The sequence below is a fragment of the Microbacterium sp. 1154 genome (assembly GCF_031455375.1).
In the GTDB taxonomy this organism is placed as follows: domain Bacteria; phylum Actinomycetota; class Actinomycetes; order Actinomycetales; family Microbacteriaceae; genus Microbacterium.
On record NZ_JAVDSN010000001.1, the window covers coordinates 1 to 57,671 of the forward strand.

Annotated in this window: 45 protein-coding genes and 2 tRNA genes (1 of these 47 running past the window's edge); 19 read left to right on the forward strand and 28 right to left on the reverse strand. The window is 70.2% G+C overall.

The genetic code is table 11. The annotated features are described in order from the left end of the window. Positions 1-387: 387 nt before the first annotated feature. Genes J2X55_RS00005 through J2X55_RS00015 form a run of 3 tightly spaced genes read right to left on the reverse strand, consistent with a single transcriptional unit; the run spans position 388 to position 3,646 of the window. On the reverse strand, positions 388-1,710 hold the full coding sequence (locus J2X55_RS00005) for a glycosyltransferase (RefSeq protein WP_309821291.1): 1,323 nt from the start codon (positions 1,708-1,710) through the stop codon (positions 388-390). Then, complete coding sequence (locus J2X55_RS00010) at positions 1,707-2,708, reverse strand: glycosyltransferase (protein WP_309821293.1); 1,002 nt, start codon at positions 2,706-2,708, stop codon at positions 1,707-1,709. Before J2X55_RS00010 ends, J2X55_RS00005 begins: the two co-directional genes overlap by 4 nt. Continuing rightward, positions 2,705-3,646 carry a WcbI family polysaccharide biosynthesis putative acetyltransferase gene (locus tag J2X55_RS00015; RefSeq protein ID WP_309821296.1) on the reverse strand — a complete coding sequence of 314 codons (942 nt, stop codon included), beginning with the start codon at positions 3,644-3,646 and terminating at the stop codon, positions 2,705-2,707. Before J2X55_RS00015 ends, J2X55_RS00010 begins: the two co-directional genes overlap by 4 nt. A gap of 90 nt (positions 3,647-3,736) precedes the next feature. Between J2X55_RS00015 and J2X55_RS00020 the strand changes: the two genes are divergently transcribed. From J2X55_RS00020 to J2X55_RS00040, 5 genes are all read left to right on the forward strand, one after another. After that, positions 3,737-4,852, forward strand: coding sequence for a glycosyltransferase (locus J2X55_RS00020; RefSeq protein ID WP_309821298.1), 1,116 nt, complete (start codon positions 3,737-3,739; stop codon positions 4,850-4,852). Further along, positions 4,849-5,985, forward strand: coding sequence for a glycosyltransferase (locus J2X55_RS00025; protein WP_181906416.1), 1,137 nt, complete (start codon positions 4,849-4,851; stop codon positions 5,983-5,985). The genes J2X55_RS00020 and J2X55_RS00025 overlap by 4 nt, the downstream gene beginning before the upstream one ends. Then, positions 5,982-6,986 carry a hypothetical protein gene (locus tag J2X55_RS00030; protein WP_309821301.1) on the forward strand — a complete coding sequence of 335 codons (1,005 nt, stop codon included), beginning with the start codon at positions 5,982-5,984 and terminating at the stop codon, positions 6,984-6,986. The genes J2X55_RS00025 and J2X55_RS00030 overlap by 4 nt, the downstream gene beginning before the upstream one ends. Beyond that, positions 6,983-7,795, forward strand: a complete 813-nt coding sequence (locus J2X55_RS00035; protein WP_115917240.1) for a galactosyltransferase-related protein — start codon at positions 6,983-6,985, stop codon at positions 7,793-7,795. Before J2X55_RS00030 ends, J2X55_RS00035 begins: the two co-directional genes overlap by 4 nt. Positions 7,796-7,903: 108 nt before the next feature. Then, positions 7,904-9,187 (forward strand): alpha-amylase family glycosyl hydrolase, encoded by a 1,284-nt coding sequence (locus J2X55_RS00040; protein ID WP_309821303.1) that lies wholly within the window; start codon positions 7,904-7,906, stop codon positions 9,185-9,187. Positions 9,188-9,310: 123 nt separating this feature from the next. Here the strand turns inward: J2X55_RS00040 and J2X55_RS00045 are convergent, their stop codons facing one another. Next, positions 9,311-9,961 carry a response regulator gene (locus J2X55_RS00045; RefSeq protein ID WP_115917236.1) on the reverse strand — a complete coding sequence of 217 codons (651 nt, stop codon included), beginning with the start codon at positions 9,959-9,961 and terminating at the stop codon, positions 9,311-9,313. Further along, complete coding sequence (locus J2X55_RS00050; RefSeq protein WP_309821306.1) at positions 9,958-11,571, reverse strand: ATP-binding protein; 1,614 nt, start codon at positions 11,569-11,571, stop codon at positions 9,958-9,960. Before J2X55_RS00050 ends, J2X55_RS00045 begins: the two co-directional genes overlap by 4 nt. Positions 11,572-11,736: 165 nt before the next feature. Here J2X55_RS00050 and J2X55_RS00055 point away from each other — a divergent pair, with 165 nt between their 5' ends. Further along, the gene (locus J2X55_RS00055; RefSeq protein ID WP_115917234.1) at positions 11,737-13,263 is read left to right on the forward strand and encodes a CitMHS family transporter; all 1,527 of its coding nucleotides are present in this window, start codon (positions 11,737-11,739) and stop codon (positions 13,261-13,263) included. A gap of 90 nt (positions 13,264-13,353) precedes the next feature. On the opposite strand, the gene J2X55_RS00060 is transcribed toward J2X55_RS00055, so the two are convergent. After that, positions 13,354-15,117 (reverse strand): MGH1-like glycoside hydrolase domain-containing protein, encoded by a 1,764-nt coding sequence (locus J2X55_RS00060; RefSeq protein WP_309821310.1) that lies wholly within the window; start codon positions 15,115-15,117, stop codon positions 13,354-13,356. Positions 15,118-15,275: 158 nt separating this feature from the next. On the opposite strand from J2X55_RS00060, the gene J2X55_RS00065 reads away from it, so the two are divergent. From J2X55_RS00065 to J2X55_RS00085, 5 genes are all read left to right on the forward strand, one after another. Continuing rightward, entirely contained in the window at positions 15,276-16,298 is a 1,023-nt protein-coding gene (locus J2X55_RS00065; RefSeq protein WP_309821312.1) for a LacI family DNA-binding transcriptional regulator, read from the forward strand. Between the two features lie 44 nt (positions 16,299-16,342). Then, positions 16,343-17,593, forward strand: a complete 1,251-nt coding sequence (locus J2X55_RS00070) for an extracellular solute-binding protein (RefSeq protein ID WP_309821314.1) — start codon at positions 16,343-16,345, stop codon at positions 17,591-17,593. A 64-nt stretch (positions 17,594-17,657) separates the two neighbouring features. After that, the gene (locus J2X55_RS00075) at positions 17,658-18,629 is read left to right on the forward strand and encodes a carbohydrate ABC transporter permease (protein WP_115917226.1); all 972 of its coding nucleotides are present in this window, start codon (positions 17,658-17,660) and stop codon (positions 18,627-18,629) included. Next, a complete protein-coding gene (locus J2X55_RS00080; protein ID WP_115917224.1) occupies positions 18,626-19,444 on the forward strand; it encodes a carbohydrate ABC transporter permease in 819 nt (272 codons plus the stop codon). The genes J2X55_RS00075 and J2X55_RS00080 overlap by 4 nt, the downstream gene beginning before the upstream one ends. A 3-nt stretch (positions 19,445-19,447) precedes the next feature. After that, on the forward strand, positions 19,448-21,409 hold the full coding sequence (locus J2X55_RS00085; RefSeq protein WP_309821318.1) for a beta-L-arabinofuranosidase domain-containing protein: 1,962 nt from the start codon (positions 19,448-19,450) through the stop codon (positions 21,407-21,409). A gap of 162 nt (positions 21,410-21,571) precedes the next feature. On the opposite strand, the gene J2X55_RS00090 is transcribed toward J2X55_RS00085, so the two are convergent. The 9 genes from J2X55_RS00090 to J2X55_RS00130 form a co-directional block, all read right to left on the reverse strand. Beyond that, positions 21,572-22,573, reverse strand: a complete 1,002-nt coding sequence (locus J2X55_RS00090) for a LacI family DNA-binding transcriptional regulator (protein WP_309821319.1) — start codon at positions 22,571-22,573, stop codon at positions 21,572-21,574. A 262-nt stretch (positions 22,574-22,835) separates the two neighbouring features. Beyond that, positions 22,836-27,008, reverse strand: a complete 4,173-nt coding sequence (locus J2X55_RS00095; protein ID WP_309821321.1) for a LamG-like jellyroll fold domain-containing protein — start codon at positions 27,006-27,008, stop codon at positions 22,836-22,838. A gap of 205 nt (positions 27,009-27,213) precedes the next feature. Continuing rightward, positions 27,214-31,560 carry a family 43 glycosylhydrolase gene (locus J2X55_RS00100; RefSeq protein ID WP_309821323.1) on the reverse strand — a complete coding sequence of 1,449 codons (4,347 nt, stop codon included), beginning with the start codon at positions 31,558-31,560 and terminating at the stop codon, positions 27,214-27,216. Between the two features lie 207 nt (positions 31,561-31,767). Further along, the gene (locus tag J2X55_RS00105) at positions 31,768-32,805 is read right to left on the reverse strand and encodes a LacI family DNA-binding transcriptional regulator (RefSeq protein ID WP_210111272.1); all 1,038 of its coding nucleotides are present in this window, start codon (positions 32,803-32,805) and stop codon (positions 31,768-31,770) included. After that, complete coding sequence (locus tag J2X55_RS00110; protein ID WP_396653251.1) at positions 32,798-34,342, reverse strand: sugar ABC transporter ATP-binding protein; 1,545 nt, start codon at positions 34,340-34,342, stop codon at positions 32,798-32,800. Before J2X55_RS00110 ends, J2X55_RS00105 begins: the two co-directional genes overlap by 8 nt. A gap of 68 nt (positions 34,343-34,410) precedes the next feature. Then, a complete protein-coding gene (locus tag J2X55_RS00115) occupies positions 34,411-35,430 on the reverse strand; it encodes an ABC transporter permease subunit (protein WP_115917212.1) in 1,020 nt (339 codons plus the stop codon). Beyond that, a complete protein-coding gene (locus J2X55_RS00120) occupies positions 35,430-36,473 on the reverse strand; it encodes an ABC transporter permease (RefSeq protein ID WP_115917210.1) in 1,044 nt (347 codons plus the stop codon). Before J2X55_RS00120 ends, J2X55_RS00115 begins: the two co-directional genes overlap by 1 nt. Next, positions 36,470-38,080 carry a sugar ABC transporter ATP-binding protein gene (locus J2X55_RS00125; RefSeq protein ID WP_309821330.1) on the reverse strand — a complete coding sequence of 537 codons (1,611 nt, stop codon included), beginning with the start codon at positions 38,078-38,080 and terminating at the stop codon, positions 36,470-36,472. Before J2X55_RS00125 ends, J2X55_RS00120 begins: the two co-directional genes overlap by 4 nt. 136 nt (positions 38,081-38,216) lie before the next feature. After that, entirely contained in the window at positions 38,217-39,200 is a 984-nt protein-coding gene (locus J2X55_RS00130) for an ABC transporter substrate-binding protein (RefSeq protein WP_115917206.1), read from the reverse strand. A 247-nt stretch (positions 39,201-39,447) separates the two neighbouring features. Between J2X55_RS00130 and J2X55_RS00135 the strand changes: the two genes are divergently transcribed. Beyond that, positions 39,448-40,011, forward strand: coding sequence for a flavin reductase family protein (locus tag J2X55_RS00135; protein WP_309821331.1), 564 nt, complete (start codon positions 39,448-39,450; stop codon positions 40,009-40,011). A 72-nt stretch (positions 40,012-40,083) separates the two neighbouring features. Here the strand turns inward: J2X55_RS00135 and J2X55_RS00140 are convergent, their stop codons facing one another. Next, complete coding sequence (locus J2X55_RS00140) at positions 40,084-40,971, reverse strand: DUF808 domain-containing protein (RefSeq protein WP_309821333.1); 888 nt, start codon at positions 40,969-40,971, stop codon at positions 40,084-40,086. Positions 40,972-41,195: 224 nt separating this feature from the next. Here J2X55_RS00140 and J2X55_RS00145 point away from each other — a divergent pair, with 224 nt between their 5' ends. Beyond that, a complete protein-coding gene (locus J2X55_RS00145) occupies positions 41,196-41,786 on the forward strand; it encodes a molybdopterin-dependent oxidoreductase (protein WP_210111284.1) in 591 nt (196 codons plus the stop codon). Beyond that, a complete protein-coding gene (locus tag J2X55_RS00150; protein ID WP_309821335.1) occupies positions 41,783-42,514 on the forward strand; it encodes an FAD-binding oxidoreductase in 732 nt (243 codons plus the stop codon). Before J2X55_RS00145 ends, J2X55_RS00150 begins: the two co-directional genes overlap by 4 nt. A 53-nt stretch (positions 42,515-42,567) precedes the next feature. Here the strand turns inward: J2X55_RS00150 and J2X55_RS00155 are convergent. The 6 genes from J2X55_RS00155 to J2X55_RS00180 all read right to left on the reverse strand — a co-directional run bounded on the left by J2X55_RS00155 (position 42,568) and on the right by J2X55_RS00180 (position 47,567). Continuing rightward, a tRNA-Ser gene (locus tag J2X55_RS00155) sits at positions 42,568-42,656 on the reverse strand. A 95-nt stretch (positions 42,657-42,751) separates the two neighbouring features. Next, complete coding sequence (locus J2X55_RS00160) at positions 42,752-44,041, reverse strand: LCP family protein (protein ID WP_309821337.1); 1,290 nt, start codon at positions 44,039-44,041, stop codon at positions 42,752-42,754. A gap of 187 nt (positions 44,042-44,228) precedes the next feature. Then, on the reverse strand, positions 44,229-44,579 hold the full coding sequence (locus tag J2X55_RS00165) for a hypothetical protein (protein ID WP_309821339.1): 351 nt from the start codon (positions 44,577-44,579) through the stop codon (positions 44,229-44,231). A gap of 186 nt (positions 44,580-44,765) precedes the next feature. Continuing rightward, a tRNA-Ser gene (locus tag J2X55_RS00170) sits at positions 44,766-44,853 on the reverse strand. Positions 44,854-44,955: 102 nt separating this feature from the next. Then, on the reverse strand, positions 44,956-46,779 hold the full coding sequence (locus tag J2X55_RS00175; protein WP_309821341.1) for an amidase family protein: 1,824 nt from the start codon (positions 46,777-46,779) through the stop codon (positions 44,956-44,958). 41 nt (positions 46,780-46,820) lie between these two features. Continuing rightward, positions 46,821-47,567 (reverse strand): cohesin domain-containing protein, encoded by a 747-nt coding sequence (locus tag J2X55_RS00180; protein ID WP_115917170.1) that lies wholly within the window; start codon positions 47,565-47,567, stop codon positions 46,821-46,823. Positions 47,568-47,796: 229 nt separating this feature from the next. Between J2X55_RS00180 and J2X55_RS00185 the strand changes: the two genes are divergently transcribed. Together J2X55_RS00185 and J2X55_RS00190 are read left to right on the forward strand one after the other, a co-directional pair. Then, entirely contained in the window at positions 47,797-49,056 is a 1,260-nt protein-coding gene (locus tag J2X55_RS00185) for a DUF2254 domain-containing protein (RefSeq protein ID WP_309821343.1), read from the forward strand. A gap of 129 nt (positions 49,057-49,185) precedes the next feature. Then, positions 49,186-49,476: a PLDc N-terminal domain-containing protein gene (locus tag J2X55_RS00190; protein ID WP_115917166.1), complete on the forward strand. Its 291-nt coding sequence runs from the start codon at positions 49,186-49,188 to the stop codon at positions 49,474-49,476. Positions 49,477-49,536: 60 nt separating this feature from the next. Here the strand turns inward: J2X55_RS00190 and J2X55_RS00195 are convergent, their stop codons facing one another. Beyond that, entirely contained in the window at positions 49,537-50,436 is a 900-nt protein-coding gene (locus J2X55_RS00195; protein WP_309821346.1) for an HAD family hydrolase, read from the reverse strand. After that, positions 50,433-51,698 (reverse strand): serine--tRNA ligase, encoded by a 1,266-nt coding sequence (serS, locus tag J2X55_RS00200; protein ID WP_115917164.1) that lies wholly within the window; start codon positions 51,696-51,698, stop codon positions 50,433-50,435. The genes J2X55_RS00195 and serS overlap by 4 nt, the downstream gene beginning before the upstream one ends. Positions 51,699-51,875: 177 nt before the next feature. On the opposite strand from serS, the gene J2X55_RS00205 reads away from it, so the two are divergent. Together J2X55_RS00205 and J2X55_RS00210 are read left to right on the forward strand one after the other, a co-directional pair. Continuing rightward, positions 51,876-53,165: a diacylglycerol kinase family protein gene (locus J2X55_RS00205; protein WP_309821349.1), complete on the forward strand. Its 1,290-nt coding sequence runs from the start codon at positions 51,876-51,878 to the stop codon at positions 53,163-53,165. A 171-nt stretch (positions 53,166-53,336) separates the two neighbouring features. After that, on the forward strand, positions 53,337-54,707 hold the full coding sequence (locus J2X55_RS00210; protein ID WP_309821351.1) for a deoxyribodipyrimidine photo-lyase: 1,371 nt from the start codon (positions 53,337-53,339) through the stop codon (positions 54,705-54,707). Between the two features lies 1 nt (position 54,708). Here J2X55_RS00210 and J2X55_RS00215 read toward each other — a convergent pair whose 3' ends face one another. From J2X55_RS00215 to J2X55_RS00225, 3 genes are all read right to left on the reverse strand, one after another. Beyond that, complete coding sequence (locus J2X55_RS00215; protein WP_115917158.1) at positions 54,709-55,119, reverse strand: hypothetical protein; 411 nt, start codon at positions 55,117-55,119, stop codon at positions 54,709-54,711. A 124-nt stretch (positions 55,120-55,243) separates the two neighbouring features. Beyond that, complete coding sequence (locus J2X55_RS00220) at positions 55,244-55,666, reverse strand: Asp23/Gls24 family envelope stress response protein (protein WP_115917156.1); 423 nt, start codon at positions 55,664-55,666, stop codon at positions 55,244-55,246. A 121-nt stretch (positions 55,667-55,787) separates the two neighbouring features. Next, a complete protein-coding gene (locus tag J2X55_RS00225; protein ID WP_181906414.1) occupies positions 55,788-56,066 on the reverse strand; it encodes a hypothetical protein in 279 nt (92 codons plus the stop codon). Positions 56,067-56,174: 108 nt separating this feature from the next. Between J2X55_RS00225 and J2X55_RS00230 the strand changes: the two genes are divergently transcribed. Next, entirely contained in the window at positions 56,175-57,212 is a 1,038-nt protein-coding gene (locus J2X55_RS00230; protein WP_210111296.1) for an LLM class flavin-dependent oxidoreductase, read from the forward strand. Between the two features lie 238 nt (positions 57,213-57,450). On the opposite strand, the gene pheA is transcribed toward J2X55_RS00230, so the two are convergent. Beyond that, positions 57,451-57,671, reverse strand: the 3' portion of a protein-coding gene (pheA, locus tag J2X55_RS00235) for a prephenate dehydratase (RefSeq protein ID WP_309821354.1). The gene runs 742 nt beyond the window's last position; only the last 221 of its 963 coding nucleotides appear in the window; its start codon lies off the right edge, out of view — the gene reads right to left on this strand; the stop codon is at positions 57,451-57,453.

A 57,671-nucleotide genomic window follows, 5' to 3' on the forward strand; every position in this document is an offset into this window, starting at 1 on the left:
GCATTTGACAAGTGCACGCTGTTGAGTTCTCAAGGAACGGACGCACCCACAGAAACGATCTCTCGACCTACCCGTGAGGCAGTTCACTTCATTTGTTCCGCAGACCCGGCGACCGCAGCACGGTTGAGCTCCGAAAAGAAGCTGTCGAACTGAGGATGTGTGCCGAGTGGCGGGATCCCAACTGTAGACCAGAGAGGTAAAACTCTCAAGTGCTGGTGTTGGGGGTGGTTCACCGCTTGAGAGGACGCGGGGCCCTTCGGCCGCTCCGCTCTCCCCTGTGGGGCGAACATGTAAGAGCTTACGTGCACCCCCGGGTGGGAGCGAACTCATCCACATCCCGGGCGTGTCGCGCGGCTGATTCCGCGTCTTTCCGCGGAAGTGAGGCACTCAGGTGAACCGAGGTGGTCCGCCCCACGCGCCGAGCCACGCCTCGACCGACGGCTCGTCTCGCAGGGCGTGCATCCCCTCGAGGGTGCGGGTCTTCTCGCTGTGCCCGGACGTGGTGCCCCAGCGCCTGCTTCTCTCGCGTGCTCGGCGGCTCGTCGCCGAGCCGAGGAGCACTCCCGCGGACGAATGGAGATGGACGCTCCCCACGCCGCTCTCTCCCAGGACGGCGAGGGCATCCCTCAGCTCGTCGGGACGCAGAACGACCACCGGCTGCTCCAGCGTGAGGATCACGCGCGCATCTGCCGTACGTGCGGAGCGGATGCGCGGGTCGGCGCGCAGCGCGGGCTCGTCCGGAACCGGGTCCATCACGACGGTGGCTCGCGGCAGCGCCGCGAGGATCGAGTCGGCGCAGACGAAAGCGGCCGATGCCGTCGTCACGGGGACGCGGACCTCGATGTCGGGCGTCGTGGGGAGGAGGCCGCGTCCGGCCGATCCGTCCACGGGGATCTTCGTGGCCAGGTGAATCGCCTGCCGGTTTCCCTCGGCCTCGCGCTCCGAGTCCCCGCGGCCCGCCCAGTCCGGGCCGTCGTGCCAGGCGACGGCATCCGGGACGTGAGCGAGGACGGCACCGGACTGCCAGCATCGGTGCGCCCACTCCCAGTCCTCGCCCCCGTAGGACGAGAAGGATTCGTCGAAGCCACCGACCTCGTCGAAGAAGGCGCGCGAGCAGGCGACCACGGCGCTGATGACATACCGATAAGAACGGTCGTCGGCCTGCAGGAGGTTGCGGCTGCGCTCATACGCCTCTCGAAGCCACGCGGGCTCGGTGAGCTCGTGTGCGGGACCGTACTTCTCGACGGGCGCATCTGCGGGGACACCCGCGAAGTCCGCGTGGCGGCGGCGTCCCACCGTCACGGCTTCCCGCAGAAGAGCGGGCAGGCGCGCGATCCGCCGCACGTACTCGGGTTCGGGGCTCGTGTCGGCGTCGAGAAAGCAGAGCACGTCGCCCGAGGCGGCGGCGGCACCCAGGTTGCGCGCCGCGGCCGCTCGGAACCCGCGGTCCTCCTGCCGCACGAGCAGCACGCCCTCCGGCACCACCGGCGGCTCGGGCGAACCGTCGTCGGCGACGATGATCTCGAGGCGGTCGTGCGGGTGATCCTGGCGGCGCAGCGCCGCCAACGTACGGGCGAGTTCTCTCGGCTGCGCGTAGTGCGTGACGATGACGCTCACGCGCGGGGCATCGGGCTCGAGGTGCGCGACGAGGTCCCAGCGGTTGCCGGGAACCCATGGCATCCGGTCGTTCCAGGGGGTGTCCGCGGTCATGAGACGACCTCGCTCCACCAGTCGAGGTACGCGCGCGCCGCATCGGCGCGACCGAACGGCACGGGATGTTGACCGTGCCAGGTCGAGGCGGTGTCGTCGCGGGCGGACGACACCGCCGCCGCGAGGGCGGCCGGCTCGACGAGCGTCACGGTGCCGGGCCGCAGGGCGGCCATCTCGTCGTTGTAGCGGTTGCGGACGGCGAGGGGGCGGCGCCCCCACCCGATCCAGGAGGCGAGGGAGCCGGATGCCGAGACATGCCGGTGCGCGATCACGGGCACGGCGATGCGCCGGACGCGGTCGGCCATCTCGGCGTCGTCGAGCCATCCGGTCACCTCGACCGCGACCCCGAGGACGTCGGCGCGGCGCACGAAGGCGTCGAGGTCGGCGGCATGGCCGTCCGATGCGCGTCCGAGAACGGTCAGTCTCGTCATCCCCGCGGCGGCGGCCGCGTCGAGCGCTTCGTCGTGACCCTTACCGGGGTAGAAGTACCCGAGCACGCCGACGGACCCGTCTGCCACGGGTGCGTCGAGCGCGACCGCCGAGGAGGCGACCGGGAGGGGCACGACGGCGACCGGACCGCTGAACACCCCCTCTTCTCGGAGCAGCTCGCGCTCGTGCGCGCTGTTGACGACGACCCCGCGGGACGCCGCGGTAACGGCTCGATAGAACGCTCGACGCCGCGGGCGATTGCGTTCCCCGTCGGATTCCTGCGGCACGTCGTGCAGAGTCACGGTGAGCGGATGCCGGGCGGCGAGGTCTGTGAGGGTGCGGGTCGCCTCCTCGGGGGAGTCTGCCCACAGACGATCGGTGACGTGGACGTGCACCGGCACTCCCTCGGCCGGACCGGCGGGCGCGCCGACGGTCGAGATGCGCGCGCGGGGGTCGACCGCGGCGACCTCGGCCGCGATCTGCCGGGCGTAGACGGCGACGCCGTGCGGGCCCGGGTGGACGAGGAGCACCGGGAGGGCGGCATCCGGAATCTCGGTCTTCGTCGTCATGCGGCGGCGGTCCAGGTGTGAAGCAGCGGGGCCATGCGGTCGACGACGGCGGCGAGGAGGGCGGGACGTTTCGCGTAATAGGCCAGATGGGCCTCGCGGACGGCGTCGGCGCGGAGTGTTTCTCCACCGACGCTCCAGTCGGGGCGCGGCTCGGCGTCGAGATCCCAGGCATCGACCACCCACGACTCGAGGGGCGCGCGCACCGAGGCGAGGATCGGACGACCGGGGTCGACGACGTGTCCGGGAGCGCCGAGGGCCGCGGCGATCCGCTCGCCCAGGGGCAGGAACAGCGCGTTTCCGGGGTGATTGACCGTGCGGGCGAGATCCTCGACCACGGGGGCGAAGAGATCGGATGCCGCGACGTCGAGGCCGAGGGCTTCGCGGCGCCGCAGCTCCGCGACCGAGGCGTCGGCCACGGCGTGCACCGCTGCGGAGGGAAGGTGGGCGGGGACGCGCAGCCCCGCGGCCTCAGCGACCGTGCGGACGTCGTGGTAGGCGACGAGAGGCGGGTCCTCGGGGAACGCCGGCAGCCGCAGCACCGCCTGGAAGGGGTGCAGTCCGGCGAACCGCACGGCGGGAACGAGGACGACGCGCGCGCCGACGGGAAGCGAGGCCCGCAACTGCGCGGTGCCGAGCGGGAGACCGCGGTAGTCGTCGCGGATGGGCTGGGACACGAGGAAGGACGCCCCGCTGAGCAGGGCATGCAGACGCGACACCTCGTCGGCGTCGAGTTCGTGCACGGCGGGGATGCGGATCGCCGGCAGGCGGTCGGAGGAGATCACCAGGCGCAGGGACTCGGCCTGGCAGTTGCCGACCACGACGCCGTAGCCGTCGGGGACGGGGGCTTCGCCGAAGAACTCGGCGTAATGCGTACGTCGTGCTATCACCGCGTCGCCGTGGTCCGCAAGGCTTACAGCCCCCGCCTTCTCCGCACCCATGATGTGAACGTATCCGTCGGTGTCATCGTCGTCCCAACCGCCCCGTTGCATTGCGATGTGCTTGGCGATGCGGTACGCGCACCGTCACGCATGCAATCACGAGGAGGAGAGAAGATCGTCGTCACCGTCGTCCCCCCGATCCGGGTCGCCGCCGTTCCCTCGGCCCACCCCTACGTCACCGCCATCACGGACCCCGAAGGCGTCCGGCTTCTCGCCGATCCGCCCCCGCCGGGGGCCCCGGCCGGACAGTGGTGGCCGCCGCAGGTGCTGTTGCCGGCCTGGCTCGAAGCGAACGCCGAGAACTTCGACCTGGTCCACGTGCATTTCGGGATCGAGTCGTACACCCCGATGGAGCTCGAGGAGACCGTCGCGACGCTGCGACGACTGCGCCGGCCGCTGGTCTACACGGTTCACGACCTCGAGAACCCGCAGCTGAACACGCAGGCCACCCACCGCGCCTCGCTCGCCGTTCTGGCGGCGGCGGCGGACGAGCTGATCACCCTCACAGACACGGCGGACGCCGAGGTGCAGGGGATCGCCCACCGCGCCACGACCGTGATCACTCACCCCACCCTGCTCGGCGACGACCCGCGCCCGACCGGATCGGCGCACGACGTCACCCGCATCGGCGTGCACCTGCGCGACCTGCGCCCCAATATCGACGGTGTCGGCACCACCGCCACGCTCGTGCGCGCCATCGCCGATCTCCGGGCCCAGGGCGCACGCATCGAGGCGGTCGTGCGGATGAACGAGCGGGTGCGCGACGAAGACGCCGCGGCATCCATCGATCTGCTCTCCGCGGGAACCGACGGGGTACGCGTCGAGCGCGGGCCCCGGCTCGACGACGACGAACTCGCCGCGTGGCTCTCTGATCTCGACGCGTGCGTGCTCCCGTATCGGCACGGCACCCAGTCGGGTTGGGCGGAGCTCTGTTACGACCTGGCCGTACCGGTGATCGGCACACGGGTCGGGCACATCGCGGCCCAGCACCCCGGAGACTTCCACACCTTCGACGTGGGTGAGCCGGTGTCGCTCACCCGGGCCATCGTGGATGCCACCGACGAGGCGTGGTCGCGCCCCGGTTCGGACCGGCGCGAGGCCGAGGTGGGGCGCCGTCGCACCGAGCGCGCGGCGGAGCGGGAAGACGTCCGCGCCGCGCATCTCGCCGTCTACCGTCGCGCGCTCGCCGCCGAGGTGGCCGCGTGATCCGCGGGCAGCGCCCGCTGCGCGTTCTCGTGGTCGCACCGTCGCGCTACCCGCTGCGGCAGCCGCACGCGGGCGGGCTGGAAGCCACCGTCTGGGATCGGGTGCGCTGGCTCCGAGCCCGCGGACACGACGTCACGCTCTGCGCGGCCGAGGGTTCCGACTTCCTCGACGAGGTGCCCGAGTTCCACCTGCCGACGCCCGCGTGGAAGCGCCCGGAGCTCGCCTCCGACACCGAGTACCCGCTGGGCTACGCCGACGCCGTCGACGCGGCGTTCGACGCCGCCCGGGACCGGTTGATCGCCGACCGTCACCTCTTCGACGTCGTCGACAACCACAGCCTGCACCCGGCTCCGATCCGCTGGAACGTCGAGGCGGACATCCCCGTCATCACGACCCTGCACACGCCGCCGCTGCAACCCCTGCTCGAGGCGGCCGCCGATGTGGCCGATGCCTCTCACCGTTTCCTCGCCGTGAGCCAGGCGACCGCGCGCGCCTGGTCGGTCGAGGGCGTGGACGCCTTCGTCTTCCCGAACGGCATCGACACCGACCAGTGGACGCACGGCGCCGGCGGCCCGTCGTGGGTGTGGTCCGGCCGGGTCGTCCCCGAGAAGGCTCCTCATCTCGCGATCGAGGCCGCGCGCGAAGCCGGGGCGCACATCGTGCTGGCCGGGCGCATCGGCGACGTCGATTACTTCGAGCAGGAGATCGTGCCGCGCCTGGGTGTGCACGCCCGCTACGTCGGACCGCTGCGTCAGCCGGATCTCTGCCGTCTGGTCGGGTCCTCCGCCGTCGCGCTCGTGACGCCGATGTGGGAGGAACCCTTCGGTCTCGTCATCGCCGAAGCGCTCGCCACGGGGACTCCCGTCGCGGCCTTCGACATCGGTGGAGTCTCCGAGGTGCTGGCCGGGATGCCGGGGTCCGCCGCGGTCATGCCGGGAGACGTGGTGGCCCTCGCCCGGGCCGCCGCAGGGCTCGCGGCCGAGGGCGTCCGCGACCCGCTCTCCCGCGCGCGGACGCGACAGGCGGCCGTGGACCAGCACTCCCTCGCGCAGCGCTACCGCGAGGTGGAGCGCGTGCTCGCTCACGTCGCGCAGCCCGCCATCGCCCGGCGGGTGCCGGCGGTGTCGTGGTGATCGGCTGGTACGTCCACCATCACGGCTACGGTCACGTCGCGCGATTCCTCGCCGTCACGCCGCACCTGCGCACACCCGTCGTCGCCTTCTCGTCGATGCCGCGACCCGCGGGACTCGCCGCCCACGTGGACTGGATCGAGCTGCCCCCGGATGCCGATGTCTTCACGCGTGCGGACGGCTCCCGCGTCGATCCCCGAGACGCCGACCCCACCGTGCGCGGGCACCTGCACTGGGCTCCCCTCGACCACCCGGGGCATCGCGCCCGTCTGGCTCTGATCGCGTCGACCGCCGCCGTGCGCGCCCTCACCGCTCTCGTGGTGGACGTGAGCGTCGAGGTCGTGGTGTTCGCGCGGTTGCTGGGGGTGCGCACCCTCGCGATGACCCAGCCGGGGGCCCGGACCGATGCGCCGCACGCCCTCGCGTACGACCTCGCGGACGGCATCCTGGCTCCCTGGGCGCGCGGGGCCGTCGCGGCTGAAGCCCTCGGCATCCGCGCCGACCGCGTGGTGTGGACCGGCGGCATATCGCGCTTCGACGGGCGAGAGCGCGCGATGCCTCGTGACGAGCGGTCGGTGCTGCTGCTGGGTCGCGTGCTCGACGACGGCGTCCGCGAAGATCTTGTCGGTCGCCTGCGCGCGCGGGGATGGGACGTCACCTCGGCGGGACACGACGCCGCCTCTCGCATCGACGACCCTTGGCCGCTGCTGACCCGCAGCACCGTCGTCGTCAGCGCGGCCGGTCAGAACAGCGTGGCCGACCTCGCGGCAGCGGGTGCCCGCGCCGTGGTCATCGCCCAGGACCGCCCGTTCGACGAGCAGCTCGACACCGCGAATGCGCTCGCGCGCTGGGGTCTGGCCCGCCAGGCACACAGCCGCACGGGTGCGGCGGACCTGGTCAATCTCATCGAGCGCGCCGCGGCGGACGACCCCGACTGGTCGCGCTGGCGGACCGAGGGTGCGGCCGCGCGCATGGCCGCGGCGATCGACGCGGTACAGCCGTGAAGACCGCGGTGCTGACCGTGGCCTCGAGCGCCCGGCTCGAGCATCTGCAGCGCCAGCGGCGCGTGCTCGCCGAGGTGGCCGACGACATCGTCCGCGTCGAGGTCTGGCTGGACGAGACGCCGCCGACCGAGACCCCGGATGCCGACACCCTCACGCTGCACGTACCGCCCGGACCCCGCGGGCTCCGGGTCGGCGAAGGTCGCAATCGCGCTGCCGTGGCGGCGGTCGAGGCGGGCGCCGACCTGCTGATCTTCCTCGACGTCGACTGCCTGCCCGGCACCGACCTTCTGCCCGCCTACCGCGCGGCGGCCGAACGCCACCCCGGCGCCGTCCTGTCCGGGCCGGTCACCTATCTTCGTTCCGTACAGCGGCCGGAAACGGCATCCGATCTGCCCTTCCTCACCCGCCCCCACCCCGCCCGCCCGGCTCTCGCGCCGGGGAGCACACGCCGGGCGAGCGTGGACGAGTACGACCTGTTCTGGTCCCTGTCCTTCGCCGTCACGCCCTCCACCTGGGGCCGTGTCGGCGGGTTCCACTCCGGCTACGAGGGCTACGGCGCCGAAGACACCGACCTCGCCTGGACCGCGCGCGCGAACGGCGTCGACATGGTCTGGGTGGGCGGGGCGGATGCGTACCACCAGTGGCATCCGGTGTCTTCTCCGCCGTGGCAGCACCTCGACGACATCCTCCGCAACGGTGCGACGTTCCACCGGCGATGGGGCGTCTGGCCGATGGGCGGGTGGCTCGAGGCGTTCGCGGCGGCGGGGGCGATCGAGCGTCGCGGATCCGACTGGGTGCGGGTGGCCTGACGGGCTCCGTCGTGCGCGCGCACGAGCCCCGCAACCCCCACAGTCCGACCACCCCGTCCGGATAGCGTCGAAGAGCACCGGTGCCGACCCGCCGGGCGGAGGAGAACCATGCCCGCGTGGCCCGAGCACGTCTTCTGGTGGCACCTCTACCCGCTGGGGTTCGTCGGCGCCCCGATCCGCGACGGTGAGGGCCCGCACGCCGAGCCGGTACATCGCCTGGAGCGCCTCGAGCCGTGGCTCGACCACGTCATCGACCTGGGCCTGAACGGCCTGCTGCTCGGACCGGTGTTCGCCTCCGAGACGCACGGCTACGACACCGTCGACCACTTCCGCATCGACCCGCGGCTCGGCGACGACGGCGACTTCGACCGACTCGTCTCGGCCGCTCGCGCCCGTGGCATCCGGATCCTGCTCGACGGCGTCTTCAACCACGTCGGCCGCGCGCACCCGGCGTTCCGCGACCAGACCGAGGACGGACCGCGCCTCTTCCGGGGGCAGTGGATCGACGGTCGGTTCGAGGCGGACGTCTTCGAGGGACACGACGCGCTCGTCGCGCTCGATCACTCCTCCCCCGCGACCGCGGACCTCGTGGTCGAGGTCATGTGCCACTGGCTCGAACGCGGGATCGACGGGTGGAGACTGGATGCCGCGTACGCGGTGCCTGCCGGGTTCTGGGCCGAGGTGCTGCCGCGCGTGCGCGAGCGCTTCCCCGAGGCGTGGTTCGTCGGCGAGGTGATCCACGGCGACGGGCCGAGCATCGTGCGGGAGTCGACCATGGATTCGCTCACGCAGTACGAGCTCTGGCAGGGCATCTGGCACGGCATCACCGACGGCAACCTGTTCGAGCTCAGCCACGCGATCGAGCGCCACGATGAGCTGCTGGCGACCTGCGCGCCGCAGACCTTCGTCGGCAACCACGACGTCACGCGCATCGCCTCGGCGGTCGGCGCCGAGCTCGTGCCGCACGCGCTCGCGGTGCTCTTCACCGTCGCGGGCACGCCCTCGGTGTACGCCGGCGACGAGTTCGGATGGACCGCGGTGAAGGAGGAGCGCCTCGGCGGAGACGACGCCGTGCGGCCGGAGTTCCCCGCCCGTCCCGCGGAGGTGCAACCCGACGAGCGCATCCTGCGGGCGCACCAGGCACTGATCGCCCTGCGGCGGCGAAAGCCGTGGCTGTGGCGCGCGCACACCGACATCGTCGAGGTCGCGAACACCGCTCTCGCCCTGCGGACGGCGGTGGGCGACGACGCCGTGGTCGTGGCGCTCAACATCGGCGATGACACCGTGTCGCTGCCGATCGCGGACGGGCGGACCGTGGTCGCCGGCGAGGGAGCACCGACGGACGGGCGGATCGAGCTCGGGCCGCGCGGGTGGGCGGTGCTGGAGGCCTGAGCGCGTCGGCCTCCGTTCGAACCGCGTCCCGATTCCGACGGGGTGTGTCCCGAAAAGGGTCGCTCGGGCGGCGCTCAGGCAGCCAGAAGTGGGACATGGTCCCGGGGGGACTCGCTGTTACGCCTATCCCCCGGCCCGGAAGCGGTGCTCGGGGCGGCCGGTCGAGCCGTATCGCAGGCTCACCTGCACCAGCCCCCGCTCGGCGAGCGCGGTGAGGTGCCGCTGCGCCGTCGCACGCGAGACGCCGATGCGCTCGGCGACCTCGGTGGCCGAGGCCTCGTCGGCACCCAGAGCGGCCAGGACCGTCTGCTCGGTCGCTGATCGTGCCAGCGAGGCGCCCTCGCGCTCGCCCCGCATGACGGATGCCGCGCGGTCGATGTCGTCTTGCGAGAGCGGCCGGGAGCTCGAGAGCAGGTTGCGGTAGCGCGCGTATCGGTCGAGGCGCTCCGCCAGCACCCGGGTGTCGAACGGCTTCACGAGGAAGGCCAGCGCACCCGCGCTGAGAGCACGGCGGACGGTCGCCGCATCCGTGGCCGCGGACAGCACGAACGCGTCGACGCCGGCCGAGCGGACGAGCTCGATCCCATCGCCGTCCGGGAGGTAGACGTCGGCGAGGACGAGGTCGGGGGTGTGCGCGGCGAGCGCCGCGCGGGCCTCGCCGACGGTACGAGCCGGCTCGAGGGCGACGAACCCGGGACGCGCGGCGACGGCGTCGCGGTGCAGGCCCGCGACGCGGAAGTCATCGTCGACGACGAGGACGCGGATGTCGGTCATAGGTTCTCTCCTCGGATCACGCCGGGCAGTCGGGCGGCCACGACGGCACCCCGGCCGTCGCCGCCCGGGTCGACGACCCACACCTCGCCGCCCCGGCGGCGCGCGAACTCACGCGACAGGGGCAGGCCGATGCCGAGCCCGTGCACCGCGGCGGGGTCGTCGCCCCTGTCGCGCGGGAGGAACGCCGCCTCGGCGTCGGCGATACCCGAGCCCGTGTCGCTCACCGTCATGACGACGGCATCGCCGTCGCCGAGCACCGCCACCTCGACTTCTCGCGGCGCGGAGGCCGAGGCCGCCGCCGCCACCGCATTGTCGACCAGGTTGCCGAGCACGGCGACCACGTCTTCGACCTCGTCGATCGGAGCCGCCAGGAAGGAGTCCTCGGCCACCCGCAGCGTCACCCCGCGTTCGCGGGCCGAAAGGGCCTTCGCCCCGAGGAACGACTGGAGCATCGCGTCGCCGACGTGCTCGATCCCGGGCACCGCCCAGTCGACCGAGCCCCGGTCCACGAGATCAGCGAGGAAGGCGCGCGCTTCCTCCGTGCGCCCGGCATCGAGCAGGCCCACCGCCGCGTGCAGCCGGTTGGCGTTCTCGTGCCGCTGCACGCGCAGGGCATCGCCCATCGCGCGGACGCTGTCGAGCCGCCCCGACAGAGCCATGACGTCGGTCCGGTCGCGCAGCGTCGCGACGCGGCCGAACGTGCGGCCCCCGCGCCGCACCGGGCGCACGTCGATGAACACCACGCGGTCGCCCAGCGGGAGCCCGGTCGACGCGCCGGTACCAGACAGCGCGGCGGCGACCGCCGCGGGCAGTGCGAGGTCGCGCACGGGCCGGCCCACGGCATCCGCCACCCCGAGAAGACGTTCGGCGGCAGCCGTGCACACCCGCACGATGCCGGCGTCGTCGAGCGCGACGACCCCTTCATCGGCGCTTTCGAGCACCGCGGTCTGGGTCTGGACGAGCGCGACGAGTTCTTCGGGCTGAACCCCCAGAGTCAGCCGCTCGAGGCGGCGCCGCATGAGCAGGGCGACGGCGGCACCGATCGCCACGGCGAGCGCGACCGCGACGGCGATCCCGCCGACCAGGGCCGGAAGATCGTCGAAGACGCTCGCCCGTTCGAACCCGACGCTCACCTCCCCCACCGGCGATCCCCCACCGGGCGGGAAGATCGGCACCTTGGCGCGTGCGGACTCTCCCAACGTTCCCGTCTCCCACGTGACCACCTCGCGCCCGGCGAGCGCGTCGGCGAAGCTCGTGCTGACGACCTCTCCGAGGCGGTCGGGATCGGGATGGGCGAGACGGATGCCGTGATCGTCGGTGATCACGACGAACAGGCCCTCCGTCCGGGTCGTGACGTCGGTGGCGTAGCGCTGCAGCAGGCCGTCGCGCAGGCCCGCGGCATCCGGAGTCCCGGGATCGGCCGAGTACGTCTTGACCAGGTCGCGGACCTCGGGGGCCTCGGCGACGGACCGGGCGATGTTCAGGGCGGACGAGTCCGCCTCGGCCTTGAGCTGCTGCACACCGAGAGCGGCGAAGACGGCGGTGCAGACGGCGACGACGGCCACCTGCGTGGCGACCTGTACGACCAGCATGCGCGTGGCGAACCGCATGTGCCCCTCCCGCCTCGACTCACGTCGTCGTGCGCGAAATGCGCAGAACACACGGTACGCGCATAACCGTCTGCAATGCGAGCAAGAGCGCGCGGGCGTGCCCGGCGCCCGTAGTGTCACCGGATCGAGCGCGAGAGCCGCGCCGGTCACGACGAAGGAGTCGCGATGACCCCCCTGATCCTTGCGGCCGACGCGGCCGAGTACCCGGTGGCCTACACGCCCGCCGACGGGGTGCTCGTGGCCCTCGGCTTCCTCATGGTCCTGTCGTTCATGGCCCTGATCATGACGCGGCGCATGACCCCGATGGTCGCCCTGATCGTCGTTCCCACCGTCTTCGGTCTCATCGCCGGCGCCGGCCTGGGGCTCGGCGACATGGTGATCGATGCGATCAGCAAGATGGCGCCCACCGCGGCCCTGCTGATGTTCGCGATCATGTACTTCGGCATCATGATCGACGTCGGCCTGTTCGACCCGCTGATCCGCGTGATCACGCGCGTGCTCGGCAACGACCCGGCCAAGATCGTGCTCGGCACGGCCATCCTCGCCGGTGCCGTCTCGCTCGACGGCGACGGCTCGACGACCTTCATCATCACCACCTCGGCGATGCTGCCCCTCTACCTGCGCCTGGGCATGAGCCCCGTCGTGCTCACCTGCGTCGCGGGCCTGATGAACGGCACGATGAACATCGTCCCGTGGGGCGGACCGACCGTCCGCGCGGCCACCGCGCTGGGCCTGCAGCCCACCGACGTCTTCGTGCCGATGATCCCCTCGCTGCTGGCCGGCCTGGTCGTCTCGCTCGCCTTCGCCTGGTTCCTGGGCCTGTCCGAGCGCAAGCGCCTGGCGGGGAGCGTCGACACGACCAAGCTCGACGCCCCCGGTGGGTTCGGTCGCCTGGGCGCCCCGAAGATGTTCCGCGGCGCCGAGCCCAAGCCCGGCGCGGTCGCCGCCCTGCGAACCGGCAACATCGTCACCGTCCGCGGTGGCCGCGACGCCGTCGCTGCGGCGCAGCTGGTCGACACGGCCGACACCGCCATGGCCGACACCATGCTCGACCCGAACCGCGCGACGTTGCGTCCGAAGCTCATCTGGTTCAACCTGGCTCTGACGGCCGCGGTCATGGTGCTGCTGGTCCTGGACCTGTTCCCGCTGGCGTTCGTCTTCATGGTCGGAGCCGCGATCGCCCTCATCGTGAACTTCCCCAAGCTCCGTTCGCAGACCGACGAGATCGTCGCCCACGCCCCCAGCATCGTCGGGGTCGTGTCGATGGTGCTCGCCGCCGGCGTCCTGGTCGGCGTGCTCAACGGCACCGGCATGGTGACGGCGATGGCGTCGTGGATCACCGAGGTCATCCCCTCGTCGATGGGTCCGTTCCTCGCCGTCATCACCGGCGTGCTGTCGATCCCGTTCACGTTCTTCATGTCGAACGACGCGTTCTACTTCGGCATCCTGCCCGTCCTCGCCGAGAGCGCGGCGAACTACGGCATCGCCCCGGTCGAGATGGCCCGCGCCTCGATCACCGGCCAGCCCGTGCACCTGCAGAGCCCCCTGGTGCCCGCGATCCTGCTGCTCGTCTCGCTCGCCGGCGTCAACCTCGGCGACCACCACAAGAAGGTGCTGTGGCGCGCGACGATCGTCTCGCTCGTCATGCTCGCCGTCGGCGTGCTCGTGGGCGCGGTGCCGCTTCTCGGCTGAGTCCCCACCGTCGATGAGGACCCCGGATGCCATGGCATCCGGGGTCCTTTCGGTTCACGCGATCCGGAGCGTGCGGATCGCCCGCCCCTTCTACGACAGGACGTCTCCGCGGCGCACGGCGTCACGCACGAAAACGAGGTACGCCGCGGCGGTCCAGGTGTAGGCGCGGTCGCGCAGGCCTTCGCCCGTCTGCGCATCGAAGTTCTCGGCGAAGCCGCCGCTCTCGCACAGGCGCCGGAAGCGCGCGCCGATGTCATCGGCGAGCGCCGCGTGACCGGCGCGACGCAGACCGTCGGCGAGGAGCAGGGTCGAGGGCGCCCAGATGGGTCCGCGCCAGTACCCGTCGCTCTCGTAGTGCGGGCCATCGGGCAGCTCGGTCGCCGGGCCCCACGGCGTGAGGAACGCCTCGACCCCGGCGGCGAGTGCCGCTCCGACCTCGGCGGGCAGGCGATCGGCCGCGGTGACGGCGAGAAGGGGAAGGAGGCTCGTCCGAGAGGCATCGAGCCCGTCGTCGACACCGCGCGCCGCGAACCCGTCGCCCCGCCACAGCTCCTGCAGGGCGGCCGCGACCCGATCGCGCTCGACCCGCCAGACCGCGCCGTCTTCGCCCACCTCCGCCGCCAGGTTCGCGAGTTCGTCGAGCTGGATGATCAGGAACGCCGCGAGGTCGGGGGACTCCACCACCCTCGTGCGATCGAAGACGGTCGCGTTGTCCCACCCGCTGTCGTTGCCGTGGTGGTAGTGCGGCAACGCGCGACCGGGGACGCGGCGTTCGTCGAGCCAGAACCCCGTCCACCGCGCGAGCTTGTCGTAGACATCACGCCGCTCGGCATCGGTGAGAACGACCCCCTCGTCGCGGAGTCGGGCGAGCGCCCACCCGTGTATGGGGGGTTTGACGAAGTTGTACAGCCTCTCGGAGTGGGCGATCGAATCGGGCAGCGCGCCCGAGGCATCCTGATGATCGAAGGGCGCCAGGAACTGGTCGAGGGCCAGGGCGGGATCGGCCGACGCCAGCGCGAGGGCGTTGAAGCAGTGGTCCCAGCTCCAGACCTTGTCCATCCAGTGCTTCGACATCAGCACGCTCTCGCGCGTGAGGAACCCCGCCGGGGCCACCGTCGCCGACCACAGGACGTAGGCGGCCAGCACCGATGCGTCACGTGTCGCGGGCGGGACGAACTCATCCGCGGCCCACGGGGCAACCCTGTGCGCGAAGTCGGCGAACTCCGCCGACACCTCTGCGACGTCGTCGTCGAACGACGTCGACACCACCAGCGGCGGGCGTGAGGTCTCGAACTCCTCGATCGCGACCTCCCATCCGTCGTCGCCGTCGGACGCTTCGATCTCCACCGCCCGCACGGCCGCGCCGAGGCTCTCGGCCCCCTCCACCCGGAGAAGACCGCGCACAGCGGTCACCCGGTAACGGCACCCCGTCTCGTACGACGTGAACACGGCACTCGCGTCGCGGGGATCGCGGAACAGGTAGATCCCGGTGAACGGCGTGAGCTCCGCTGCCGCCTCCCCCAACCGCAGTACCGAGGCCGCGTCACCGCGGATGCGGAGGGTGTCCCGGCTGGCGAAGACCGCCTCCACCGTCGCGGCATCCCGCGTCCAGCGCAGGACGGACGCCGAGGCGCCGACGTCCCATCCCCCGGGGGAACCGCCCGTCGTCGACCGCGGCGCGACGGAGAGCACGGGGTGCATCCCGGTGCGGTGCGAGACGAGGTGGACGTCGTCCACGGTGCGATGCGCTCCCACCACGGGCGACAGGTTCACCCAGGCGCCCCGTCTGCTGAAGGGGATCTGACGCAGATCGAAGGGGGGAAAGGGGCTCGCCATCGAGGGCCTCCGGGTCATCGGGAATTGATTGTTGCGCTTCTCGCGGTGCCATTGTACTTTCGAACCGGTTCGAATCGAAGCGGTTCGACAAACGGAAATAGCGCTCGATGTGGAGACGCGGTCGAGCATCGATCGAACCCGCAGGGCACAGGGGCCCGGACAGGAAAGGACGGCTGATGGTCACCATCGGCGACGTGGCGCGAGCCGCCGGCGTCTCCCGCAGCACGGCCTCGTACGCGCTCTCCGGGAAACGCACGATCTCTCCCGCCGTGCGCCAGAACGTCGAGCGCGCCGTCCGCGACCTCGGGTACATCCCCAACGCCGGCGCCCGCGCGCTGGCGACCTCGCGCACCGACGTCATCGCCGTTCTGGGCCAGTTCTTCGACGACGAGTTCGCCCCCGCCATGCTCCAATACATCCTCGGGATCACCGACCGTGCGCGCGAGCTCGGCTTCGACACGCTCCTGGTCACAGAGAGCGACGGTGTGGGCGCCCTCACCCGTATCGCATCCTCGCGCATGGCCGATGGCTTCGTGCTGCTGAACGTCGCGGAATTCGACGAGCGCCTCGACACCCTGCGCGCGATCCGCCAACCGGGCGCACTCCTCGGGCTGCCGGGAGACCCCCGCGGCATCGACGCCTTCGATCTCGACTTCGACGCGGCCGGGCGCCTCATGGTCGATCGTCTGCACGAGATGGGCCACCGCGAGATGACCTTGGTATCGCAACCCGAACACGTCGTCGAGCGCGGGGGCGCCTACGTGTGGCGACTTGCGGATGCCGCTCGCGCACGCGCCGAGGAGCACGGCATCCGCCTGCACCACATCTTCGGGTCGTCGCACCAGCCCGAGATCGGGCGGGAACTGCACGCCGTCCTCGACGCGCACCCCGGCGCGACCGGGCTTCTGCTCAACAACGAAGCAGCCTCGGCCGCACTCCCGTCCGTGCTCACGTCGCGCGGGCTCTCGTCACCGTCCGACATCTCCGTCATCGGCCGGTACTCCGACGAGTTCGCCCGCACCTTCTCCCTTCCCTTCAGCGCCATCGACAGTGCCGCCGACCTCCTCGGTCGGCGAGCCGTCGAACACCTCGTCTCCCGTATGCGCTCGGCCGCGCCCACGGAGTCCCACGTCGTCACTCTGATCGCGCCCGTGATCGACGATCGCGGCAGCATCGCCGCACCCCCACACCGCCGATAGAGGCATCACCACAGCTCTCACCCGAGCATGTTCGAGGAGGAACAATGAACACGAAAGTCCTGCGTCTGACCGCGGTGCTCGCCACCGCCACCGTCGCGGTCGGCGCGCTGGCCGGCTGCTCCGGCGGCACGAACTCCAGCGGCGACGCCAGCGGCACGTACACCTGGTGGGACCCGTACCCGCAGCACGCCGAAGGCTCCGACTGGGCGAAGCGCGTCCAGGACTGCGGCACCCAGGCCGGCGTCACGATCCAGCGCACGGCCTACGACACCACCGCACTGACGAACCAGGCGCTGTTGTCGGCCCAGGACGGCACGTCGCCCGACACCATCTTGATCGACAACCCCGCCGTCTCCACCCTCGCCGACACGGGCATGCTGAGCACCACCGAAGAGCTCGGCCTCGACACCTCGAAGATCGAGCCCAACCTGCTGGCCGCCGGTGAGCTCGACGGCAAGACGTACGGCATCCCGATCGGGGCGAACACCCTCGCGCTGTACTACAACGCCGATGTGCTGTCGGCGGCCGGCGTCGACCCGTCGTCGATCACCGACTGGGCCTCACTCGACGCGGCCCTGGCCAAGGTCTCCGCGACCGGCAAGAAGGGCATCTCGTTCTCGGGCATCAACACCGAGGAAGGCAGCTTCCAGTTCCTGCCGTGGTTCTGGGGCGCGGGCGCCGATCTCACCGACCTCTCGTCGCCGCAGGCGGTCGAGGCCCTGAGCCTGTGGAAGGGCTGGGTCGACAAGGGGTACGCGCCCAACTCGGTGATCACCAACTCGCAGAACACCGTGTGGGAGGAGTTCCTCACCGGCGACTTCGGCTTCGCCGAGAACGGCACGTGGCAGGTCAACAGCGCCGCGAAGGCGCCGTTCAAGACGGGCGTCATCCAGCTGCCCGCGAAGGACGGCGGCGCCGCTCCCGCTCCGACCGGCGGCGAGTTCATCGTCGCCCCGGTGCAGAAGGACACCGCGCGCTACGAGACGACGCGGAAGATCATCGACTGCATGACGACGACCGAGGGCTTCGTGCAGACGGCCGACACCTTCGCGTACTACATCCCGCCGACGGAGGAGGGCCAGAAGGAGCTGCTCACCGAGCACTCCGACCTGAAGACCTGGGTGTCGGCGGTCCAGGATGCCAAGGGTCGCACGAGCGACAACCTCGGCACCAAGTATCCGCTCATCTCGGAACAGCTGTGGACGGCCGTGCAGAACGTCCTCTCCGGTGTGCAGACGCCCCAGCAGGCTCTGGACGCCGCGCAGACGGCCGCGCAGGCCGCCACCTCCAAGTAACGACCCTCCCCGGCGTCCGGGGAACGGCGACGTTCCCCGGACGCCCCTTCGAAAGAGGCATCCCATGTCTTTCCCGGTGCTGCGCGAGCGCGCGGACGTCGCCGACGACACCGCGTCGGTGACCGTTCCCCATCCCCGGCGCAGGCGAGCTCGGCGCGGCGGCTCCCCCTGGGTCGCGGCCGCCTTCGCCGCCCCGCTGGTGATCTATCTCCTGGTCTTCTACCTGTGGCCGCTCGTGCGGAGCATCGACCTGAGCATCCACGACTACACCGTCCGCGCCTTCGTCCAGGGCGATGCGGCCTTCGTCGGTCTCGACAACTACATCGCCGTCGTCACGTCGCCGACGTTCCTGCCGGCCCTCACCAACACGACGCTGTTCGTGGCGGTCTCGCTCGTCTTCCAGTACGCCATCGGCCTCGGGCTCGCGGTGTTCTTCCGCTCCCACTTCCCCCTCAGCGGGGTGCTCCGCGGACTCTTCCTCGTCCCGTGGCTGCTGCCGCTGATCGTGTCGGGGTCGACCTGGTCGTGGATGATGAACAGCGACAACGGCATCATCAACTCGGTGCTGCGGGCCGTGGGTGCGGCGCCGATCAACTGGCTCACCTCCCCCGACACCGCGATGACCGCCGTGATCATCGCCAACATCTGGCTCGGCATCCCGTTCAACCTCGTCATCCTGTACTCGGGTCTGCAGAACATCCCCGGCGACCTGTACGAAGCGGCCTCGCTCGACGGCGCCGGGTCGTGGCGCCAGTTCTGGAGCATCACGTTCCCGTTGCTGCGGCCCGTCTCGGCGATCACTCTGCTGCTGGGCCTCGTCTACACCCTCAAGGTCGTCGACATCATCTGGATCATGACCCGGGGCGGCCCCGCCGACACCACCACGACCCTCGCCATCTGGTCGTACCGGGAGGCCTTCGGCACCGGTCAACCCGACCTGTCGCCCGCCGCCGCCGTCGGCAACATCCTCATCGTCATCGCCCTCGTCTTCGGGTTCGTGTACCTGCGGGCCCAGCGTCGCCAGGAGAACTCATGACCGTCCGCCGCGCCTGGTGGAAGACGGGTCTCGGACTCGTCTTCACCGCCCTCATGCTCTTCCCCGTCTACTGGATGCTGAACGTCTCGTTCACCAAGACGAGCGATCTGCGCCTCAGCCCGCCGCACCTCTTCCCCGTCGACCCGACGCTCGAGGGATACACGGCGGTGCTCGGACAACAGCTGCCCAACCTCGGGACGAGCCTTCTCATCGGCCTGGGCTGCGTGGCCCTGACCGTCGTCATCGCCGCACCGGCCGCCTACGCGATCGCCCTGCTCAACCTGCGGGGCGGGCGCACGCTGAACTTCGTGCTCCTGGTGGCGCAGATGATCCCGGCCGTCGTCATGGCGATGGGCTTCTACGCCATCTACGCCCGTGCCGGCCTGCTCAACAGCGTGCCGGGGCTCATCCTCGCCGACTCCACGGTCGCGGTGCCCTTCGCCGTGCTGTTGTTCACCGCGTTCATGGGCGGGCTGCCTCGCGAGCTGCTGCAGGCGGCGCGCATCGACGGCGCGGGGGCGTGGCGTACATTCGTGTCGGTCGTGCTGCCCCTGAGCCGCAACTCGGTGCTCACCGTGGCGCTGTTCGCGTTCCTCTGGGCGTGGTCCGACTTCATCTTCGCCTCGACCCTGGCCCGCAACTCGGCGCTGAAGCCGATCACCCTCGGCATCTATTCCTACATCGGCAACAACACCACGCAGTGGAACGCCATCATGGCGACGGCCGCCGTGGCATCCATTCCCGCGGCGATCCTGCTCGTCGTGGCCCAGCGCTACGTGGCCGCGGGTGTGACCGCCGGCGCCGTGAAGGACTGACGCATGGTTCTCGAACGACCGTACGCCGCGGGCACGCGCCTCGAAGCCGTCCCCGTCGTCCCCGCGTCCTCCCGGGTGCGCGGCGTCGACGTCGGCGCCCTCCGCCTGGACCCGCGAGGGTTCTGGGGTCGCCGACAGGAGGTCAACACCTCCGCCACCTTCGCGCACTGCCGCGAGTGGATGGAGCAGCTGGGCTGGCTGTCGAACTTCGACCGGGTCGCCGCCGGTGCCGCGCTGGACGAGCGCACCGGGTGGGTGTTCTCGGACTCCGAGGTGTACAAGCTCCTCGAGGGGATGGCGTGGGAACTCGGGCGCTCCCCCGACGAGGCGCTCGAGAGCGACTTCGCCGCGCTCGTCGACCGTGTCGCTCGCGCGCAGGACGACGACGGCTATCTCGGTACCGCCTTCGGCCACGCGGGACAGGCGCCGCGCTACAGCGACCTGTCGATGGGGCACGAGCTCTACAACATGGGACATCTGCTGCAGGCGGCCGTCGCACGCTGGCGAACCGGACACCCCGACGACCTCCTCGTCCACGTCGCGCGACGCGCCGCCGACCACATCTGCGCGGAGTTCGGCGAGGGGGCCCGGGACGGCGTCTGCGGCCACGCCGAGATCGAGGTGGCCCTCGCCGAAGCGGGACGCGCGTTCGGCGAGCGCCGCTATCTCGACCAAGCCCGACTGTTCGTCTCTCGCCGTGGGCAGGGCACCCTCCCCGTGCCACCCCTGCTGTCGGCCGAGTACTTCCAGGACGATGTCCCGGTGCGCGATGCCGACGTGCTCCGCGGCCACGCCGTCCGGGCCCTCTACCTGTCGGCCGGGGCCGTCGACGTCGCCGTCGACACCGACGACGACGACCTCTTCGCGACCCTGGAACAGCAGTGGGAGAACACCGTCGCCCGCCGCACGTACCTCACGGGCGGGATGGGCTCGCGCCACCAGGACGAAGGCTTCGGCGACGATTGGGAGCTGCCCGCGGACCGCGCCTACTGCGAGACGTGCGCGGGAGTCGCCTCGATCATGTTCGCGTGGCGGCTGTTCCTGTCGACCGGGGACGTGCGCTATCCGGATCTCATCGAACGCACGCTCTTCAACGTCGTCGCCACCTCACCGAGCGCCGACGGTCGCGCCTTCTTCTACGCCAACCCCCTGCACCAGCGTGAGGCGGGCGCTCCCGCGGAAGACGGCGTGAACACCCGCGCCGAAGGCGGGGTGCGCGCCCCGTGGTTCGAGGTGTCGTGCTGCCCGACGAACGTGGCGCGCACGCTGGCCTCGCTCGCGGCGTACATGGTCGCCACCGACGACGACGGGCTCCTGCTTCTGCAGTACGCGGCCGGAGACGTCTCCACCGGCGGCTGGCGTCTGCACGTCGAGACGGAGTACCCCGACGACGCCCGCGTGACGATCGTCGTCAAGGAGGTCGGCGCCGGGGCCTCCCGGCTGCGGCTGCGCATCCCCGAGTGGGCCGACGGCGCCACCGTCGAGACGGCGGGACGGCCCGCGCGCGCCGTCTCTCCGGGATGGTTCGATGTGCACACCGTCGCAGCCGGTGACGTGGTGACCCTGACGTTGCCGCAACGACCGCGGCTGGTCTTCCCCGATCCGCGTATCGACGCCCTGCGGGGTACGGTAGCGCTCGAACGCGGTCCGCTCGTGCTGTGCGTGGAGTCCCGCGATCTGCCCGATCCCGCCGCGCTCGAGGACGTCCGGCTGCTGCCGCTGCCGCCGCGACCGCTCGCCGACGGAGCCCGGGCGCACGCCGTGATCGTCGAGCCCGCGACCGGCACCTCCGTCTTGCCCTACGGGCCGAGCGCGCGCGCCGGACGCGTCGCGCGCTCCGTGGACGTGACGTTCGTCCCGTACCACCGCTGGGCCGAGCGCGGTCCGTCGCAGATGCGCGTCTTCGTGCCCCTCGCTACGGACACGTCCCTCGACGCGGGCTCGCTCTCCGGAACCGAAGCGTAGGCCGCGCGCCTCCCTGTCTTGCGCGAACGGTCGACGGACAGGGACGCGTGCGTCACGCCCGGGGGACGGCATCCGTCGCCGTGATCCGAACCCCGCGAGCGGAGAGCATCACGCCTGCGCGGCCGCCGGGACACGGCATCCCTCGCCCTGCGCGGTCGCTCCTTACGCGGTGCTGCCGCGGTCCGACAGCTTCGGCTCGATGAGACCGACGACCGACGGTGCGTAGTCGGGTTCCGCGATGCGTCGCACCAGGTGTTGCACGGCCTCGCGGCCCAGACCGTCGGGGGAGGTCTCCACGGCGGTGTACGGCAGGAGGAACGTACGTCCGAAGTCCCGCGAGTACAGGCTGACGACCGACAGGTCTCGCGGCACGACGGTGCCTCGCTCGCGCAGCACCCCCGGGAGGGCCGCAATGGACGCGTCGTTGTGCACGATGAGCGCCGTCGCCTCTCGCCGCTCATCGAGGATGGCGTTCAGACTCCGTTCGATCGCGGGCTGCTGCGACTCGCCGTGATGGCAGTGGACGCGGATGCCATACCCCGACGCCCGTTCGACGGCGGCGTCGCGGAACCGCCACGCGTAGGCGCCCCCACGCTCGAACACGTGACGCGGAGGCGAGACGAGCACGATCTCGCGGTGGCCGAGCCCGTGAAGGTGATCGACGAGTAGCCGCGCCGACGCTTCGAAGTCGAGGTCGAACACGTCGAGGCCCGCGGTGTCGCCGGGAAGCCCCACGAGGGCCCCGGGCTGCCGCGCCGCGCGCAGCGCATCCAGGCGCGGGTCGTCGTGAGTGACGTCGAGCAGGACGACACCGTCGACCCTGTTAGACGACGTGATGCGGCGGATGGCGCCCGGACCGTCGGTGTCGGTGACCATGAGGATGTCGTAGCCGAGCTCGCGGGCGGCGTCGGAGACGGCCAGGATGTACTGCAGCATCGCCGGGGGGAACTCGTCGTCGTGGAACTGCAGGAGCAGGCCGAGCACCATGGTCTGCGACGTCGCGAGAGCGCGGGCCCCGGCGTTCACGGTGAAGCCGAGCTCGGTGATGGCGGCGTCGATGCGGTCCCGCGTCTCGCGGGAGATGGGGCGGTTGCCGGACAAGGCGTACGACACGGTGCTGCGGGACACCCCCGCCGCCTTGGCTACGTCACCGATGGTCGCCATCGTCGGCCCCCTCCTCCTCGCGAACCCGGCGGGACCCGTCGGGCGCGGCCGGTGGCGGCGCACCCGCGAGGGGATGTCGGGCTCGCGTTATCTTCTCATCGCTGTCCGCTCAGGCGGTACACGCGGCCGCCGAGTCGATGACGCAATGGCGTCCCACGCACCGTGGGCCCGCCGGCTGGACGCGGCACGGACGCCGGCGCGCACGCCGACGGCGCGATGCCCCGGGGCGGTCAGACCCCGGGGCATCACCGTGACTTAGCCGTCAGGCGCTGAACCGCTCCCGGCGGCGCGCAATGAGCGCGGCACCCGCCGCGAGAGCCGCCGCGCCGCCGAGCAGCACACCGAAGCCCGCGAAGGTCCCGCCGGTGGTGGCCAGCGCACTCGCCGAGGAGCCGGCCGCACGTGCCCCCGCGCCGCCGGCGCCGGATGTCGAGCCGGTACCGGATGCCGAGCCACCGCTGCTCGCGCCGCCAGACCCGGCGCCCGGCGTGGTGCCGCCACCGTCCGCGGCCGCGACGACCGCGAGCGCCGTCGAGGCCGTGCGCTGCGAGTCAGCGCCCTCGGCGACGAGCAGGTGATCGCCGACCGGAGCCGCCGCGGGCACCGTCAGAGTCGCGGTCACCGCGCCCGTGGCATCCGCCGTCGCCTCTCCGAGCGCGATCGGGTCGGAGTGGAGCGAGAACCGCACCGTCTCACCGGGCGCGAAGCCGGTCCCCGACGCCGTGACTGTTCCCCCCTGCTCGACCGACGCTCGGCCGGCGGAGATCGCCGCCTCCGCCGCAGCCGTGGGCCGGAGAGCGGTGAAGGTGAGCCGATCCAGGTTGGGCGCCCACTGGGAGCGCAGCCCGAGGGTCGGGTAACGCTCGGAGATGTAGCTCGTGCCGTTGAAGTCGGGCTGTTCCTCGGAGGAGAAGCGCACGGTGTTCTCGCCCGCCTTCAGCTGCACCTCGACGGTCAGGTCCCAGAACTGGTTGGCGTTGTAGCTCTGCGGGAACAGCACCTTCTGCACCGGTCCCCCGTTGACCGAGATGTCGGCGCGACGCGCCACCGGGTCGGGGTTGTAGTGCGAGGCGGGCGACTGCTCCTCGTTCGAGTAGCGCAGGGTCATCGCGTAGGTGCCCGCCTCGGCGACCGTGACGGTGTTCGTCAGGGTGTTGCCGTTGCCGGGCGCCCCGCCGACGCCGACGACCGCTTCGCCGCCGCTCGCGAGCGAGAGGCTCTCGGTCTTCGCGGATCCCGCGATCGCGCCCGATTCGGCCTCGATCGTCTGCGAGGCGAGGAGGTTCTCGGATGCCGCGACCGCCACGCGGTCGACCAGGACCGTGCCGCTGCCGCCCACGACCTCGACCTTGTTGATGCCGCCCACGAGGAACGCGGGGATCGTCGCGGAGTCGGAGACCTGCCCGAGGTCGACGCCGTTGACGCGCACGGTCGCCGTGCCGCCGCCGAGGGTCTTCACCTCGAGCGCCTTTTCGGAGTCGTCCTTGTTGTAGACCCAGAACGTCGCCGACTGGTCGGCCGAGACCGGTACATAGCCCGAACCCGACACACCCGCCCGGTCGTAGGCGGCCGTGGTGCCGTGCAGCACGGCGTTCTCGGCCTCGTAGATGGGGGTATAGGCCGGGTTGGCCTTCGTCAGGTCGATCTTGTCGATGATCGCCGTCCCGACGGTCTGCTTCGATCCGTCGAGGCTCTTCGCCGCGAGGGTGATCGTGTTCGCGCCCGCTTGGAGATCGACTTTCGTGTCGGTGTGGTTCCAGACGACCCACTTGTACCCGAGCTCGGCGGAGATCTCCTGCTCGGCGGCGCCGTTCACGGTCACGAACATGTTGACCGGGCCCTGCGCCTCGTTCAGCGGGTCCTTGTTGAAGGCGCTGGCCAGCACGCTCAGGTCGTACGAGCCGGCCTCGGGCACATCGACGTCGAAGGTGATCTTGAGGTCGGATCCACCGCGGATCCCGCCGACGTTCTTCGTGCCCGAGGTGTAGAAGCCGCCCACGTTGCTCGGCGTCCCCTCCGGTCCGTTGATCTCGGGGGTCGCGCCGCTGAACCGCGCGTTCTCGGCCTCGTACACACCCCGCCAGCTCACGGGCGACTGCGCCGGGCTCGACGCGTTCTGCCCGGGGGTGACGATGATCTCGTACGCCGAGTCGGTGCCCAGCTGCGGCAGGTTCCCCTGCCCGAACTCGAGGGACAGCGACCCGTTCGACACGGGGGCGTCGAACTCGGCGACCGTCTGCGGCTCGCCGGAGTCGCCGATCTGACCGGTCCAGCGGATGTCGCGCACCTGCACGTGTGCCGTTCCGGACAGGTAGTCGGGCAGGCGGTCGACGTACACGCTCTGGTTGCCCGAACTCCCGCCCAGCAGGGCGTGGACCTTCTTGTTCGCGTCGTCCACCGTCGCCACGCCCTGGAGCGTGTAGCTCTCGCCGGGCTTCGGGGGGTGCACCGTCACCGTGTCACCGGTCATGTTGCCGTAGGCGTTGAGCAGCCACCACTGACCGTTACCGCGGTTGGACTGCACCGCCGAGTCACTGAGGTTGCCATCGATGTTCCAGTAGGCGATGTCGGCGTCGATCTTCGAGTCCTCGATGGCCGAGATCCACTGGATCATCTGGGCCGGAACCGACGTGTGGTAGTTGAAGGCGTACTCGTTGACATTGATCGGCAGGTGCTGTCCTGCCCACGTCGTCCCCGCGAAGAGCTCGTCCTCCCAGCCACGGTATTTCGCGACGGAGTCACGGATCGTGGCGGGGTTGCTGAGCTCGTGCCAGGTGAAGGCCTGGGGCACGGTGTCGTTGGCGACGGCGTGCTGGAGGAAGGCGTAGTCCTGGTCGAAGAGCACGCTCGTGTTCGGGCCGCCGATGCGCGCGTCGGGCATCTTGCCCTTGATCATCCGGTAAGCGCGGTCCCACGCGCTGAAGAAGCGGTCGGGGTTGTCGAGCCAGCTCTGACCCCAGAACGACTCTCCGCCGTTGCCGTACATGTTGCCCTCCGGCTCGTTGAAGGGCACGAAGACGATGCGCTTCTGGTACTCGGCGGGCAGCTGCAGCACCTGATCGACCTGCTTCGCCATCGCGTCGAAGTACCACGCCTCCTTCTCTTCACCGCTGTTGCCGGGTACCTCGTAAGGGAAGCCCCGGTTGATGTCGGTCATGTAGATGTAGACGTCGCCGTTCGACGAGTCGGCGAGCGGCTTGACCACCTCGAGGGCGTCGGCACCCGGGTGCTGCGGCCCGTCTTGCGCCTTGGTCGAGACGGTGCGCAGTTGGATGCCGTCGATGAGATTGTTCGAGGGCAGGCCGGGGCCGTAGAGCCCGTAGAGCGTTCCGGACGCACCGCCCATGAACGCCCCGGTGCGGTCGCCGACGTCGATCGAGAATTCGCCGGGCGTCGTCACGCGTACGGTTGCGGTGACGGCGGTGTCGGTCCCGTCCACGGTTCCGGTGACGGTGAAGACGCCGCGCTGAGCGTAGGCGGATGCCGGGACGTCGGCCCACGTGACGGGAGCGAGGCGCTGCTGCCCGTCGTCGAACTGGGCCTTCACGCCCGGGAGGTTCGGGGCCGAACCCACGTCGGTCTGCACCTCGACGCTGGTCTGCACGACGGACGTGACCTTCGGCGCTGCGTCGCCGGCGAGATCGCGCACCTGCCCGGCGGTGAGCGCGGTGTCGTATACCTGGAAGTCGTCGATGGCACCGGCGAAGAAGGGGTGCACCCCCGTCCAGAAGGGTTGCCCGATGTACCCCGAGTTGGGAGAGGACGAACCGAACAGGGCGGTGGATACGTCGGCGCCGACGGACGTCCGGCTGACCTCGAGCCCGTCGAGGTAGTACACCAGCGTGCCGGCGTCGATCGTCGTGGTGATGAGGTGCCATTCACCGGCGGGCAGGGCCGAGGCTCCCGACGCGCCGACCTCGCCCTGGGCGGTGGGCTTGACGTTGGAGCGTGCCTTGTCGTCGCCCTGGAAGCGCGGTGTATAGAACGCCGCGCTGTCCTTGTCCTTGCCCAGGCTGTAAAGCCACTGGAAGGCGTCGCCGCCGTCCCACTTGACCCACGACGAGATGGTCGTGGAGGTCAGCCCCTGGAAGAGCCCCGCGGGGACCGTGATGTAGGGCGAGGTGCTCGAGCCCGCCGCGCCGCCCGAGAGGTGCAGGGCTTTCCCGCCCGACGGGCCGTCGACCAGCTGAGCCGACTCCGGGTTGGCGAGCACGCCGTCGCGGCCCGAGCCGGATTCGTCCTTCACCGTCGCGGTGACGGATGCCGCGTCGTCGAAGTCGTAGTCGAGGATGACGTGACTGCCGGGGTCGGCGGCTGAGGCGGCCTCGGCCTGCGGCGGATGGGCCGGCGAGCCGATGGCGAGGGCGGCGACGGCCAGCCCTGCGGTGACGGTGGCGATGGGGGCGCGGGCGGCGCGCCGTCGAGTCGACCTCATGGAACTCTTCTCTCGTCGTCGAGCGGGGGGGCGTTCGTCATCGAACCGGTTCGATGACACTGTAGACGGGTGAAAAGCGTTCGGTCAATGGGTGAACACGAAATCTCGAGCTCCCCCACCGCACTTCATACCCTCGCGACGACGGCAGGCAAAAGGGGCCCGGATGCCGTGGCATCCAGGCCCCTCCCTCACTTCTCCCCGCCGGTCAGGACACCGTCCGACGCGGTCGACGCATCACCCAGACCGCCGCTCCCCCGACCAGCAGGAACGCCGCGAGCAGCGCTCCCCCGAGCGGACCCTGCGCGCCGGTCGCGGCGAGCTGCCCCTTCGGCACGACCGTGATGGGCACGCGCTGGATGACCGAGCCGTCGGCCGCGAATACCACGATCGTGTGCGCGCCCGCCTCGATGTCGGCGGGGATGCGGACGTCGAAGCCGACCCGGCCTGCCGCGTCGGCGACCGGGATGCCGGCGATGCGGATCGGCGTGCTGTGCAGCTCGGCGGTGATCTGCTCACCGGCCTTCAGACCCGTGACGCTCACCCGGACAGTCCCGCCACGCTCCACGGTCGATGCCGACACCGTGGCCGTGGGCCCCGTGGGCGCCGACGTCGGCTGCGCCGTGGGCACCCCGGTCGCTGGCGAGCTCGGCGCCGGGCTCGTGCTGGGCGAGTCGCTCGGCGAGGGCGACGGACTGCCGGTGGGCGAGTCGCTCGGAGACGGCGAGGGGCTCGGCTCCGGGTTCGTCTCGGTGGGCACCTCGCGCGGCGCGACGCTGGTGAGCGTCGGCGTCACGGTCTGGAAGAGCCCGTCGGCCCCGATCTGGACCCGATCGATCGTCGTCTCGCGGTTGGTCCCACCGCCGCCGGGGATGGCGAAGCGGTGATAGGCGATGTACCACTCGTCGGTTCCGGGCACGTTGATGATCGAGCTGTGCGCCGGCCCGAGGATCCCCTGCGAGGGATCTTTCTGCAGCAGGATGCCGCGGTAGGTCCACGGTCCGTCGATGCTCGTCGACGTGGCATAGCCGACGCGGTAGTCGGGCGATCCGGTGTCGTCGATCGAATACGTCAGGTGATATGTGCCGTCGCGGAAGTTCATGAAGAGCCCCTCACGGAAGTCGGGCAGACCGGTGATCGGCTTGATCGTGCCGGCCTTGATGCTCGTCATGTCGTCGGACAGCTCGCCGTAGACCGGCCGACCGTTGCCCCAGAACAGGTAGTACTTGCCCGTCTGCGGGTCGCGGAAGGCCGCGGGGTCGATCGCCTGGCCACTGTTGACGCTCTCGCCGTTGGTGATCATCGGCTGCGCCTCAGCGGTGAACGGCCCCTCGGGACTGTCGGCGACCGCGACGCCGATCATCTTGCGATTGGCGTTCGGCTCGTGACCGCTGAAGTAGAAGTAGTACTTCCCACCCTTCTCGATGATCGTCGGGGCCCAGGCGTTCCCCGTGGCCCAGGGCACATTGCCCTGAGCGCCGTCGAGGGTGAGGAACGGCTTGTCCGACCGCGTCCAATCCACGAGGTTCTTGGACGTCCAGACGTAGAAGGTGTTGCCGCCCCAGCCGGGGGTGCCGTCGGTGGTGGCGTAGATGTAGTACGTGTCGCCGAACACCGCGATGTTCGGGTCGGCGTACAGGCCCGGCAGCACCGGACTCTTCATCTCCACGGCCCGGAGCGTCCACACCGTGTCGTCCTGGCCGGGCGTCTTCAGCGTCACGGTCACCGGAGCGCTGAGGTCGCGGAGCGTGCCCGACGCCGGAGTGGCCGTCGTGCCCGCCGCGGTGGCGAAGGTCGGACGCAGCTTCGTCAGGTCGGTGCCCGGGGTGACCGGGAAGGTCACCGTGCGGGAGGCGGCGTCGACCATGGGGGCGACCTTCAGGGCACTCGCGTCCTGCAGGCTCACCGATCCGAGGATCGACCCGTTGCCCGACTGCGCGACGATCTCGCTGCCCGAGAGCGCACGGTTGTAGAGGGCGAACTCACGCACCTGGCCACGAAGCAGATTGTCGGCGTTGTAGACCGACTTGCCGATGTAGTTGGCGAGCGTGCGGCCGCCGCCGATGTCGCCCGGGCGCACCGTGACGTTCGTGTTCTCGGCGACCTGCTGGCCATCGAGGTAAAGGCGCGCCGTAGATCCGCTGAGGGTGTAGGTGACGTTCACCCAGCGGTCGCGCGGCAGCGCCGACGCGGACTGCGCGTTCTGCTCCCCCGACCAGTTGCCCGTCGTGAGCGCTCCGCGGAACTGGTTGTTCCCCGTCGCGAAGAGGTACCCGTTGCCGGTGCCGTCCTGGGCGGTGTTGCCGAAGGCGTACAGGAAGTACGGGTTCTTCTGCGCCGCGTCGACGCGCATCTCGGCCTGGACCGTGATGTCGGCGGTCCCCGCGAGCACGTTGTCGGGCAGGTCGACGTAGTCGTCGGTACCGTCGAAGGTCAGGGCGTTGTCCCCCCAGGCGGCGTTCCCCTTGATCTGCGCGTCGCGCCCGGCGCCGGAGCGGTCGTGCAGCGTCGAACCCGAGCCGTCGGTGAAGTCGTAGCGCAGGAGCTCGCCCTTCTCGTTCGCCGCGAGCGGCTGCGGGAGATTCGCGCGGAGCGCCGAGAGCTCGGCCTGCGTGACGGGCATGACCGTTCCATGGCGGGGGCTGCCGGGCAGACGGTACGAGGCCGGGACCTTCCAGTCGGGGTTGGCGATGTCGGTGGTCGCGAGCGGGATGTAGCCGCGTCCGCCGTACTCGTCGACGAACAGGTAGTACTTGTCGCCGTTGACGTCGCCCGGGTTGGACTTGAAGATGCTCGGGCCCTCGACCGCCTGCGTACCGGCGTTCTTGCCGATGCAGGAGGTGACGAGCTTCCACTGGTCGAGCGGGGCCGTCAGGACGGGCGAGCTCTCCTGGATGATGTCGCTGCACCCGGTGGTGCCGGCGCCCTCGTCCTTGGTGAAGCGCTGATAGACGCCGTCCGCCTTGATCACGGTGGAGTCGATGCGTGACATGCCGCCCTGCCAGACCTTCGTGTCGCTGAAGGTGACGAAGTCGCGCGTGGTGGCGTACAGCATGCTGTTGGCGACGTTCGAGGTGTGGTTCGGGTCGTTCTCGGGGTAGAGCTTCGACGCCCAGAAGACGACGTACTCGCCGAGGGACTCGTCCCAGTACGCCTCGGGCGCCCAGGTGTTCCCCGCCGTATCCGGCGAGACCTTGACGTGACGCTGGGCACTCCAGGTGACGAGGTCATGCGACTCCCACACCTCGAGGTACTTCGACCCCGTGCGCTGCGAGCGGTCCCAGTTGCCGTCGCGTCCGATCGACAGGTCGGTGGCGATCAGATAGAACGTGTCACCCTCGGGAGAACGGATGAGGAACGGGTCGCGCAGCCCCTTCTCGCCGAACGTCGAGGTGAGGGTGGGTTGTCCGTTGTTCAGCTCCACCCACGACAGGGCGTTGTTGCCGTTGCTCGCGGCGAAGTAGATGTTCTCGCCCGCGACGGAGTTGCCGGTGAAGTAAGCGAAGGTGTAGCCCTCGAAGGGACCGATCTGCGCCGCCTTGCGAACCGTCGCCGAGAAGTCGCGCGTCTGCGTGACGGCGTTCTTGGTGACGGATGCCGTGAGGGTCACGGTCGCGTCGGCCGACGGCCGCGTGACGACTCCGTCGGCGGTCACGATCTTCGCGTCCGAGGTCGTCCAGGTGACCGGAAGCCCCTGCGATGAACCGGGGAGGGTGAGGTTGCCGCGGACGTCGTCGACGTTCGTCACGGTCAGCGCACTGAGCGCCGACTGCACGGCGGCGCCGTCTTCGGGCGTCTTCACGAGGGCTTTGACCTCGGTGGCCGAGAGGGCGCGGTCGTAGATGCGGAAGTCGCGGAGGCTTCCGGCCAGGCGCTTGTCGGGGGTGTAGTTGGAACGACCGAGGTAGTTCGCGGTCGTGGTCCCGCCGCCGATCATGCTCGGGAGCGAGGTGGTGTCGGTGTTCTCGGCGATCTGAACGCCGTCGATGTACATGCGCGACGTCTTCGACCCCGCATCGAGCGTGTAGGTCAGCTTCTTCCAGACGCCGCGCTCGAGGGCGGCGGTGCCCTCGGCCTTCTGCTCGGTGCTCCAGTTGCCGAGGGCGATGCCGGTGCGCGCCGGGTTGCCCGTCGCGAAGAGGTAGCCGTTGCCGTACCAGTCCGTGGTGTTGCCCAGACCCCAGATGAAGTAGTTGCCGCTCTGCTCGGGGCGCACGATCACGTCGGTACTGACCGTGAGGGAATCGAGCCCCTTCAGGATGTCGTTCGGCAGCTTGATGTCGTCGTCATTGCCGTCGAGGCGCACACCATCGGTACCCGTCAGCGTCGGCCCGCCCTCGAAAACGGCGTCGCGGCCGTTGCCGGAGGTGTCGCGCGCGACGGTCCCGGAGGTCTCGTCGAGCGGGTAGGCGGCGACGAGACCCGCGTCCGCGGCCACGGCGCCGGCGATCACGGGGGCGGTGAGGGGTGCCGCGACGAGGGCGGCGATGACAGGGACGGCGATCGTCCAGCGGGAACGGCGGCGCGGGGGCGCCGAACGGTCGTATGGGGTCACGGGGGTGGGGTCCTCTCGTGGGTGCGTCATTGCAGGAACCGTCGTCATCGACGGTCCCTTGCATGTTAGCGCTCACACACCACGATGACCAGGATGGTTACGTCAACAGCTACTCCACCGACCGTGGGAGCGGTGTCATCACATCGCGTTTCGCGGCCGGGCGCCGCCCCCGACCGACAGGAAGGCGAGACGACCGTACCGGTGGCCTCAGCGGGAGCGCCGCGAACCGGTGGGCCGCTCGGCGGGCGCCGAGTCACGAACGACGAGACGCGTCGGGAGAGGGGTGCTCTCGCTCACCGTGTCGGGCTCCTCGACCGCGAGCAGCACCTTCTGCATGAGGATCTCCCCGAGTGCCGCGAAGTCCTGACGGACGGTCGTCAGCGACGGGTAGAGGAAAGCCGCCTCCGGGACGTCGTCGATCCCGACGACCCCGACGTCTTCGGGGACCCGCAGACCGCGCTCGCGCAGGGCCGAGAGCACACCGATCGCCATGTGATCGTTGGCGACGAAGATGCCCTCCCCCGGGGCGATGTCCGCCTCGCTCGCGATGCGGTACCCGCTCTCCGCCGACCAGTCCCCGTGCACGAGCGCGGTCGACTCGCTGCGCGAAGACGCGAGCTCCTCGCGCCATCCGCGGATGCGCTCGACGGCGTCGGGGTTGCGGGCGGGGCCGGCGATGTGGCGGATCGGACCGTATCCGGCCTCGCGCAGGTGCCGCACGGCGCTGCGGGCCGCGCGGTACTGGTCGATTGCCACGAGCCGCGGGTGCGGTCGGCTGGTCGTCGCCGACGCCACGACCGGGATGTCGAGATCGAGAGCCTGCACGGATGCCAGCACCTCGGTGTCGACCACGATGAGCACGATGGCATCCACTCGCTGCTTCAACAGACCGTCGATGGCCGCTCGCACCGCCACGGCGTCGCCCTGCGGAGAGCTGATGGCGTCGACGTTGTACCGGGCCGCCCGGGCGGCGAAGTTGAAGTTCATCGCGATCGACGAGGGGCCGTAGTCGACGCTGCCCGGGGTGACGAGGCCGATCGTGCGAGTGCGGCGCGTGACGAGCGCGCGGGCGGCCGGCGACGGACTGTACCGCAGCTGCGCGATCGCCTGCTCGACCCGTGCGCGAGTGGCCGGGCGCACGTTGGGCATGTTGTTGAGCACGCGCGAGACCGTCTGATGCGAGACGCCCGCCAGGCGGGCCACATCGAAGATGTTCGCCGTGCGCGCCGCTTTGTCGTCAGCCATGGGCCGCCTCACCGGGACTCTCGGGCTTGGCCACGAGAGCCAGGAGGGCGTCGGGGGTGAGGTCGACGGCGGGGACGATCTGCGCGAGGACTCCGTCGCGCATGACCGCCACCAGATGCGCCACACGAAGGACCTCGTCGAGTTCGGCCGAGATGTAGATGATCGACAGTCCGTTGTCGGACAGTTCGCCGACGAGCCGCTGGATCTCGGCCTTGGCACCCACGTCGATACCGCGCGTCGGTTCGTCGAGGACGATCACGCGGGGAGAGAGGGCGAGCAGGCGCGCGAGCAGCACCTTCTGCTGGTTGCCGCCCGACAGCGTCGAGACGGGGCGGTCGATGTCGGCGGGTCGGATGTGCAGCGCCTCGACCCAGCTGGTCGCGAGCTCGCGGCGGCGCGCCGTGCTCATGCGACGCAGGACGCCGCGCTGGGCCTGCAGAGCGAGGCTGATGTTGTCGAGCACGCTGAGGTCGCCGATGACGCCCTCGGTCCGTCGGTTCTCGGACGAATAGGCGATACGGCGGCTCATGGCCTCGCGCGGCGAACCGAACCGCACGGGGTCACCGTCGACGAACACCTCCCCCGAGCCCGGCCGGTCGACGCCGGTCAAGGCCCGGGCGAGCTCGCTGCGTCCGGAGCCGAGGAGGCCGGCGACCCCGATCACCTCACCCTCGGCGAGGTCGAGATCGGCGTCGCGCAGACGCGGACCGGCGGTCAGGCCACGCGCGCTGACGACGGCGGGGCCCTCGCTCTCATCGACGGTCCGCTGGCCGAGAGGGGCGAGAACGCCCGCAGCGGCGCCGAGCATCTTCTCGACGAGATCGATGCGCAGCAGCTCCTGGGTCGCGTACTCGCCGACGAGGAAACCACCGCGCAGGACCGTGACGCGGTCGCAGATCTCGTACACCTGGTCGAGGAAATGCGACACGAACACGACCGCGATGCCGGTTTCTTTCAGCTCGCGGATGACCCGGAAGAGTTCCGCGACCTCGTCGGCGTCGAGGCTCGAGGTCGGCTCGTCGAGGACGAGCACCTTGACGTCGACCGAGACCGCGCGAGCGATCGCGACGAGTTGCTGGATCGCGAGCGGATGCGACGACAGGATCGAGGCGGGATCCACCTCGACACCCAGAGACGCCAGGGCGGAGGTGGCCCGACGACGCATCTCGGCGTGGTCGATCATGCCCCACTTGCGGGGCTCGCGGCCGAGGGAGATGTTCTCGGCCACCGTGAGGTTGGGGAGGAGGTCGATCTCCTGGTACACCGTCGAGATGCCGGCCGCCTGCGCCTCGGCGGGGGACGACAGCCGGACGGGCGCGCCCTCGACGAGGATTTCGCCGCTGTCGAGGCGGAGGGCTCCGGTGATCGCCTTGATCAGCGTGGACTTGCCGGCACCGTTCTCGCCCATGAGCGAGTGGACCTCGCCGGCCCGCAGCCGGAAGTCGACGCCCGAGAGCGCCGACTCGACGCCGAAACGCACCGACGCCCCGCGCACCTCGAGGAGGGGCGGGGCGACGGCGTCGGGCATGGGGTCCATCATGCCCGCGTCGGAGCGAGAGCGCTAACACCGCGCGGCAGCGTGTTCCGCGGGCCCGCGGCCGAATGTCAGCGGCTGAGCGCGGAGCGCGACACGATGACCCGCTGCACGACCACGAACAGCAGGAGCAGGGCACCGACGGTGATGCGCGTCCAGGACTGTTCGGCTCCCGAGAAGGAGATGATCGTTCGGATGAGGCCGTAGACGAAGACGCCGATCATCGAGCCGATGACGAAACCGCTGCCTCCGGTGAGCAGGGTGCCGCCGATGACGACCGCGGCGATGGTGTCGAGCTCGGTACCCACACCGTTCAACGGGTACCCGGCGCCGGAGTAGGCGGTCAGGACGATGCCGGCGAGACCCGCGCACACTCCGCTGATGACGTAGACCGACAGCTTCGCGCGGACGACGGGCAGACCCATCAGGCGAGCCGACTGCTCGTTGCCGCCGACCGCGTAGACCGTCCGGCCGAAGCGCGTGTAGCGGAGGACGAAGGCGGCCAGCGCCACCGTCAGAAGCGCGATGATGCCCGTCGGGGTGATGTACCAGCCGGCGAACGAGAAGCGCGTCGACTGCAGCCACAGCAGCCCCTCGTTGTCGACCTTGATCGACTCGAGGCTGACGACGAAGGCCAGGCCGCGGGCGAGGAACATGCCGATGAGCGAGGCGATGAACGGCTGCACGTCGAAGAACTGCACCAGCACACCGATCAGCAGTCCGATCGCCGCACCGATGAGCACCATCGTGGGGATGGCCACGGCCACCGGAACCCCGTCGCCGAGCATCTTCGCGCACAGGATGCCGGTGAAGGCCATCACGGCCCCGACCGAGAGGTCGATACCCCCGGTCAGGATGACGAAGGTCATACCCACCGCGAGCACGAGCAGGTACGCGTTGTCGAGCAGGATCGACGACATGATGCGGTTCAACTGGAAGTTCGGGAAGTACCACATGGCCCCGGCGATCATCACGACCAGGATGATGACCGCGGCGAAGACGGGCACCCACGAGATGTGACGGCTGAGGAAACGGCGGTACGAGACCGCGGACGACGACGTCGAGCGTCGTTCTTCGGTGAGAGTGGCCATCAGGACAGCACCTTTGCGTCAGGACGTCGGGTGATCGGGCGAAGCGCGTTGCGCCCCGCCGTGTGGAAGTACGCGCGGAAGCGTCGCGACTGCAGGAGCACCACGATCAGCACGGCCGCGGCCATGAACACGGGGCTGACCGCGGGCGGAACCCCCAGGAAGGTGATCGTGCTCTTGAGCGTCTGGATCGTGAAGACGCCCACGACGGTTCCGGCGAGGCTGAACTTTCCCCCCGCGAGCGAGGTGCCGCCCAGAACGACCGCGAGGATGGCATCCAGTTCGATGTAGAGACCGGCGGCGTTGGCGTCGGCGGCCATGATGTTCGAGCTGTACAGGATGCCGGCGATCCCCGCGAGGGCGCCGCTGGCAATGTAGGCGCCCCAGATGATGCCGCGCGAGCGCACCCCCGCGAGGCGGCTGGCCTCGGGGTTGATGCCCACGGCCTCGGTCAGCATGCCGAGAGCCGTGCGACGCTCCAGGACACCGACGACGATCACCGCGAAGATCGCGACGAAGAACGCGAACGGCAGCCCCAGGACGTACCCGCCGGCGATGAACTTGTAGGGATCGCTGTTGATCGTGGTGATAAAGCCGCCCGTGATCAGCAGCGCCACACCGCGGCCGGCGAGCATGAGCACCAGCGTGGCGATGATCGGTTGGATGCCGAGGACCGACACGAGGAACCCGTTCCAGACTCCGAGGAGCAGGGCGACGCCGACGGCCGCGGCGATCGCGGTGAAGACCACCCCGAGGTTGCCGGGGTCGGGCGATGCCTCGATGACGGTGAGGGCGACGGCCCCCGAGACGGCCATGATCGCGCCGACCGAGAGGTCGATGCCGCGGGTGGCGATGACCAGGGTCATGCCGAGGGCGACGAGCATGAGCGGCGCGCTGTTGCGCAGGATGTCGATGAGCGACCCGTAGAACTGACCGTTCTGCATGGTGATGCTGAGGAAGGACGGCCGCGAGATCGTATTGATGGCGATGAGCGCGAGCAGTGCCGCGATCGGCCACACGAGGCGGTGGGTGAGGAATTTCTTCATGCGATCTTCTCCCGATCGGACGACAGTGTCTCGGGTGCGGTGGGCGACGGTGCGGCGGATGCCGACTCGGGTTGTCCCTCGGCGATGTAGGCCACCAGGGCGTCGAGGTCGACGTCGCGGGTGGCCAGTTCGCCGATCTTACGACGGTCGCGAAGGACCGCCACGCGCTGGGCGAGACGCAGCACCTCTTCGAGTTCGGACGAGATGAAGATGACCGCGAGGCCCTTCTCGGCGAGCTCGGCGACCTTGCGCTGGATGTCGGCCTTGGCGCCGACGTCGATGCCGCGGGTGGGCTCGTCGAGGATGAGCAGCTCGGGAGCGGTGGCGAGCCACCGCGCCAGCAGGACCTTCTGCTGGTTACCGCCCGAGAGGTTCCGGATCAGCGCGTTCGGGTCGGCGGGGCGCACACCGAGAGCGGTGATGTACTCCTCGACGACGGCCTGCTTCTCGGCCGCGCTGATCTTGCGGAGCGCTCCGCGGCGGGCCTGGATGCCCAGCACGATGTTCTCGGCGACGGTCAGGTCTCCCACGATGCCCTCGGCACGGCGGTCCTCCGACGAGAACGCGATGCCGCGGTCGAGAGCGTGACGGGGCGACCCGGTGCGCGCGCCCGAGCCGGACACTTGCACGGTCCCGTCGTCGGGCCGGTCGGCGCCGGCGATCAGGCGAGCCAGTTCGGTGCGCCCGGAACCGAGGAGGCCTGCCAGACCCACGACCTCGCCCGCGTAGACGTCGAGGTCGACCGGCTCGAGGGCGTTCTTGCGTCCCAGCGACAGAGTGCGCAGCACGGGGGTGCCGCTGCGGTCGATCGGGCGCTCGGCGCTGGCGGAGATGGCATCCAACTCCCCCAGCTCGCGACCGATCATCTTCGCCACGAGCTGCTCGCGGCCGAGTTCGGCGACGGGGTACTCGCCCACCAGGGTGCCGTTGCGCAGCACCGTGAGGCGGTCGGAGATCTCGTAGATCTGGTCGAGGAAGTGCGAGACGAACAGGATGGCCACGCCGCGGTCGCGCAGATCGCGGATGACGCCGAAGAGCTGTTCGACCTCGCCGCGGTCAAGGCTCGAGGTGGGCTCGTCGAGGACGAGCACCTTGGTGTCGACGACCATCGCGCGGCTGATGGCGACCAACTGCTGGATGGCGATCGAGTGGCTGGCGAGGATCGACCGGGTGTCGATGTGCACGCCCAGCTCGGCGAGGTAGGTGGCGGCCGCGGCGTGCGTGGCCTTCCAGTCGACCATGCCGGCGCGTCGGATCTCGTTGCCGAGCATGACGTTCTCACCGACGGTGAGGTTCTGGCAGAGGTTGACCTCTTGGTAGACGGTGGCGATGCCCGCGGCCTGGGCATCGGCGGTGGCGCGGAACTGGCGCTCTGCGCCGTCGACGCGGATGACGCCCTCGTCGATGCCGTAGACGCCGGTCAGGGCTTTGATCAGGGTGGACTTGCCGGCGCCGTTCTCTCCCATGAGGGAGTGCACCTCACCGGCGTAGAGGGTGAAGTCCACGCCGTCGAGCGCCTTCACCCCGGGGAACTGGATGCTGATGCCGCGCATCGCGACCACGGCTGCCCGTTCGGCTGTCTGCACGGCGACCCGTTCGAATGTCATTGTCGATCGCTTTCTCGGATCGGGAGCGTGCGGGGCCGGTGGGTACCGACCCCGCACGCCGGGGAGGATGTTCCGTCCATGCCGGGGCGATCGGACGGGGTGTCGTCGAGGGGAGTCGACGACGGATCCCTGCGGATCAGTAGGGGCGGCTGTCCAGGACCTTCTTGGCCTGCTCCTGGTCGAACGCCTGGTCCTCGACGATGTAGCTCTTGTCGACGGACTCGCCGGCGACGACCTTCTTGACGACCTCGGCGGTCTTCTCACCGAGGAGCGGGTTGCACTCGACGATGTAGTTGAACTCGCCGTTGGAGAGGGCGGTCATGCCGTCCTTCACCGCGTCGATGGTGACGATCTTGATGTCGGTGCCGGGCTTGAGGCCCGCGGCCTTGATCGCCTCGAGGGCGCCGAGGCCCATGTCGTCGTTGTGGGCGAAGAGCAGGTTGATCTGCGAGCCGTACTTCTGGAGGAAGCCCTCCATGACGGTCTTGCCGTCGGCGCGGGTGAAGTTACCGGTCTGCGAGTCGAGCACCTTGATGTCGGTGCCCTTGATTGCCTCGTTGAAGCCGGTGGCGCGGTCGGTGGCGGCCGAGGAACCCGTGGTGCCCTCGAGCACGACGAGGTTGGTCGGCGTCGAGCCGAAGTTCTCCGCGGCCCACTTGCCCGCGGTCTCGCCCTCCTGCTTGAAGTCGAGGCCGATCCAGCTCGCGTAGAGGTCGTCGGATGCCGAGACCGTGCGGTCTTCGAGGATCACCGGGATGTTGGCATCCTTCGCCTCCTTCAGGACGTCGTCCCAGCCGTCGCTCACGATGGGGGCGAGAACGATGGCGTCGACACCCTGGTTGATGAAGCTGCGGACGGCGGCGATCTGCGCCTCGGGCTTGTTGTCGGCCGCGTTGAAGACGAGGTTGAAGCCGTTGGCCTCACTGAACGCCTCTTTCATCGACTCGGTGTTGGCGCTGCGCCATCCGCTCTCGGAGCCGGTCTGGGCGAAGCCGACCGTGATCTTGTCTCCGCTGCCGCCACCGGCGTTTCCGCCGCCGCCCGCACCGGCACAGCCGGTCGCCGTGAACGCGATCGCGCCCACGAGCGCGATGCCCGCGATGATCTTGTTCGCCTTCATGATGAAACCTCCTCGTTTCGCCGGCTCCGATGCCGGTCATGTGATGCAGCCCCTCGGGTGAGCCGTGTGTGAATGTTAGCGCTCACAGGTCGAGATGTGTCAAGCAATTTCACGCCTCAGAAAATCACGGATTGATAAATGTGAAGCCTCACACTGCCGGCGGATCGCCCGGCGTGATCGCTGTCAGCGTTTCGTCGTGTTGCACCCCGCGGACCCGTCCGGCCCGGAAGCGCCTACCGTCGTAGACATGACTTCGCTTCCGCACGGCACCCCCGAGAGCACCCCCGCCATCGGCACCTCGGTCTCGGCGGACGACTTCAAGAGGGCGTTCCGCGGCCACCCCGGCGGCATCGCCGTCATCACCGCGTACGGCGAGAACGGCCCCGTCGCGCTCACCGCCTCGTCGGTGTCGTCGGTGAGCGCCGACCCGCCCCTGCTGATCTTCTCGGTGTCCGCGCTGTCGTCGGCGACGCCGACCATCGTCACCGCCGACACGATCGTGGTGCACCTGCTCGACGCCGAAGACATCGCTCTCGCCCGCGCGGGAGCCACCAGCGGCCTCGACCGCTTCGCCGACACCTCCACCTGGTCGCGCCTGGCCACCGGCGAGCCCGTCTACCACGGCGTGCGCGCGTGGCTACGGTGCAAGGTCGTCAGCCGAATGGATGCCGGCGGCTCCACCGTCATCGCCGCTCAGGCCCTGCAGGTCGACGTCGAGCGCGACCTCGAGCCGGGCGAGCCGGGTGCGGCGCTGGTCTACCACAACCGCGCGTGGCACCGCCTCGGCGAGCACTCGCGCCTCGACGACTGACCGCGCCGGGCGGCGCGTACGGCGGCGGGAATGGAACTGTGCGGGGGCTGCTGGACCGCCCGCGGGTGAGCGTCAGTGCGCGGCTGCGCCGCGTCGCGTCAGTCGCGAGATGCCGGTCACGACGCCCACGATGATGAGCCCCAGGATCAGCCCGAAGACAGCCGACATCGCGGTCTCGACGATCCACACCACCACGGGACCGGCGGCCTCGATCGCGTGCGTAACGAGATGGACCACGTCGTAGGGTCCTGACCACAGCGTCTCGGCGAGGTTCTGCAGCACGAGGTGTCCACCGACCCACAGCATCGCGACGGTGCCGATCACGCTGATCACGCGGAAGACCGCGGGCATGGATGCCACGACCCGAGCACCGAAACGACGGACGCCGCGCGACGGGCTCTTCATGAACCGCAGACCGATGTCGTCGATCTTCACCAGCAGCGCGACCGCGCCGTAGACGACCACCGTCATGGCCAGGCCGATGACGAGCAAGGCCCCCAGCGTCATCCAGATGCCGAAGTCGGGGTCGAGGCTCGACAGGGCGATGAGCATGATCTCGGTGCTGAGGATGAGGTCGGTGCGGACGGCACCGAGGACGAGCTTCTTCTCGTCGCGCGGCTCGTCGGCGCCGTGCTCGCCGTGACTGACGCCGAACCATTCGAGCACCTTCTCGGCACCCTCGAAGCAGAGGAAGCCGCCGCCGATGATGAGCAGGTACGGCAGCACCCACGGCGCGAACGCGGTGAGCAGGAGTGCGATCGGGATGATGATCACGTACTTGTTGATGATGCTGCCCAGCGCGATCTTCCAGACCACGGGCAGCTCGCGCGCGGGGGTGAGCCCCTGCACGTACTGCGGAGTCACGGCGGCGTCGTCGATCACGACCCCGGCGGTCTTCGCGCTGGCGCGCATGGCGGCGCTGAGGATGTCATCGACGACGGCGAGCAGACCGACCGACATGCGCTTCTCCCGGGGGTGCGAGGGGCACGGCGCACGCGCACCGCAGGCACGACCCTATCGGGCCGGGGCGCCGCCTCGACGGGGGTGGCGTGGCGGCGCGCGGAGTCCCTTCGCGCGGGGAGGAGATCGTGCGCGCGGAGGACATTCTGGGGCGCCAGGTCGTTCTCGTCCCGCCGGACGGAGGGCGGGTTAGGGTGAGGCCAACGCGATCTGCAGGGGGTTTCATGTCGTTCATCACGCGCGGGTTCTCGGGCCGCCGGCGGGAGCGCGACCCCCGCCTCCCTCCGGGCCAGTCGCTCGTCGGCGATTGGCCCGTCCTGTCGGCCGGCCCCACACCCGTCGTCGCCGACGACACGTGGGAGTTCGCGATCGGCACCGAGAACGGCGTGCACCGCTGGACCCGCGCCGAACTCGAGGCGCTCGGGGTGGAGGACATCACCGTCGACATCCACTGCGTCACGCACTGGACCAAGCTCGACATGCCGTGGCGTGGGGTCTCGCTCGACCGTTTGTTCGCCGAGGTCGAGACCTCGCACCGCTACGCGATGGTCCACTCCTTCGGCGGCTATACGACGAACATCGCGCTCGACGATCTGCTCGGTGGCAAGAGCTGGATCGCCTTCGAAGCCGACGGCGCACCGCTCACCCCCGAGCACGGGGGACCCGCACGGTTGCTCGTGCCCCACCTGTACTTCTGGAAGAGCGCGAAGTGGGTGCAGGGACTTGTCACGATGCCGAGCGACAAACCCGGGTTCTGGGAGCAGAACGGGTACCACTCGCACGGCGACCCGTGGCGGGAAGAGCGCTACGGGTGACCCGCCGCTCCCCCGCCTGGCACGTCGCAACCGTCGTCGACTCGCGCCCCGAGACCACGACGGCGCGCCGCATCGAGCTCGAGGTGCCCACCTGGCCCGGCAATGACGCGGGCGCTCACGTCGACGTCCGCCTGACGGCGCCCGACGGCTACCAGGCGTCCCGTTCGTACTCCCTGGCCTCGTCGGGCGCGGACACGCGTCTCGTCCTCGCCGTCGACGAGGTGCCCGAGGGAGAGGTGTCGCCCTTCCTCGTGCACGACCTCCGCGCGGGAGACCAGATCGAGGTGCACGGCCCCCTCGGAGCGTTCTTCATCTGGCATCCCTCCGACGACCCCTCACCCGTGCAACTGATCGCCGGAGGCTCGGGCGTCGTGCCCCTCTTCGCGATGGTGTCGGCGCACGCGGCGAGCGACGACCCCGCGCCGTTCCGCCTGCTGTATTCGGTGCGTTCCCCGGAGGATGTCTTCTTCGCCGACGAGCTATCCGCCCTCGCCGACGATCGCTTACGTCTCGACACCGTCTACACCCGCCGCACCCCGCCCGCATGGCCAGAGCAGCCCGGTCGGTTGACCCCTGAACGCCTGCGGAACGCCGTGTTCTCGCCGCTCGAGCGCCCGCACATCTACGTGTGCGGCCCCACCCCCTTCGTCGAGGCCGTCGCGGGATGGCTCATCGACGCCGGGCACGACCCCGTCCGCGTGAGGACGGAGCGGTTCGGAGGCGCCTGACCGGCAGCGGCCCCGGGCAGCAGAAAAGCCCCGGCGAACCGGGGCTTTTTCTGCGGAGACGGAGGGATTTGAACCCTCGGTCCCCTTACGGGGACTCCACCTTAGCAGGGTGGTGCACTAGGCCTGACTATGCGACGTCTCCAGGTGTTCGACGCCTGACGGCGCGAGCACACCGGTCCATACTAACCGGATGCCGCCCGGCATTCGAACCACGTTCGACATGCCGGGCGGCGAGGCTCAACCGCGGGCGTTTCCGTTCGAGCAGGTCGCCTGCGCGGCGGTCTGTCCGGCGATGCCGCTGGGCAGCTGGATCGCGTCCGACGTGGGCGCGGGCGAAGCCTGAGCCGTTTCGGTCGGCGCCGGGCTGGCGGTGTCGACCGGGGCGGGCGTCTGTGTGGGAGCGGGCGTCGCGTTCGCGTCCACGACCACGCCGTCCCCGTCGCTCAGGTTGCCCGACAGCTCGAGGGGCTGGTTCGCCGCGAGGGCAGCCCACAGCGCCTCGGCGTCGGTGCGGTCGGGCACGACGCGGTTGGCGTTCGAGGGGTCGGTGTACGTCGGGTACTGGATGAACACGATTTCGTTGAACGGCACGTCCTTGACCGCGGAGGCGATCTGTACGAGCGTCAGCGGGTTCGTCAGCGACGTCGACGGGTCGACGTTGCGCAGCGCCGTGGAGGCGAGCTTGTACAGCGTCGCCGGGTTCGACAGCACGTCTTGGCTCTTGAGCTTGTTGGCCAGTCGCGACATGTACTGCTGCTGGTTCGAGATGCGACCGAGATCGCCGCCGTCGCCGACACCGTGACGCGTACGGAGGAACTGCAGGGCGTCCAGGCCCTGGACGGTGCGCATGCCGGCGGGCCAGTCGATGCCGGTGTAGCGGTCCTTGATGCCGTTGGCGATGCAGACGTCGACGCCACCGATCGCGTCGGTGATGTTGATCACGCCGCCAAAGCTCACCTTCGCGGCGAAGGGGATCTCGAGACCGCTCAACTCCGAGACCGTCTGCACGACGCACGAGAGGCCGCCGTAAGAGAAGGCGGAGTTGATCTGCTGCTTGCTCATCGCGGAGGTCTCGTTGCCGTCTTTGTCGGTGCACGAGGGAATCGGCACCATGAGGTCGCGCGGGAACGAGATGACCGTGACGCGACGCGGCGCGTCGGAAATGTGCACCAGCATGTTGACGTCGTTGAGGCTGCCCTCGGAGTCGGCGCCGGTGCAACGGTCGCCGAACAGCTCGGCGAAACTCGGCTCGCACTCGTCCGTACCGACGAGGAGCATGTTGACACCTCCCTTGAGTTCACCGAGGTCGGGCGGAACGGCCGGCTGGCCCTTCAGCTCGACGGCGTCGGCGGTGAAGCTCTGGGTGAGGTCGACCGCGGCGTACGCCAGGACGGCGCCGCCCGAGACGAGGAGCACGGCGAGGGTGATGGCCACACCGCGGAAAAGCTGGGACAGAGGGCCCGGCGACGTGAGTCGCCCGTGGCGCGCGACGGTTCGCTGACGGCGCGGGGTGGAGGTCTTGCTCACTCGGGTCCTTTCGAGACGGATGCCACCGGCCCGGCAGCACGTCGACCTCGACGGATCGGCGAGAGGTCGGGGTAATACTAGGGACCGCGATCTGTGAATGCCGTGAGGATCGGGCGTTTCGCTGTGGGTTTGCGCGGAGCGGCTCAGGGCGCGAGACGGGAAAGCCCACCCGGGGACGCGCAGGACGTCAGGCCTGAAGCGTCAGCAATCGATCCACGAGATGTTGCAGTGATGGCTCGCCCGCAACGCCCCACTCGGGGCGAGTGCGACTCAGTCGCTCGAAGAAGGAGATGAGCCGCCGCCGAAGTTCGCCCTCATCAGGCTCTGCATCGGTGGCCGGGACCATACGCACGACCTCCCCGTCGACATAGAGGCGTAGGCGGCGACCGGTGGCGTCGAAGGCCTCATACACGCCATCTTCGACGTCGGCTGCCTCGACGTACTGGCGTGCGCCGGAGATCGACAGATGAGCGGTGAGGTCTCCCGCATCATCCCGAATCATGGGGAGATGGATTTCGGGGAGCGCGCTGCTAGCCATCGGCTTCTCGGATTCTTCTGGCGGGGCCTGAGAGGGTGGCGGTGCTCACCGTCATCGGCATCTCGACGAGTCGGTCATGACAACGGGGATGAACGTCCGCGAGGTCGCGCTTGTGCCGGCGACCGCGACGTCAAGCCGAAACCCCGCCCAAACTCTCGCTTGGACGGGGTTCGAACACGGCACGTGTGGCGGAGGGTGTGGGATTCGAACCCACGGGACATTGCTGCCCACTGGTTTTCAAGACCAGGTCCATCGGCCGCTCGGACAACCCTCCTGAACGCACCGAGTCTACCGAGCCGCGAACGCGGCGCCGCACGGTGAGGAGAGGCCGCAGCGACGACCCCGGGCGAATCGCACCCGGGGCCGCCGTGCGAGCTCACCCCAGCGGGCCGTACAGGGCGGGCGTCGTGCGGGCGTGGGTGGCCTGCTCGAAGCCGTAGGCAAGGCCCAGGAGCGGGCCCTCGGCGAAGTCGCGGCCGAGGAACTCGAGGTTCACTCCCCCGGTCGAAGCCTCGGTCGACAGCCCCTGGCCCATGGGCACCGTGACGGCCGGCAGACCCGTGTTGGGGCTCAGGCGCATGTTGGTCCCGATGGTGCCGTAGGGGTTGCCGGTCGGGTAGACCACGGCATCCAGCTTCTGGTCGTCCATGAAGGCCGTCATGATCTGCTTGCCCTTGGCGAGCTGCAGGGTGTGCGATCCCTGCGGACCGGCCCAGGCCTGGTAAGCCGACTCGGTGATGGCGGCGCGCTGGCCGTAGGGGCTGTTCGCGCGGCCGGGGACGATGTTCGGCGACTGCGAGATCGCGAGCAGGCTCCGTGCGCTCACCGACGGGTTCAGGTAGGCGTTGATGTAGTTCTGCAGGTCGTGGTTGAACTCGGGCCCGCTGCCGCTGCCCTCGCCCACGATGGCCGAGAAGCCGTCGGGCGGCGTGAGCGCGACGACCGTCGCGCCCTGCGCCTCCATCGCGGCCTTCGCGTCGGCGAAGAGACGCTGCGTGATCGGGTTCGAGCCGAGCATCGTCGTCAGATAGCCGATCCTCTTGCCCTTCAGCGACCCGCTGTCGAGGTACGACGTGTACGTCTCCGGCACCTTGCCGGCCTGACGCGCGGTGACGGGGTCACCTGCGTCTTCGCCGACGACGGCGTCGAGGGCGATGGCGGCATCCTGAACAGAACGGGCGATCGGACCGCCGGTATCCTGCGAGAGCGCGAGCGGCACGATGCCGTCGCGGCTGGCGAGACCGACCGTCGGACGCACGCCCACGAGCTGGTTGTACGTCGAGGGGATGCGGATCGACCCACCGGTGTCGGTGCCGAAGCCGATGCCGGCGAGGTTGGCCGCGATGGCCGCTCCCGTTCCTCCGCTCGAGCCGCCGGAGGTCTGGGTGGTGTCGTAGGGGCTCGAGACGGTCAGCGCCGTTCCGTTGGGCTGGAAGGCCGACCACTGCGACGACAGGTTGATCGCGAACTCGTCCATCGACGCCTTGGCGACGATGACCGCTCCGTCGGCGCGCAGACCCTTCACCATCGTGGCGTCGGTCGAGGTCTGGTTGCCGTTCCAACAGCCGCAGCCGGCGGTGGTGGGCATGTCGACGGTGTTGTAGTTGTCTTTCAGAGCCACCGGGATGCCGAGCAGCATCCCCGTCATGCCCTTCTCAGCGCGGATCGCGTCGGCGGCCGCGGCGGCCTTGAGCGCGACCTCGCTCGTCGAGATGATCGAGTTGAGCGGGCGCACACCCGCGGGACGCACGACCTTGTCGTAGGCCGCGATGCGGTCGAGGTACTGCTGCGTCAGCGACACCGAGGTGATGACCCCGGCGTTCATCGCCGCCTGCATCGCCACCGCGTCGGCCTCGACGATCTGGAAGGGGCCGTCGTCGTAGATGATGCGCTCCGACAGCAGGGCCAGATCGGATGCCGTCACGGCACCGTCGTCGTCGAGGTCGAACCGCGCGGCATCCGCCCATCTGGCATCGCTCGAGGTCGTTCCCACGTACGGGGCCAGGGCCTCGAGGTCGGCCGTGGTCACCTGCGCATCGCCCGTGACGTCGAGCTCGGTGTAGTACGGCGCGAGGAAGGGAGCGGCCGCGGGAGACGGGGCGGGGGCGGCGAGGGCCGCGGCCGGGGCGACGATGGCCCCGGCGACGACGACACCGAGCGAAGCGGACACGGCCAGAACACGGCGGGCCAGGGGGGTCATGACGGATCCTTCGCGAAACGGGACGGACGAGCGGGACGCGGTCATTCGCGCACCGCCTGACGACGGCGGAGCACGAGCAACGTGCCTCCGGCGAGGAGGGCGACACCGAGGGCGCCGGAGACGAACCACGGGGTCGCGTCGACGCCCGTCGTCGCGAGGTCGTTCGGGCCCTGGGCGGCGGGCGCCGGGGTGGCCGTGGCCGACGCGGACACCGAGGGCGACGGCGACGACGGGTCGGACGGCTGCGGCTCGGGAACGGGGACGGCCGCGATCACGACGGTTCCGGATGCCACGTCGTTCGCCGTCACGACCTCTCCGGTCGACGACACCAGACGCACTGACGACAGCTGGACGAGGGCCGACCCTGCCGCGAGCGAACGGAGGGGGATGGATGCCAGGACGACATCGCTCGTGCCCGACAGCCCGGGCGAGGTGCCGAGGCGCGTGTGCGAGACGGTCAGCGTGCCGGGCCCCGTGACGGTCGAGGTGAAGCCGCCCGCGGGACCGGTGGGCGCGTCGGTGGCGGGCTCGACGAGAGCGGGGTCGTAGGTGAGCTCCAGGTCGTAGGAGTAGAGGTCGCTCACCGCCGCACCCGTGACGGTCACGACGAACGGGTCACCCGCGGTGACCTCGGCCGGGTCGATCTCGAGCGAGAGGGTCGCGGTAGGAGGGGCGGCATGCGCCGCGGACGCGGCGGCCAGCGGCCCGAAAAGGGCGAGGGCCGCCACGAGGGCGGCGCCGAGACGGCGTGCCGATCTCGGGCGTGAGGCGGGGCTGTGGGCAGTCATGCGTGGGTCAAGCTCCTCGGGTGATGGAACGAGCACGACCGGGATCCGCGTGGGCCTCTCGGCGTCCGTCGGTCGTGGGGGGCGACCCGACCCTGCCAGAGCGGCATGTCGGACAAGTTGCGGCACATTTCCATCGCATATCCATAAGCGAATGAGAGGCCGTTTTCAGCCGCCCGAGGTCACGGTCCAGCCCCGGGCTCCGGCACAGTACGCCGGATAGCGTCGGGGCATGGCCTTGACGACCCGCAGCCCCCTGGCATCCTTCTTCCTCCGACTCGGCAGGCAGGTATGGGTGCGCGCGGCGCTGTTCACCGTCATCGGGGTGATCGTCGCCCTCGCAGCGGGTCTGCTCGGGCCACTGCTGCCGTTCGAGTTCGGTCTGGAGCTGGGCCAGGATGCCGTGGGCTCGCTGCTGCAGATCATCGCGACCGCGATGCTCACCGTGAGCACCTTCTCGGTGACGGCGATGGTCACGGCGTTCTCGTCGGCGACGACCACGGCGACACCTCGATCGACGCCCCTTCTGATCGCGGACACGACCTCGCAGAACGCCGTGTCGACCTTCGTCGGCGCCTTCACCTTCTCGCTCGTCGGGATCGTCGCGCTGTCGACGGGTTACTACCACCCCCAGGGGCGGGCGATCCTGTTCGTCAGCACGCTGGTCGTCATCGGGATCGTCGTCTTCACCCTGCTGCGATGGATCTCGCACCTCTCGACCTTCGGGCGGATGGCCGACGTCATCGACCGCGTGGAGAAGGCTGCCACGGCCTCCCTCGAGTGGCACGCGGAACGGCCGACGCTGGGGGCTCGCGCCTCGATCGCGGCGCCCTCGGGAGCCGTCGCCGTGCATGCCACTGAGGTGGGCTACGTCACTCACGTCAACGTCGCGGGACTCGACCGCGTCGCCCGCCAGCACGATCTCGAGGTGCACGTGCACGCCACACCGGGACGCATCGCCGATGCCCGTGTCCCCGTCGCCCTCGTCGTCGGCCGGGTCGACGACACCGTCGAGACGACGGTGCGCCGGGCATTCCGCATCGAACACCACCGGACGTTCGAGCAGGATCCGCGCTTCGGCGTCATCGCCCTCACCGAGATCGGCAGCCGCGCGCTCTCGGCCGCCACGAACGACCCGGGGACGGCGATCGAGGTGATCGCGGCCCTGCATCGGGTGTTCTCCCGAGCGTTCGCCGTCGAGACCGATCCGTCCGTCGCGTTCGAGCGGGTGTTCGTCCCCGCGCCGCGCCTCGCCGACCTGGTCGACGACGCCTTCCGGCCGCTCGCGCGTGATGGGGCCGCCGACGTCGAGGTGCAGGTGCGCCTGCAGAAATGCCTCGCCTCGCTCGCGGCATCCGCTCCCGACCGGGCGGAGGTCTTCCGGGATGCCGCCCGCGCGGCCCTCGAGCGCAGTCGGCGCGCCTTGGACCGCTCCGACGCGCGCACCCTTCGTGCCGCCGCACGAGGGGCATGGGCTCCGCGCGGTCTCTGAGTGCCGCATACGCCGCAGCTATGGATTCGCTACGCACCCGGGCGAAAGGATTGAACCGCCCCGGCGACCGGCGTAGACCGAGAACATCACCCCACGACCCACCGGGCCGTTCGAGTAGAGGAGGTCATCATGCTCGTCACCACGCTGTCAGCACAGGTCGTTCTCGCCGTGTTCGCGCTCATCTACGCGGCATCCGTCTTCGCCGCGATCGTCGCCGTCCGCGACCCGCAGGCATCCCCCGGCCTCAAGGCCGCCTGGGCGACCGCCCTTCTGCTGCTGCCGCCGGTCGGACTCGTCGCGTGGGAAGCGGCGCGCGTCGCCGACCACCGGGCGGCGCACCGCCCCGTGACCGTCGTCGATCGCACCGCGTACCTCGCCGATCGCGCCGCGCACGTCGCCGGCGGCTCCGCACGGGTCTGACCCGGCCGGGCGCGGGTCCGCGCGGGTCGGCCACGCGCCGCGCGGACCAGCCGCGTCGCGTCAGAGCGAGCGCAGGATCGCGGCGACGCCGCCCTCGGTGACCGAGAGACCGACCTCGCCCGCCGCGGCATGCACCTCGGGCGGACCCTGGTGCATCGCGACCGCGCGGCCGCCGTTGCGGACCGCCCACTGCATCATCTCGATGTCGTTGCGGCCGTCGCCCATCACCAGCACGTTCTCGGGCGCGATGCCGAGCCAGCCGCGCACGAGCTCGAGGGCGGTGGACTTGTCCACGCCCTGTGGGGCGATGTCGAGCCACGCGGTCCACCCGATCGCGTACGACACCTGGCTGAGGCCGATGCGCTCGACGAGCTCGAGAAAATCCTGGTCGGTCTGTTCGGGCGCCACCACGACCACCCGGCAGACCGGCTGCAGCGAGAGCTCGTCGAACGACACCTTGTTCGCACCCTGAAGGTTCCAGTCGTCGAGGTAGTCGGTGAACAGCCGCGAGCCGTCGGGCAATTCGACGAGGAAGTGCGCATCGGGCAGGTGTTCGCCGAGCAGCGTCAGCACCTCTGTGGGGTCGAATGTCTCGACGTGAGCGCGCTCGTACTCGGCGGCGTCGGCGTGTCCGACCCGACGCATCACGATCGCGCCGTTGGAGCAGACCGCGTACTCGGGACGGATGCCGAGGCGATCCATGATCGGGCGGGTGCTGTCCCAGCTGCGGCCCGTGGCGAGCATGACCTCGTGACCGGCGTGCTGGGCGCGCGCCGCCGCCTCGGCGACGCCCGGGCTGAGCGAGTCGTCCTCGAGCAGGACCGTGCCGTCGATGTCGAGAGCGATCAGCATGCGCCCCGCGGTCGCCTCGTCGGCGAGGTCGGCGACCAGATCGGCCGCCTCCTGCTTCGGCGCGCTCTCGACGGCACCGGTCTGGGGGAAGGCGGCCTCGTCGGTCACGCGATCGGCTCCATGACCTCGAGTCCGCCGAGGTACGGTCGCAGCACCTCGGGCACCGTCACCGACCCGTCGGCGCGCTGGTGCGTCTCGAACAGGGCGACGATCCATCGCGTCGTCGCCAGGGTGCCGTTGAGCGTGGCGACCGGCTGCGTCTTCCCACCGTCGGGGCGAAAACGCGTGTCGAGCCGACGGGCTTGGTAGGTCGTGCAGTTCGAGGTGCTGGTGAGCTCGCGATAGGCACCCTGCGTGGGAACCCACGCCTCGATGTCGAACTTGCGCGCGGCGCTCGAGCCAAGGTCGCCCGCGGCGACGTCGATCAGGCGGTAGGCGAGACCGAGGTCCTGCAGCATGCCCTCCTGCATGGCGACGAGGCGCTCATGCTCAGCCTCGGCGTCGGCCGGATCGGTGTAGACGAACATCTCGAGCTTGTTGAACTGGTGCACGCGGATGATGCCGCGGGTGTCCTTGCCGTACGAGCCCGCCTCGCTGCGGTAGCAGGTGGACCATCCGGCGTAGCGCTTCGCGCCGCGCTCCAGGTCGAGGATCTCGTCCATGTGGTACCCGGCGAGAGGGACCTCGCTCGTTCCCACGAGGTAGAGGTCCTCTTTGTCGAGGTGGTACACCTCGTCGGCGTGCTGGCCGAGGAAGCCGGTGCCGCGCATGACCTCGGGGCGAACGAGCGTCGGAGGAATCATCGGGGTGAAGCCGGCCTGCAGCGCGCGGTCGAGAGCGAGGGTCATGAGCGCGAGCTCGAGGCGCGCACCGATACCGGTGAGGAAGTAGAAGCGGCTGCCCGAGACCTTCGTGCCGCGCTCCATGTCGATCGCGCCGAGCTTCTCACCGAGGGCGAGGTGGTCGAGCGGCTCGAAGTCGTACGTGGGGATCTCGCCGTGCGTGCGGAGCGTGACGAAGTTCTCTTCACCGCCCGAGGGGACTCCCTCGAGGACGATGTTCTCGATCTTGCCGACGGCGGCGTCGGCGGCGGCCTCGGCCTCGGCGACGGCGTGCTGGGCGGCCTTGACGCGCTCGCTGAGCTCTTTCGCCTCGGCCACGAGCGCGGCCTTCTCGTCTTTGGGCGCCTGGGCGACGCGCTTGCCGTGAGCGTTCTGCGCGGCACGCAGCTCTTCGAACGCAGTGATGGCGGCGCGGCGGTCGCGGTCGGCGGCGAGGGCCTCGTCCACCGAATCCGGCGACTCCCCGCGGGCGATCTGGGAGCGCTTCACGAGCTCGGGATCTTCACGCAGCAGAGTCAGGTCGATCACGCGTCCATCCTATGGTCGCCGACGGGCCGGATCCTTCGCTTCCGCGAGCCCGCGCGGTCGGCGCCGGGCCGCGGAACGCCGGGGCGATCCCCGTGGCGCATGAGCCTTCGGCATCCCCTCGTCAACCCCGCCGCGCCAGCGGGTGGCGGGATCGACCGCGGTCCTATGGTGGATGCCATGGCCGCCCCTGACGAGCCGCGTGACGACGCGGACGCCCCCGAAACCGTCCCCGCCGATGCCCCCGCCGAGGTGAAGGCGGATGCCGCGGCCGCCGAGGGGTCGGATGACCACTTCCACGCTGCCCGTCTGAGTGACGACGTCGGCGACCGCCCACGCAAGGACGTGCCCGACCCGAAGGACGCGGCCGAGCCCGACGACGTCATCCACCAGCCCGAGGACGTCGACCCCGACACCTCGGAAGAGACGCCGGGCAAGACCCAGCGCGTCGACGCCGAGGGCGACGAAGCGCCCATGGATGCCGAGTCGACCGAGAAGAAGCGCGCAGCCCTCGTCTACAACCCCACCAAGGTCGAGCCGGAGCAGCTCCGCGCGCGGGTCGCCGAGCTGGCCGCCGAGGCCGGCTGGGCCGAGCCTCTGTTCTACGAGACGACCGTCGACGACCTCGGCGACGACGCCACCCGCGCCGCCCTCGCGGAGAAGGTGGATGCCGTCGTCGTCGCCGGCGGAGACGGGACGGTGCGCGCGGTGGCCGAGGCGCTGACCTCGTCGGGCGTCCCCCTCACGATCGTGCCGAGCGGCACGGGCAACCTGCTCGCCCGCAACCTGAACCTTCCGCTGACCGACACCGACGCGATGATCCGCGCCACCTTCGACGGCGACGTCCTCCCCATCGACACCGGGATCGCCCGCATCCGGCGCGTCGACGGCGAGGTCGAGGAGCACGGGTTCTCGGTCATGGCCGGCATCGGCCTGGACGCCGCCATGATCCAGAACACGCGAGACGACCTGAAGAAGCAGGTCGGCTGGGTCGCCTACGTCGACGGGGCGGCACGGTCGCTCGTCTCGGCGAAGCCCTTCCGGGTCATGTACCAGCTGGACGGACACCGCCTGCACTCGGCGAAGGTGCACAGCGTGCTGTTCGCGAACTGCGGCGCCCTGCAGGGCGGCGTGGCGCTGATCCCCGAGGCGTCGATCGCCGACGGTCGTCTCGATGTGGCCGTCCTGCAGCCGAGCGGTGTGCTGGGCTGGCTGGGCGTGTGGCGGAGCATCGTGTGGGACAACTCGGTGCTCCGCAAGTTCCGCGCCGGCCGCCGCGTGCTCGAGCGCCGCAAGGACTCCTCGGTGCGGTACCTCCGTGGAACGGGTATCGAGCTGGCCACGAGTCCCGCGCAGCCCATCGAGTTGGACGGCGACGAGTTCGGCGAAGCGACGCGCATCTACACCCGCATCGTCGAGGGCGGGCTCACGGTGGCCCTGCCGAAGGGCCACGACGTCTCGAAGCTCTGACGCAGGCCCGGTTCGCGCCGGATCACGTGATCTGGCCGAGCGCACGCGCCACGGCGCGTGGCGTCGGCGAGGTCACGTGATGTCGCCGGTTCCGCCGCGCGGCGGGCAGCGCGACCGCACGGCGGGTGTCAAGCCCGGAGGGCGGGATGCCGCGGTGGATAGCGTCGGGGAATGGCCTCACCTTCGATCGTCTGGTTTCGTGACGACCTGCGCCTGACCGACAACCCGGCGCTTCGCGCGGCCCTCGACCGCGACGAGCCCATCGTCGCGCTGTACGTGCTCGACGAGGAGTCCGACGGCGTCCGCGCGATCGGCGGGGCGGCGAGATGGTGGTTGCACGGATCGCTGGCATCCCTCGGCGAGCGCCTCGAGGAACGCGGGTCGTCGCTCGTGCTGCGCCGGGGCAAGGCGTCCGAGGTGGTTCCGGCCGTCGTCGACGAGATCGGTGCGGGCGCGGTGTTCTGGAACCGCCGTTACGGCGGGGTCGAGCGCGAGATCGACGCGGGCATCAAAGAGAAGCTCCGCGACGGCGGGGTCACCGTCGCCTCGTTCGCCGCCAACCTGCTGTACGAACCGTGGACCGTGCGCACGCAGGCCGACAAGCCGTACGGCGTCTACAGTCCCTTCTCGCGCGCGGTGCAGAAACTTCCCGCCCCGCGACCGCCGATGCCCGAGGCGCGCAAGGTCCCGGGCTTCTCCGGCGCCGTCGACGGCGATGACCTGACGGCCTGGGATCTCCTCCCCACGAAGCCCGACTGGGCCGGCGGACTCCGCGACACGTGGGAGCCGGGTGAGCCGGCGGCGAAGGCGCGGCTCACGGAGTTCCTCGACGACGATCTCGGGGACTACTCGACGTACCGCGACGAGTTCGCGGGAGGCGCCACCTCGAACCTCTCGCCTCGGCTGCGCTGGGGCGAGGTGAGCCCGTACCAGGTGTGGCACGAGACGATCGCGCACCGCGGATCCGGCGAGCACGCGAAGAGCGCGAGCGGCTTCCTCTCCGAGCTCGTCTGGCGCGAGTTCGCGTGGCACGTGACCTACCACTCCCCCGACATCGCGACGGTGAACTGGCGCCGGAACTTCGACGACTTCCCCTGGCCGAAGCTGAACCGGTCGCATCTGGAGACCTGGCAGCAGGGCAAGACGGGGGTCGCGGTGGTGGATGCCGGGATGCGTCAGCTCTGGCACACCGGCGTCATGCACAACCGCGTGCGGATGGTCACGGCATCCTTCCTCATCAAGAACCTCCTGATCGACTGGCGTCACGGAGAGCAGTGGTTCTGGGATTGCCTCGTCGATGCGGATGCCGCGAGCAACCCCTTCAACTGGCAGTGGGTCGCGGGATCCGGCGCAGATGCTGCTCCCTACTTCCGCGTGTTCAATCCCGAGACGCAACGCAAGAAGTTCGACTCCCACGATCAGTACGTGCGCGAATGGGCGCCCGAATATCTCGGCGACAACCCGCCCGAGCCGATGGTCGACCTCAGCGAGACCCGCAAGCGCGCGCTCGACGCATACGCGCACGTGCGGCACGGGGGCTGAGTCATCCCTCCGGGGTAGCTGTCGAGCTGTCGCGGGGGTCCGAAGGAACGCCGGACGTGCCCCAGCCGCGCAACCCGAAGGCGATCGCGATGCCGAACACCGCGGTGAGGATCATCCAGACGGAGCGGGTTCGCTGGGCTTCTCCACACAGCGATGCGGCGTGCGTTGCCGCCCGAGCCAGGTCATCGCTGGTGACGGGGTCGGCGGCGCGCGCCTCGAGCCATTCGTCGACGACCCGGCGTTGATCGTCGACCAGACCGTCGGTCAGGTCCGCACCCGCGATGGGCGAGAACACCGCCCGGCACGGAAGCTCAGCGCCGGCGTCGAGCCCCGCGGACGTCGGAACGATGCCCATCGTGGCGACGCCCAGGAGCGTCAGCGCACCGACGGATGTCGAATTGATCCATGCCATGTCTTTCCCCCCGCGGGTCAGCCTAGAGACAGGACGCCCCGAGTTCCACGGTGGACGGGTGCCCGGCACCCGGGCATGCGAAAGGGGCGCCACCTCACGGTGACGCCCCTTTACGAGACGGGTGTCAGTTGACGCGCTGCTCGTCGGCGTCGTCCTCGTCGTCGCCCGGGATGAAGACGTCGACGACGGTCACGTTGATCTCGGCGACCTTCATGCCCACGAGCTCGGTGATGGCCTGGTGCACGGCCGAGCGGACGTCCGAGGCCACGCGCTGCAGCTGCTCGGGGTAGTCCACCTGGATCGCGATGTCGGCGGCGACCTCGGTCTCGCCGACCTCGACGCTGACGCCCTGGGCGTGGTCCTTCGCGCCCACAGCTTGGCGGATGTTGCCGATCACGCGGGCCGCTCCGCCGCCGAGGGCGTGGACGCCGGGGACCTCGGCCGCGGCGATGCCGGCGACCTTGGCGACGACGGCGTCGACGATGACGGTCGAGCCGCCGTCCTTCTTGGCGGGGGTGGTCGTGGCGGTCGTGGTGTTCTCGGCCATGTGCGCTTCCTTCCGTCGTTCCGGGACCGTGTGTCCCGCGATGTCACAGATGAGACGCGACGGGCGGCGCATTCGTCACGCCGACTTGCTGAGAGAAAGCTGAGGACGGATGCCGTGAAGCTCAGCTGTCGAGGAAGCCCCCGTAGGGATCCCCCGCGTCTCCCGTGTCGCGCGGGTCGTATTGCACCGTTTCGACGGAAACCACGACGCGGGAGCGAGCAGTGAAGAGCACGGACATCACGCGGTTGCCGACGACGACGAACGACTCGAATCGGCCGCCGGATCGCACGGCTTCTTCGATGCGTTTCTGCAGACCGGCCAGGTCTTGACCCTGAGAGAGGAAGAACGTGCTGCCGTCGACGCTGATCTGCGTCCGCACCATGGTTTCGGAGTCACTCATGCCGGGCAGGGTAGGGCGCATCGATCCAAGAGCGTTGGGGGGTTGCAGCCGTCGACTCGGAGGAATATCGCGCGTCTCCGCGGCGTTTATCCGAGGGTGAACGACGCCATGCCCTCCCTCTCCGTTCTCGACCTCGTCCCCGTCCGCGGGGGACAGACCAGCGCGCAGGCGGTGAGTGCGGCCCTCGACCTCGTCGAGCGCGCCGACCGTCTCGGCTACCGCCGCTACTGGTTCGCCGAACACCACAACATGCCCTCCGTGGCATCCACCACTCCCCCGGTGCTGATCGCTGCGGCGGCCGCGCGCACGGCGCGCATCCGCGTCGGCTCGGGCGGCGTCATGCTGCCCAACCACTCGCCGCTCATCGTCGCCGAGCAATTCGCGGCCCTCGAGGCCCTCGCCCCCGGCCGGATCGATCTCGGTATCGGCCGGGCCCCCGGCAGCGACCCCGTGATCACCCAGCTGTTGAACCGCTCGGGCACCACGAGCGACGTCTCGCGCTTCCCCGATCACGTCACCGACATCATGGCGCTCACCTCACCCGAGGGCGCCACCGTGCGTTTCACCTCGGGCACCGAGTATCAGGTGAAGGCCACGCCCGCGGCATCCGGAATGCCCCAGGTCTGGCTGCTCGGGTCCAGCGACTACTCCGCGCAGCTCGCGGCGAGCTTCGGCCTGCCGTACGTCTTCGCCAACCACTTCGCCGGCGAGGGCCTCGAGCACGCCCTGCGTCTCTACCGCGACCAGTTCGTGCCGAACGAGTCCGGCGAGGGCCCCCGCACCTTCGTCACGGCGAACGTCGTCGCCGCGCCCACCGCCGAAGAGGCCGAGGAGCGCGCGATCCCGCAGCTGCGCATGATGGCGCGCTTGCGCACCAACCGCCCTCTGACGCCGCTCGAGACGATCGAGGCGGCCCAGGCCGACCCGTTCGACGCGATGACCGAGTCGATCATGGCCTCGACCCGGCAGAAGTGGTTCGTCGGCACCGGCGACGACGTGCGCTCGCAGCTCAGCGCCTTCGCCGCGCAGCACGGGGTCGACGAGATCATGGTGTCTCCCGTCGCCGGGGCGTACGAGGGCGAGACGTCCGAGGGGCGCGCGCAGACGCTCGAGCTGATCGCGGCCCCCGCGACCGTCGCGGCCTGACACGCGGCGGGACGGGCCGTGACGCGGAGGTCGTCGACGACACGCCGAGTCACGGCATCCGGCAGCGGCGTGTCGAATGAGACCTCCGCACGACGGCCCGGGGGCGGGGGCGGGGCGGGGCGAGCCGTGCGGCGGAGATCGTCGACGACACGCCGAGTCACGGCATCCGGGAACGGCGTGTCGAACGAGAACTCCGCACGACGGCCCGCCGGCGACGGCGCAGCGGCCGAACCGGCCGTCAGGCCTCGGGCTCGCCGCTCAGCAGGCCCCGCAGCCAATCGCGCGCCTCGACGAAGACGTCGTCGCTGTAGCGCTGCGGGTAGCGGACGATCGCTCGGTCGGCGCGGGCGTACGACCCGAGGAAGATCACCTTGGGGCTGAACCGGCGAAGGCCCAGCAGCGCGTCGGCCATGCGCTCGTCGAGAACGTGCCCGTCGGCGTCGATGACGAAGCGGTAGC

Coding starts and splice junctions, on each gene's coding strand:
- J2X55_RS00005 (WP_309821291.1), bottom strand. CDS start 1,710: ATGACCGCGGACACCCCCTGGAACGACCGGATGCCATGGGTTCCCGGC.
- J2X55_RS00010 (WP_309821293.1), bottom strand. CDS start 2,708: ATGACGACGAAGACCGAGATTCCGGATGCCGCCCTCCCGGTGCTCCTC.
- J2X55_RS00015 (WP_309821296.1), bottom strand. CDS start 3,646: ATGGGTGCGGAGAAGGCGGGGGCTGTAAGCCTTGCGGACCACGGCGAC.
- J2X55_RS00020 (WP_309821298.1), top strand. CDS start 3,737: ATGCAATCACGAGGAGGAGAGAAGATCGTCGTCACCGTCGTCCCCCCG.
- J2X55_RS00040 (WP_309821303.1), top strand. CDS start 7,904: ATGCCCGCGTGGCCCGAGCACGTCTTCTGGTGGCACCTCTACCCGCTG.
- J2X55_RS00045 (WP_115917236.1), bottom strand. CDS start 9,961: ATGACCGACATCCGCGTCCTCGTCGTCGACGATGACTTCCGCGTCGCG.
- J2X55_RS00050 (WP_309821306.1), bottom strand. CDS start 11,571: ATGCGGTTCGCCACGCGCATGCTGGTCGTACAGGTCGCCACGCAGGTG.
- J2X55_RS00055 (WP_115917234.1), top strand. CDS start 11,737: ATGACCCCCCTGATCCTTGCGGCCGACGCGGCCGAGTACCCGGTGGCC.
- J2X55_RS00060 (WP_309821310.1), bottom strand. CDS start 15,117: ATGACCCGGAGGCCCTCGATGGCGAGCCCCTTTCCCCCCTTCGATCTG.
- J2X55_RS00065 (WP_309821312.1), top strand. CDS start 15,276: ATGGTCACCATCGGCGACGTGGCGCGAGCCGCCGGCGTCTCCCGCAGC.
- J2X55_RS00070 (WP_309821314.1), top strand. CDS start 16,343: ATGAACACGAAAGTCCTGCGTCTGACCGCGGTGCTCGCCACCGCCACC.
- J2X55_RS00075 (WP_115917226.1), top strand. CDS start 17,658: ATGTCTTTCCCGGTGCTGCGCGAGCGCGCGGACGTCGCCGACGACACC.
- J2X55_RS00080 (WP_115917224.1), top strand. CDS start 18,626: ATGACCGTCCGCCGCGCCTGGTGGAAGACGGGTCTCGGACTCGTCTTC.
- J2X55_RS00085 (WP_309821318.1), top strand. CDS start 19,448: ATGGTTCTCGAACGACCGTACGCCGCGGGCACGCGCCTCGAAGCCGTC.
- J2X55_RS00090 (WP_309821319.1), bottom strand. CDS start 22,573: ATGGCGACCATCGGTGACGTAGCCAAGGCGGCGGGGGTGTCCCGCAGC.
- J2X55_RS00095 (WP_309821321.1), bottom strand. CDS start 27,008: ATGAGGTCGACTCGACGGCGCGCCGCCCGCGCCCCCATCGCCACCGTC.
- J2X55_RS00105 (WP_210111272.1), bottom strand. CDS start 32,805: ATGGCTGACGACAAAGCGGCGCGCACGGCGAACATCTTCGATGTGGCC.
- J2X55_RS00110 (WP_396653251.1), bottom strand. CDS start 34,342: ATGGACCCCATGCCCGACGCCGTCGCCCCGCCCCTCCTCGAGGTGCGC.
- J2X55_RS00115 (WP_115917212.1), bottom strand. CDS start 35,430: ATGGCCACTCTCACCGAAGAACGACGCTCGACGTCGTCGTCCGCGGTC.
- J2X55_RS00120 (WP_115917210.1), bottom strand. CDS start 36,473: ATGAAGAAATTCCTCACCCACCGCCTCGTGTGGCCGATCGCGGCACTG.
- J2X55_RS00125 (WP_309821330.1), bottom strand. CDS start 38,080: ATGACATTCGAACGGGTCGCCGTGCAGACAGCCGAACGGGCAGCCGTG.
- J2X55_RS00130 (WP_115917206.1), bottom strand. CDS start 39,200: ATGAAGGCGAACAAGATCATCGCGGGCATCGCGCTCGTGGGCGCGATC.
- J2X55_RS00135 (WP_309821331.1), top strand. CDS start 39,448: ATGACTTCGCTTCCGCACGGCACCCCCGAGAGCACCCCCGCCATCGGC.
- J2X55_RS00140 (WP_309821333.1), bottom strand. CDS start 40,971: ATGTCGGTCGGTCTGCTCGCCGTCGTCGATGACATCCTCAGCGCCGCC.
- J2X55_RS00145 (WP_210111284.1), top strand. CDS start 41,196: ATGTCGTTCATCACGCGCGGGTTCTCGGGCCGCCGGCGGGAGCGCGAC.
- J2X55_RS00165 (WP_309821339.1), bottom strand. CDS start 44,579: ATGGCTAGCAGCGCGCTCCCCGAAATCCATCTCCCCATGATTCGGGAT.
- J2X55_RS00175 (WP_309821341.1), bottom strand. CDS start 46,779: ATGACCCCCCTGGCCCGCCGTGTTCTGGCCGTGTCCGCTTCGCTCGGT.
- J2X55_RS00180 (WP_115917170.1), bottom strand. CDS start 47,567: ATGACTGCCCACAGCCCCGCCTCACGCCCGAGATCGGCACGCCGTCTC.
- J2X55_RS00185 (WP_309821343.1), top strand. CDS start 47,797: ATGGCCTTGACGACCCGCAGCCCCCTGGCATCCTTCTTCCTCCGACTC.
- J2X55_RS00190 (WP_115917166.1), top strand. CDS start 49,186: ATGCTCGTCACCACGCTGTCAGCACAGGTCGTTCTCGCCGTGTTCGCG.
- J2X55_RS00205 (WP_309821349.1), top strand. CDS start 51,876: ATGGCCGCCCCTGACGAGCCGCGTGACGACGCGGACGCCCCCGAAACC.
- J2X55_RS00210 (WP_309821351.1), top strand. CDS start 53,337: ATGGCCTCACCTTCGATCGTCTGGTTTCGTGACGACCTGCGCCTGACC.
- J2X55_RS00215 (WP_115917158.1), bottom strand. CDS start 55,119: ATGGCATGGATCAATTCGACATCCGTCGGTGCGCTGACGCTCCTGGGC.
- J2X55_RS00220 (WP_115917156.1), bottom strand. CDS start 55,666: ATGGCCGAGAACACCACGACCGCCACGACCACCCCCGCCAAGAAGGAC.
- J2X55_RS00225 (WP_181906414.1), bottom strand. CDS start 56,066: ATGAGTGACTCCGAAACCATGGTGCGGACGCAGATCAGCGTCGACGGC.
- J2X55_RS00230 (WP_210111296.1), top strand. CDS start 56,175: ATGCCCTCCCTCTCCGTTCTCGACCTCGTCCCCGTCCGCGGGGGACAG.